Below are 55797 nucleotides of genomic sequence, written 5' to 3' on the forward strand. Positions count from 1 at the left end.
TCTCTAAACACAAAGTCATAGTATGTAAACTCAGTTTGATCGTCTGCGCTACGCCATATTGTAGCTATATCGGGATAGTCATTAACTGAAAGCTGAAGACTTTCATCAATATATAAAAAATGCTCGTAAACGCTGATAGCCGTGCTTGTGTCCATATTTCACACCCCTACACCCTTAAATTAAAGTAGGTGCAAGGCAGTGACAGCATAAGGGTGTGTAAATAGCTGTCGTTCGGGTAATTAGTCCTAGCCTTGCATAGTCGTTATGCCATGCCTTCGGTTTTGATGGCATTGGCAAGTGTATTAGTGACCCATTGGTTAAGGCTCATACCGTGGCTGGTGGCAATAGTTGTTACTTGCTCGTGTAGCTCACTTGGCACACGGGTTACAAACTTACCTGAAAAGGATTTGTAAGGCTCAATGCCTTGTTCTTGGCAAACGTCCAAAAAGGTTTGCAATGACTGCTTACCCTCATTTTCTAAATCGGCAATGCTGTCACCATAAAAGTCTGCCCCACCATTTAGCCCTACAAATTCTCCACGGAATAACCCTAGTTCAGGGTCATATTGAATAAGTGCTTTATGGTCATTAATCATCATAATGTTTTGCATGATTATTCCTCATTATTAGTTACGGGGGCGGTGTCTTTGGCTTCATCAATAGGGCTATACCCTAAACTATCTAGCCATTTACGAACGCTAGCGACTGCGCCCTTATCTGTTGTCGGTTGGGGGTGTGGTCGGTGATAAACTTGTACCTCACCATCTAACACTACAGCTATTCTTGATCCTGCCCGTTCGTTGACCTCTGCACCTAATGCTATAAATAAGGCTTCAATGTCTGCCCACTTTATATTTGCTGATATAGGCTTAGTAAAGATGATATTAAGTGTTTTTAGGTGCTTGCGCTGCATGTTATGTCCTTAGCTCTACGGTCATTATAGTATCATATAGTGATACTAACAACGGTTATTTAGCCTAGCTTTTGTTTCTGTCCTTTAAAGTCTGCACGGATCACATTATCTAGTTTGCCAGCATAGGCATCATCAATGAAGTTTGCCCACTGGTTCATCATGTCTATTCTGTACGGTAGGTGCTGTGCTCCGTTGTATGCCTTGCTGATCTTGTTTTCTTTTTCATGTGCTAGCTGTAGCTCTATTGCTTCGTGCATGTATTCCTGTTCATGTAGGGTAGTGCTGGCAAGTCCACGGAAGCCGTGCCCAGTCATGCGCCCTTTATAACCCATACGCCATAGGGCAGTGATAAAAGCGTTTGTACTGTATGGCTTACGGGTTGATGGATTAAAGAAAACGTACTGATCCGAAAAACCTAGCGCCTTGATCTGCTCTAAGATAGCCATTGTTTGTGGTGCTAACGGTACTAGGTGCGGTCTGTCCATTTTCATTTTTTCGGCTGGTATGCGCCATACCTTAGCTTTATAGTCGATCTCGCTCCACTCCATAAAGCGCAATTCTTGCGTTCTTACAAACGTATAGCACATAAACCATAAACCTAGCTTCACCAGTAGATCACCCTCGTAGGCGTTAATATCTTGTAGTAGCTTTGGTAATTGCTGGCTGGTCACACGGCTATGGTGCTTCACCTTATGCGGTTTTAATGCTTCGGTTAGGTCGTTGGCTGGGTTATGGGTTACTAGCCCTTCACGTATTGCTTGCTTGAATATCTGCCCCGTTTGACGCATTGCACGCCTTGCCATATCACTAGCGCCCCGTGCTTCGATAGCTTTACCAATAGCCAAAATATCAGGCGCGGTTATGTCATCTATATTCATGTGACCAATGACGGGCTTAATATCGCGCTGGTACTGTGAGTAATCACGGCTGTAGGTAGTAGGGGCTATATGTGCCTTGCGGTCATCATGCCAACGCTGGGCTATGTTATCGAACGCCTTTGATCCGTCATTGTCTGCCTGTTGTCGCTTCTTATCATGCTTAGGATTGATGCCTTGCGCTATCAAGTCTTTTATCTGTTGGTTACGCTGGCGTGCATCGGCAAGGCTCATTGCTGGGTATTTGCCAATAGTCAGGCTTTGGCGCTTATCGGCATATTTATAGTCACATACCCATACCTTACTGCCTGTACTACGCACCCATAAGCGTAGGTTATTACCATCACTATATTTGTCAGGTCGGCTAGGGGTGCAAGTGTCGCTAGGCTTTAAGCGTTTGATTTGGCTATCAGTTAAAGGCATGACGGTATATTTCCATGACGGTATAAAATATACCGTAAAATATACCGCATTATTACATGGATTACCATGTTTTATGATGGGCTATAGTGTAGGGCTTATAGCTTGAAACGCCCATAAAAAAAGGGCAGACGGTCAATGACGGTCTGCCCTAATATGTTGTTTGGTCGGAACGGCAGGATTTGAACCTGCGACCACTACACCCCCAGTGTAGTGCGCTACCAGACTGCGCTACGCCCCGAATGACTGACTATTTTACGCAAAATTATGTATATTGCAAGGGCTATTTATATTAGTCAAAATCTACAATACCATTCTGCCTAGCATAGTCAGTCTAATTGCTACGCTGCTCGTGTTAACCTAACAATTCTTTTAGAATTTGGTTCACTTGCTGCGGGTTCGCACTACCGCGACTGGCTTTCATGACTTGACCGACCAAACCGTTAAAGGCTTTTTCTTTACCGCCGCGATATTCTTCGACCATCGCTTCATTTTTTGCGATGACGTCTTCGACCATGGCTTTGATAGCGCCCGTATCAGTCTCTTGCTTGAGGCCTTTTTCTTTGATGATCTTATCTGCTGCGTCATCATCATTGCCACCTTCGCGCTCATATAGCGCACTAAAGACTTTTTTGGCCAATTTGCCAGATAGCGTGTCATCTTTGATACGTTTTAGCATACCAGCCAACTGCTTGGCGCTGATAGGAGAGTGGGTGATGTCTTTATCGTCTTTGTTGAGTGCGCCGAGTAAGTCGCCCATGACCCAGTTGCCAGCCATTTTGGCATCTGCTTGCCCAACTTCTGCGACCACATCTTCGAAGTAATCAGCAATCTGACGACTGGCCGTTAGGATGCGAGCGTCATATTCTGACAGACCCAGCGCTTCTTCAAAGCGTGCACGGCGAGCGACGGGCAGCTCTGGCATTGCTGCTTTGATCGCGTCAACGGTATGCTGCTCGATACGGACAGGTAGCAAGTCAGGATCAGGGAAGTAGCGATAGTCGTTGGCGTCTTCTTTGGTACGCATGGTGCGTGTTTCATCGCGCTCTGGATCATATAGCATGGTTGCTTGTACGACTTTGCCGCCATCTTCTAGGATGTCGATTTGACGCTCGATTTCACGATTGATAGCACGTTCGATAAAGCGGAAAGAGTTTAGGTTTTTTAGCTCAGTACGGGTACCAAGCTCAGCGCCTGGCTTGCGTACAGAGACGTTGCAGTCACAGCGGAATGAGCCTTCAGCCATCACAGCGTCTGAGATACCGAGCCACGTGACCAGCTGGTGAATGGCTTTGATATAAGCAAGCGCTTCATTGGCAGAGCGCATGTCTGGCTCAGAGACGATTTCGATCAGCGGCGTACCCGCACGGTTCAAATCCACACCTGTCATACCATCGACGGCGTCATGGACAGATTTACCCGCATCTTCTTCTAAATGTGCGCGGGTAATACCCATACGTTTAGGATATTCGTTTTTCTCGCCTTCGTTGACCACGACATCGATATAGCCTTCACCCACGATAGGATTGGCCATCTGAGTGATTTGATAGCCTTTAGGCAAGTCAGGGTAAAAGTAGTTCTTACGATCAAACGTATTAAACAGACCCAGCTCAGCATTGACACCGATACCGAATTTTAGCGCGCGATCGACCACGCCAGCATTTAATACTGGCAATACACCAGGTAAGCCTAAATCGACGATACTGGCTTGGCTGTTTGGCTCATGACCGAAGTCAGTTGGCGCACTTGAGAATATTTTGCTTTCTGTATTCAACTGGCAGTGAATCTCGATACCGATGACCACTTCATAGCCATCGACAAGTAGCTCTTTACGCACGGCGTGCTCGCGGACGGCACTGTTATCAGTAGTAGCTGTACTCATTATACCGTCTCCTTTGCGATGGTAGAGTGTTGTAGATGATGGTCGGTATGCTGCTGGAACAAATGCGCAGTCGTGAGCAATTGACTCTCTTGCCAGTGTTTACCGATTAATTGCAAGCCAATAGGTAGGCCTTCTGTCGTCAAACCTACTGGCTGACTGAGCGCAGGTAGACCCGCTAGGTTGACCGCGATGGTATAAACGTCGCCTAGGTACATGGTCGCAGGGTCGAGGTCTTCTGCCAGCTTATAAGCTGCGGTCGGCGCGGTGGGACTGGCGATGACGTCACAATTGGCAAAAGCATCATCAAAGTCTTTGACAATTAAGCGGCGGATTTTTTGTGCTTTAGTATAGTAAGCATCGAAGTAGCCAGCAGATAGCGCATAAGTCCCCGTCAAAATACGGCGCTGTACTTCAGGGCCAAAGCCTTCAGAACGTGAGCGCGTGTATAGATCGATCAGATCCGTTGGGTTTTCACAGCGATAGCCAAAACGTACGCCATCGAAGCGTGATAGGTTCGAAGACGCTTCGGCAGGTGCTAGCATATAATAGGTGGCGAGCGTGATCTCAGGGTCAGTGATGTTTACTTCTACAATCGTTGCGCCCAGCTCTTCGTATTTCTTTAAAGCGGCACGTGCTGCTTGTTCGACTTCGCTATTAAGCCCTGTACTGAAATATTCTTTAGCCACACCAATACGCAAACCGTCAAATGGCTTATCACCAGCCGCAGCCTCTGCATCATTGATGTCTTGTACGTAGTTAGGTATGTCGTATTTGATAGAAGTGGCATCGCGCGGATCGTGCCCAATCATTGGCTGTAGCAAATAAGCACAATCTTTAGCGCTGCGTCCCATGCTACCAGCTTGATCCAAGCTTGAGGCATAGGCAATCATACCAAAGCGTGACACACGGCCATAAGTCGGTTTGATACCGGTTAGGCCACAGAATGAAGCTGGCTGACGAATAGAGCCACCCGTGTCACTACCGGTAGCAACAGGGACAAAACCTGCGGCAACGGCAGCGGCACTACCACCTGATGAGCCACCAGGGACGCGCTCTAGGTTCCAAGGATTGTGTACGGTGCCGTAGTATGAGCTACTGTTGTCTGAGCCCATCGCAAACTCATCCATATTGAGCTTACCTAAGCTAATCATGCCAGCTTTGTCGATGTTAGAGACGATAGTCGCGTCATATGGTGAGACAAAGTTATGCAGCATCTTAGAGCCACAAGTCGTTAATACGCCTTGGGTACAAAAGATATCTTTGTGCGCCATCGGTACGCCAAGTAGTGGACGCTGATCGCCTTGTGCACGCATCTCGTCAGCGGCTTTTGCTTGTGCACGTGCTGTCTCAGAAGTATGCGTGATAAAACTATTGATTTTGCCATCTAGCGCATCGATACGCTTGATGTAATGCTCGGTTAATTCTGCGCTGCTAAATTGTTTGTCTTGCAAGCCAGTAATTAGCTGCTCGGTACTTAATAAATGAAGTTCAGACATAAGGTGTCTTCCGTCAAAATGTGAATAGCATAAAATAAAATAGGATAATGGCAAATGCGTGGTTGTATTATTCAGCCACTATTATTCAATCACCTGAGGTACAAGGTATAAGCCATCTTCAACGGCAGGCGCGACTGACTGATTGCGCTCGCGATTGATATCGTGTTTGGCTACGTCAGCACGTAACTCTTGGCAAGCCTCATGGATATTGGCTAGTGGTTTGATGTCTGTTGTATCAACGTTAGATAAGGTATGCATCAATTTTAATACTTTACTGATATCGGCGGCATAGCTATCGGCCGTGCTTTCATCGACACCCAAGCGTGCAAGGTTGGCAACTTCTAGGATTTCTTCACGGCTGACAGTGTTGTCAGACGTTGCTGATTGCTGAGACATAGTTTCTCCAGTTAAGGACAGTTTTTGTTAGAGTAGGGATAAGGCAAATATATAAGCGCTCAAATGTAATTGGCTATAAAGTTGGCTTATTATAAAGCATCTGACCCAAGTTTACAGAGTATGAGGCTTGATTGATGCACAATATCAATCAACATCCGTATCAATCAGGGCAGAGTGCCGGCATAGCAATACGCAAATACTTGCAAAACTGACCGCATAATTCATGATTGATTTTCAATTGCTTCCCAATTAGGTTCTAAAATACGTTACAGTATGCACCTACTACTAAGCAAAACAATTATGTGCCTGTAGAACCTTGTTAGTTATCACATTAAAAGCAGTTTCATTGAGTTGAATGATAGTCACTACTATTTCAAACTTTGTAACAACTTTTAGCGTCTCAGACAAAAATCCTTGCTTACTGATGCAAATACCTATGTTTTTTTTGAGCTAAATCGGTATAATTTAGCTCAGTTTTTCATTTCATCATTATTGCTTAGGTTTGACTGGTTGCGATGATTTACTTTCGCTCCCGTTAATGTCTAACGACGACCTGCTCAACACTGACGAGTAACACCTCAGTCAATCTCATTCGCCTCATTCGTAAGACGCTGGATATATTAGTCATGAACCTGTTTGGATTTTTATCAAATAATATCGCTATCGACCTCGGTACTGCGAACACCCTTATTTTTATTCCTAATAAAGGCGTCGTACTTGACGAGCCTACGGTGGTCGCATTACGAAGCAATCGTACTCAAAACCCGACCGTCGCTGCTGTGGGTATCGATGCCAAGCAAATGCTGGGTCGTACGCCTGCCAATATCACAGCGATTCGCCCGCTAAAAGACGGTGTGATTGCTGATTTTGAAGTGACGCAAAAAATGCTAAAACACTTCATCACTAAGGTAAAAGCCAAGCGTTTTATGGCACAGCCTAACGTGGTGGTTTGTGTACCATGTAAGTCCACCTTGGTTGAGCGTAAGGCGATTCGTGAGGCAGTATCATCAGCAGGCGCGAGCAAAGTATTATTGCTAGAGGAGCCAATGGCTGCGGCTATCGGTGCTGGCATGCCTGTTCATGAAGCCAGTGGTTCTATGGTCGTCGATATCGGTGGTGGCACCACTGAGATTGCTGTTATCGCGCTATCTGGCTGCGTCTATGCTGAGTCTATCCGTATCGGTGGCGATATGTTTGATGAGGCGATTATTACACATGTGCGCCGTACGCATGGTTGTGTGATCGGTGAGACGACCGCTGAGCGCATCAAAAAAGAAGTTGGCTCTGCATTGAATGAAAATAGCCAGCTAGAAGTAGAGGTTCGTGGTCGTAGTATGGCAGAAGGCGTACCAAAAACCTTTATCGTCAATTCAGAAGAAGTACAAAAAGCATTGACTGACCCACTAAGCGGTATTGTCAGTGCAGTCAAAGTCGCTCTTGAGCAGACACCGCCAGAGTTGTCATCAGACATCGCAGAGCGCGGTATCGTATTGACGGGTGGTGGCGCATTGCTACGCGATTTAGATAAGCTTATCTCACAAGAGACGGGCTTACCAGTGACGGTAGCAGAAGACCCATTAACCTGCGTTAGCCGTGGTGGTGGTATCGCCCTTGATTTCATCAATAACAAAAGCTTGAATATGATTTTTGTCTAAACAGCTTTTGCTCATGAGCATGATTTCCTTGTTAGGATACCTATAATGCCTCATGGTTTATGCATCAATCATTGATGTAGCCGATGCGATGATAAGTAAATAACATTAAAGGTAGCCGACTGCGCTGCCTTTAATTGCATTAATCCATGCTAGAACCCAATATCACCGATAAACATTTATGCTCTAAATAAGTGCTATTGCTCATTTTAGAATTCTTAAATCAGACGACTTATGACTACAAGTATCTTTGCGCGCCAAGCGTTATCACTTCGTAAGACTGCCATTGTATTGATAGCAGCCTTAATTCTGATGTGGTTTGATAGCAAAAATTCGGAATGGTTCAATCCAGTACGTAGTACCAGTCATGCTGCCATGCAGCCTATTTATGAGATGTCTTTATTACCGAGCTATGCCAAGCATTGGGCGAGTGGTAGTTTGCAGTCAAAAGAAGCGCTGCGCCGCGAAAACATGCAGCTAAAATCGCAACTCATTCATGCACATGCCAAACTGCAGCAACAAGATTATATCTTGGCGCAAAACGCACGCTTGCAGGGGATTTTATCCACCACGAAGCCTGAGCAGTTTGATCTCAACTTAGCTCAAGTCATTGGTACAGATACCAACTTACTCAGACAGATTGTTGTGCTCAATAAAGGCAAGCAAGATGGTGTACAAGTCGGACAAACGGTTATCGATGAAGATGGTATTTTAGGACAGATCATTAACGTCTATCCTAATACGAGCCGTTTGTTATTGATTACAGATGACCAGCAGTCAGTGGCTGTCACTGTCAAACGTACTGGTCAGCGGGCTATTGTGACAGGCCAAGGTATCCCATCTGCACTGAGCCTAAACTATGTTTTTAAGACTTCAGACGTGCGCGTGGGTGATGAGTTGGTATCATCTGGTTTGGGTGGGCGAATTCCAGCGGGCTATCGTGTTGGCCGTATTGCTCACATCAAAGATGGGCAAGCGGATAACTTTAGAATCATTGAGGTCACGCCTTCTGCAAACTTTATTGACAACGCTTATGTCTTGATATTACAAGACAAGATACTCACTAAGAGTAAGAGCAGTAGTCAATGAATTCTGATGTCATAACGTTTTAACCAATAATGCCAGCTGCCTTTTTTATCAAAATTTTGCCTATCGTACTATCTCATTATTACCCAATGCATCCTATAACAGCGGTCGCTACACAATCGAAGGTAAATACTCATGTCGTATCCTGATTCTGAGAATTCAACGGCACTGTTGATTGTGGTCATTGTTCTAAGCTTTATCATTGCTTCATCGCTCAATGTCTATCCGTTAAGCCCAAGTATGGCAACATTACGGCCCATGATTATGATTATGGTGCTGATATATTGGCTACTGTTCCAGCCGCGCTATGTGGGTATCTTTACCGCATTTACTATTGGGCTTATTACAGATTTGCTGATGGACACCCATCTAGGACAGCAAGCCTTTGCCGCTGTCGTGGTGGCACTAGTGATCAAAATTACTAGTATCTATGTTAGACAACTAAATACCATCAGCGCATGGTTGATAGCCAGTTTAGGATTAATTGTTTTTCAGCTAAATTTATGGATGCTGCAGATGTTTATCCAAAATACCTTTATCGCAAAATCTGCTTTGTCGCTTATGATGAGTATCATCAGCTGGCCACTTGTCTTACTGGCTCTACGCAAGTTTGCGCGTTAATGGTATTTATTAACTTATATGCAAAATATCTAAAAAATACATACCTCATAAATCTGTAAATAAAGAGAAGAGCGATGGATATCATTTTAGCGTCTGGTTCGCCGCGCCGTCGAGAGCTACTAGCAAGAGCACAGTTAGATTTTAGAGTATTGAGTGTAGATATTGACGAAACGCCGCAAGATGATGAATTACCCAAAGACTATATTGAGCGTATGGTCGCTACCAAAGCCATGGCTGCCATAGAGCAACTAAACGGCACATTAGAAATCGATGAGAACGGTACCAACGAATTAATTATCATTTTGACCTCTGATACCATCGGAGTGTTACCAGATGGCAAGACAGTACTGGTCAAACCGACCGATCGTGAGCATGCTTATAGCATGTGGCAGCAGATGTCAGATAATATCCATGAAGTATGGACTGCCGTACAAGCCACCAAAATACAGCGGCTACCTAAAGGAACAGAACACAATGCATCAAAGCGCACTCAGGCATTTCAAATTATCGACCAGCAGCAAATTACTGAGCGTACAGCAGTAACCTTTATACCATTGACTACAGAGATGATGAGCAATTATTGGGACAGTGGAGAGCCTGCTGATAAAGCGGGTGGCTATGGTATTCAAGGTTTAGGTGCTGCTTGGGTCAGCCGTATTAACGGCAGTTACACCAATGTCGTTGGATTGCCACTGGCGCAAACGCTGGCCTTAATCAAAGACATGACAGAAGGCAGTGAGGATATCGTTGACCCGTTATAATTATATATGCACATAATGACACGGTAGGGCAATGGGCAAGAGCAAGGCGCATTTGTTACACTGTCAATCTAATAGACGATGACCGTCTGATAAGAAAGCTGAGAGATAAGAGAAAAAACTATGTCCGAAGAGCTGCTGATTAATATTAGTCCAATGGAATCCCGTGTTGCGGTTTTAGATAATGGCATCTTGGGTGAGATTTATATTGAGCGACATCACAAACTGGGTTTGGTCGGCAATATTTATCTGGGCACAGTCGTACGTGTCCTTCCAGGCATGCAGGCAGCCTTCGTTGATATCGGTCAATCGCGGACAGCGTTTTTACATGTCAATGATATGCAGCGTGAGCCTCGCCCAGTTGCAGAAGACAAAAGCAAAGCCGCTACAAATGACAAAAAAGATAATAGTGACAATAGCGCCATCTTAGAAACATCCACGGATGGCTTAGCAGTCACGCCACCTGTTGTCAGTGCTCAAAGTACGGAGGTCGTGCCTGTTTCTAAGACCTTGATTCAGCATCGATTACACGAAAGCCAGCGTATCTTGGTACAAGTCACCAAAGACCAATTAGGCAGTAAGGGTGCTCGCTTAACGACCAATATATCGTTGCCATCTCGCTATCTGGTTTATCTACCATCAAGCGATCATATCGGTATATCACAGCGTATTGATGGTGAAGAAGAGCGCACGCGTCTGAAAACTGAGCTTAGTAGCTTAATGCAAACGGTCAATCTAAAAGGTGGACTCATCGCTCGTACTGCCGCCGAGCGTGTTCCTGTAAACAAGCTAGAAGAGGATATTTATTACCTGTTGCAGCTGTGGCGTACCATCTGTGCTCGTCGCCAAGAGATCAATCATCACCAAAGCTCAGAGCTGATTTATCAAGAACTATCGCTACCACTGCGCTCTATTCGTGACTTGGTACATGCTGATACCGAAAAAGTCATCATCGATAATACGCAAGTTTATGAACAAGTCAGATACTTTGCCAAAGAGTTTGTACCGTTCATTTACGATAAAATCGTGCATTATACGGCAGAGCAGTCACTGTTTGACGTGCATCGGGTTGAAGATGATTTACGTGACGCATTGAAACGTCGTGTTGACTTGAAGTCTGGTGGCTATCTGATTATTGACCAAACAGAAGCAATGACGACGATTGATGTTAATACAGGCTCTTTTGTAGGCGGTCGCTCATTAGAAGACACCGTTTATAAGACTAATCTAGAAGCCACACATGCCATCGCACGTCAGCTGCGCCTGCGTAATCTAGGCGGCATTATTATTCTAGATTTTATCGATATGCTAGAGCAGCAGCATAAGGATGATGTACTAGAGAGCTTACAGGCGCAGCTAACCCAAGACTATGCCAAAACCAAAATTACGCAGGTTAGTGAACTTGGCTTAGTGGAGATGACGCGCAAGCGCACGCGTGAATCCTTGGGTCAGCAGCTTTGTGAGCCGTGCTCAACTTGCCAAGGTCGTGGGTTCGTTAAAACCGCAGAGACCGTTTGCTTTGAGATTTTCCGTGAGATCATGCGCTGCGCCCGTACTTATAATTCTCCTAAGAAATTCACAGTAGTGGCTCATGCGGCAGTCATTGATTTATTGCTGACATCAGAGTCAGATACAGTAGCAGATTTAGAGTATCTACTGGGTCGAGTGATTACATTTGACGTAGAAAATCTATATACCCAAGAGCAGTATGATATTGTTTTGGACTGAGATTACTGAGCCTACTGCCAGAGACTTGTTACAAGTATCTTGACCAACAAAACAGTTTTCTGAAAATTGAGGTCTTTAATTACGTCAGATATTGCCCTTGCAATACCTAAAATACTCTGTATAATACACACCACTGAATTATATATGCGCAGCTGACTAAAAAAGCTGGCGCTATGACAGCTGGAGCATCGTTTCTGGCACTATTTCATTATGCCTTTGCTGACATCCATTATAGGAGAGTTGGCGGGGCTTTAAACTATTTTGCTTTTGGCACGCTATAAGTTCGGATAAAGAACTCATTCTGGTTAAGAACAGAAGGCCGCTTTAAGTGAATATTTAACCAAACTGCTTTTGATCATAGTCTTGCAAACCAAGAATGACGAAAGCACATATTAGGAGCTTGCTGGCATGGCTAACCAGAGAATCCGTATCCGTCTTAAGTCTTTTGATCATCGTCTGATTGATCAATCTGCACAAGAGATTGTTGATACTGCAAAGCGCACCGGTGCGCAAGTTTGTGGTCCTGTACCGTTGCCGACTCGCATTGAGCGCTTCAACGTTCTAACCTCACCACACGTTAACAAAGACGCGCGTGACCAGTACGAAATCCGTACTCACAAGCGTATGGTTGATATCGTTCAGCCTACTGACAAAACTGTGGATGCGCTAATGAAATTAGATTTAGCGGCGGGTGTTGACGTCCAAATTGCTTTGGGTTAATGCACATTACACACCCAACCCATTAATATAAGATATAAAGAGGTCTAAAATGGCGATCGGTTTAGTCGGTAAAAAATGCGGCATGACCCGTGTCTTCACTGAAACAGGCGCATCTATTCCTGTAACAGTGGTTGAGGTCGATGCAAACCGCATTACTCAAGTAAAAAATACTGATGTAGATGGTTACCAAGCCATCCAAGTCACCACAGGTACCCGTCGTGACAGCCGCGTAACTGCTGCACAAAAAGGTCACTTCGCGAAAGCTGGCGTTAAAGCTGGTCGTGGTGTTTGGGAATTTCGTGTCAACGATAGCGATCTTGAAGGTCGTGAGGTTGGCGGTGAGATTCTAGCTGACTTGTTTGAACAAGGTCAGATGGTTGATGTGACAGGACAAAGCAAAGGTAAAGGCTTCCAAGGTCCAATCAAACGTCACAACTTTAGTATGCAAGATGCTACTCATGGTAACTCAGTGTCTCATCGTGCACATGGTTCAACTGGTCAAAACCAGTCACCAGGTAGAGTATTCAAAGGCAAAAAGATGGCGGGTCAGATGGGTAACAAGCGTGTTACTGTTCAAGGCCTAGAAGTGATTTCGGTTGATGCCGAAAAAGGGTTACTTGTCATCAAGGGTGCTATCCCAGGTGCCACCGGTGGCGATGTTATCGTACGTCCGTCAGTCAAAGCCTAAGCAAGGGGATTAACGTGGATTTAAAAACAGTTACAGGTGCAGCGGTTGAGCTTTCTGATACGGCTTTTGGTCGTGAATTCAATGAAGCATTAGTGCACCAAGTCGTCACCGCTTATCTAGCTGGTGCTCGCCAAGGTACACGCGCTCAAAAAACCCGTGCCGAAGTTTCTGGCGGTGGTATCAAGCCATGGCGCCAAAAAGGTACTGGTCGCGCTCGTGCGGGCTCTATTCGTAGCCCAATCTGGCGTTCAGGTGGTCGTGCATTCGCTGCAAAACCACAAGATTGGTCACAGAAAGTAAACCGTAAAATGTATCGCGGTGCGATGCAGTGCATCCTAGCAGAATTGATTCGTCAAGAGCGTCTGATTTTGGTAGAAGAGTTGAGCGTTTCTGGGCCGAAAACTAAAGAACTGATTGCAAAGCTAAATGAGCTTGATGCACCACGTGCATTGATCGTCACCAAAGAAGTTGACGAAAACTTATACTTAGCTGCTCGCAACATTCCGCACGTCAATGTACTTGGTACAAACGAAGTGGATCCAGTGAGCTTGATCGCATTTGATAAAGTGATCATGTCAGTTGAAGCTGCGAAACAATTTGAGGAAGCACTAGCATGAACAACGCAAGACTTTATCAGGTCTTAAGAGGGCCTGTATTCTCAGAAAAATCTCAAATGCTTGGCGACTCACTTGGTGTGCAGGTATTTAAAGTTGACTCTAACGCTACTAAGCTTGAAGTCAAAAAAGCAGTTGAGTTGATGTTTGAAGGTGTTGAAGTTACTAAAGTAAACACTTTGAATGTTAAAGGTAAGACAAAGCGTTTTGGTAAAAGCATCGGCCGTCGTAACGACTATAAAAAAGCCTATGTTACCTTAAAAGCTGGTCAAGATGTACAAATGGCTGATGCTGGTGAAGAAGTCGCAAACACGACTGCCTCTACTAGTGAAACAGCGAATAACGAATAAGGATTACACTCATGCCTATCGTAAGAGCAAAGCCAACATCACCAGGCCGTCGTTTTGTTGAAAAAGTGGTGCATCCACACCTTTATAAAGGTCGTCCTTATGCAGCGCTTCTAGAATCAAAAAGTAAGTCAGGTGGTCGTAACAATAATGGTCGTATTACTACTCGCCACATTGGCGGTGGTCATAAGCAACATTATCGCATTATCGACTTCAAACGTACTAAAGACAATATCCCTGCTGTGGTAGAGCGTATTGAATACGATCCTAACCGTACTGCACATATTGCATTACTTAAGTATGCTGATGGCGAACGTCGTTACATCATCGCTGCTAAAAAACAAGCAGTTGGCGATACAGTAATGTCAGGCGAAACATCTCCAATACGTCCAGGTAACTGCCTACCGCTAAAAAACATCCCATTGGGTACTGTGATTCATAATATCGAACTTAAAATCGGTAAAGGTGCACAGATGGCTCGTTCTGCGGGTGCTAGCGTTCAGTTATTAGGCCGTGACGGTATCTACGCTATTTTACGTCTACGTTCAGGCGAAACTCGCCGTGTACACGTAAACTGCCGTGCTGTTATTGGCGAAGTTTCTAACACTGAAAACAACTTGAAATCACTTGGTAAAGCTGGTGCTTCACGTTGGCGTGGTGTTCGTCCTTCAGTTCGTGGTGTCGCGATGAACCCGGTTGATCACCCACATGGTGGTGGTGAAGGTCGTAACAAAGGTCGCCATCCAACTAGCCCTTGGGGTCAGAAGTCTAAAGGACTTAAAACGCGTCATAATAAGCGTACTGACAACATGATCATCCGCCGCCGCGCCAAGAAGAAATAAAGGAAGAATTTCATGCCTCGTTCATTGAAAAAAGGTCCATTCATAGACGCGCACTTATTTGCTAAAGTTGAGAATGCATTAGACACCAACTCACGCAAGCCAATTAAAACTTGGTCGCGCCGCTCGATGATCCTACCACAAATGGTTGGCCTAACTTTATCTGTCCACAACGGCCGTACTCACGTACCGGTTATCGTCAGTGAGCAGATGGTTGGTCATAAACTAGGTGAATTTGCCCCGACTCGTACGTATCGTGGTCATGGCATTGACAAAAAAGCTAAGAGATAAGGTGCTTACCATGGAAGTAACTGCAAAATTACGCGGTGCCGCCATATCGGCACAAAAAGTTAGACTCGTTGCTGATGAAGTTCGTGGCAAATCTATTGAGCGTGCTTTGGATATCCTAACGTATAGCAATAAAAAAGGCGCTATCTTTGTTAAGAAATGTCTTAACTCAGCCATCGCCAATGCCGAACATAATCACGGCCTAGATATTGACGACCTAAAAGTCGCTACTATCTATGTTGATGAAGGCATTACGCTAAAACGTATCCTACCACGTGCCAAAGGTCGCGCTGATCGTATCAGCAAGCGTACTTGTCACATCACTATAAAGGTAGGAGAATAAGTTATGGGTCAAAAAGTACATCCAATCGGAATTCGTCTTGGTGTTGTAAAAAAGCATAACGCAAACTGGTATGCTGATCCTAAACAATACTCAGAATACCTAATCAACGATATCCAAGTCCGTGAATATCTACGCAAAAAGCTAGATAACGCAATGATCAGCAACATCATGATCGAGCGTCCTACTGGCGCTGCTAAGATTACTATCGCCACTGCGCGCCCTGGTATCGTTATCGGTAAGAAAGGCGAAGATATCGAAAGACTTCAAAAAGAATTGACCAAAATTATGGGCGTACCTGCTCAGGTCAACATTGAAGAAATCACGTCACCTGATCTTGATGCACGTTTGGTAGCAGACGGTATCGCAAGCCAGCTTGAGCGCCGTGTCATGTTCCGCCGTGCGATGAAACGCGCTGTACAGAACAGCATGCGTTCTGGTGCTAAAGGTATTAAAGTTGAGCTGTCTGGTCGTCTTGGCGGTGCTGAGATTGCTCGTAGCGAATGGTATCGTGAAGGCCGTGTGCCCTTGCATACACTTCGTGCTGATATTGACTATGCGTCAATTCGTGCAGAGACAACTTACGGCACCATCGGTGTTAAAGTTTGGATTTTCCGCGGAGAGATCCTTGACGGTATGAACAGTGTTTATAATCCCGTCAAAGAAGAGCAGACTCGTGCGCCAAAACGCCGTGGTCGCGGAAACGGAAACCGTCGAAACTCAGACAGAGGTTAAACTATGTTACAGCCAAAACGTACCAAGTTTCGTAAAATGCATAAAGGTCGTAACACTGGGCTAGCTCATCGTGGAAGCACCGTTGCATTCGGACAAATTGGTCTAAAATCATTGACGCGTGGTCGTATGACAGCCCGTCAAATCGAAGCAGCACGTCGTACCATCACTCGTAAAATCAAGCGTGGCGGTAAGATTTGGATTCGTGTATTCCCAGACAAGCCTATTACCAACAAACCATTAGAAGTACGTATGGGTAAAGGTAAAGGTCCAGTTGAGTACTGGGTATGCGAAATCAAGCCTGGTAAAGTGCTATATGAAATTGAAGGGGTATCTGAAGAGCTTGCTCGCGATGCATTAACGCTTGCTGCAGCAAAACTGCCCTTTAAAACTACCATTGTTAAGCGGACGATAATGTAATGAAGATCAGTGAATTACGTGATAAATCATTAGAAGAACTGACCCAGTTACTTGATGAAAAGCAGCTTGATGCTTTCCGTATTCGTATGGCTAAAGCAACTGGTCAGTTGGGTAATACCCATGAAGTACGTGCCAATCGTCGTACGATTGCTCAGCTTCAGACTTTGATTAACGAGAAACAACGAGGCGACTCATGAGCGATAACAATCAAACAGCTACCAATGCTAGCGTATTGACAGGACGAGTTGTCAGCGACAAGATGGACAAGTCCATCACAGTTTTGATTGAGCGTCTGGTTCGTCATCCTTTGTATGGCAAGCAGCTTCGTCGTTCTACTAAAATCAAAGCACATGATGAGAACAATGTTTGTCAACAAGGCGACCTTGTCCGCATCAAAGAAACGCGTCCAATCTCAAAAACTAAGTCTTGGACTTTAGTTGATGTGGTTGAAAAAGTAGAAAAAATCTAAGTAAATTGCATTAAAAGCCAGAAGCTGTTAAAATAGCCGCCTTTTTAAGGATGCTGATTGCGCCCGTCGCATATCACTCACATTAAGAGTAAGCTGCGGTTATTTATATTAAAATGCCGCCTTGCTCATTCTGTGCTAGCGGCAGCAACTGGTTTTTATTGCTCATACGTGTGGAGTAACGCTATGATTCAGGTTGAGTCAATGCTGGAAGTTGCAGACAATAGCGGTGCAAGGCGAGTTCAGTGCATTAAAGTACTGGGTGGTTCTCATCGTCGTTATGCATCAGTTGGCGACATTATTAAAGTAACGGTTAAAGAAGCCATTCCTCGTGGTCGTGTCAAAAAAGGCGACGTGATGAATGCAGTAGTTGTACGCACCAAAAAAGGCGTTCGTCGTCCAGATGGTTCTGTGTTACGTTTTGATGACAATGCTGCGGTATTGTTGAACCAAAACAAAGCGCCGATTGCAACTCGTATTTTTGGACCGGTAACTCGTGAACTACGTGGTGATCAGTTTATGAAAATTGTATCACTAGCACCAGAAGTATTGTGAGGTAATCCATGTCAAAATTACGTAAAGGCGATACAGTTATTGTGATTGCTGGGAAAGACAAAGGCAAGCAAGGTACTGTACAAGCTGTAAAAAACGATCGTATTAAAGTTGAAGGCGTTAATATTGTTACTAAACATCAGAAGCCAAATCAGGCGACTGGCGTTGAAGGTGGCATTCTTAAGCAAGAAGCTTTTATGCATATCTCAAATGTCGCAATCTTAAATGCGCAAACCCAAAAAGCAGACCGTATTACTTATCAGTTTGGCGAAGATGGCAAGAAACAACGCGTCTATCGTTCAAACGGTGAAGTAGTGGCGACTGCGTAAGACACTAAGGGTGTAATGGTAATGGCAAGATTAAAATCTTTATATAACGATAAATTAAAGCAGCAAATCAAAGAAGATCTTGGTTTGGACAATGTGATGCAAGTGCCTAAAATCACTAAAATCACACTTAACATGGGTGTAGGCGGCGCGTCTCAAGACAAGAAATTGCTTGAAGGTGCTGTAGCTGACATGACCGCGATTGCTGGTCAAAAACCTGTTGTCACCAAAGCGCGTAAATCAGTTGCTGGCTTTAAGATTCGTGAAGAATGGCCAATTGGCTGTAAAGTAACGCTACGCGGTGAGCAAATGTACGAATTTTTAGATCGTCTCGTTGCCATTGCAATTCCTCGTATTCGTGATTTCCGCGGTTTTTCACCTAAAGCCTTTGACGGACGTGGTAACTACTCATTGGGTATCAAAGAACAGATCGTATTCCCAGAAGTAGATTTTGACAAGATTGACCGTATCCGTGGTATGGATGTGACAATCACCACGTCAGCTCAATCTGATGAAGAAGGTCGTGCGTTGCTTAAAGCATTCGGCTTCCCATTTAAATAAGGTAAAGACGTTATGGCAAAGAAGAGCATGATTAACCGCGAATTAAAGCGCGAAAAAATGGTTGCTAAATATGCTGAAAAGCGTATCAAGCTAAAAGAAACTATCAGTGATATCAACGCATCAGACGAAGAGCGTATGGACGCGATGTTAGAGCTACAAGCTCTTCCACGCAACTCATCACCAGTACGTCTGCGTAATCGTTGTGCTATCACCGGTCGTCCTCACGGTTACTTCCGCAAGTTTGGCTTATCACGCAATATGCTGCGTGAGCGTGTCATGCAAGGCGATGTGCCTGGTGTTCGTAAAGCAAGCTGGTAAGGAGTAACTATATGAGTATGCAAGATACCGTTGGGGATATGCTAACCCGTATCCGTAACGCACAAATGGCTAACAAAGTATCGGTAGCAATGCCGAGCTCTAAATTACGTAAATCAATTGCTGATTTGCTAGTTAGCGAAGGTTATGTGGCGAGCGCTGTTGTTACTGAAGAAGAAAACAACAAAGCAACCCTTACTATTGAATTAAAATATTTCGAAGGCCGTGCGGTTATCGAAACTATTCAACGTTATAGCCGCCCTGGTCTACGCCAGTTCCGCGGTAAAGACGAAATCCCTACTGTTAAGCAAGGTATGGGTGTTGCTATCGTATCTACAAGCCAAGGTATCATGAGCGATCGTGCTGCACGCGCTGCTGGTATCGGTGGTGAAATCGTTGCATTTGTAGCGTAAGCTATACGACGATGAAGTCTATTTGATGGTTGTTAGGCTTCTATCGATTGAGGAGTGTTTAATTATTTCAAATTGATAGGTGTCTAACACAATCAACTATGCTAAACTAACACGCTTTTTAGCCTGTTAGTTTTTTCGCTAATAAAAGCAAGTTAAATTTTTTAAGGAATATTCCTATGTCTCGTGTGGCTAAAGCCCCAGTAACGCTGCCAAATGGCGTAAGCGTTACTTTGAACGATCGGCAGGTCGAAGTTAAAGGCAAGAACGGTACTATGTCTTTACACCTGCATGAATTGGTCGAGCTGAAACAGGAAGATGATGCTATCATTTTCTCACCTGCAGTCGATTCACAAGAAGCTATGATGCACACTGGCACCATGCGCGCTCTTGTTAACAACTATGTTACTGGCGTAAATGAAGGGTTTGAAAAGCGTCTTCAATTGATTGGTGTTGGTTATCGCGCACAAGTTGCTGGTAACAAAGTAACCTTGAACGTTGGCTACTCTCATCCAGTAGAATACACGCTACCTGAAGGTGTATCGGCTGAAACCCCAACGCAAACTGAAATTGTTTTGAAATCAAACAATAAACAGCAGCTTGGTCAAGCAGCGGCTGATATCCGTGGTTTCCGTCCACCTGAGCCTTATAAAGGTAAAGGTATTCGTTATAGTGACGAGCATGTGATTCGCAAAGAAGCTAAGAAAAAATAAGGTGAGTTGAAATGTTTGATAAAAAAGCAGCTCGTCTGCGTCGAGCTAAGAAAACACGTGCACATATCCGTCATCTAGGCGTTCATCGCTTAACGGTTAACCGCACGTCAAAACATATTTATGCCCAGATTATCTCTCCAAATGGTGGTGAAGTGATTGCTCAGGCATCTACCTTAGACAGCAGCTTGCGTTCAGGCGCGACTGGTAACGCTGATTCAGCAACGTCTGTAGGCCAAATGATCGCAGAACGTGCAAAAGCAGCTGGCATTACTAAAGTTGCCTTTGACCGTAGTGGTTTCAAATATCATGGTCGAGTTAAAGCTTTAGCAGAAGCTGCTCGCGAAAACGGATTGGAGTTTTAATCATGGCTAGAAATGATAAAAATGATAAAAATGAACAGACTGACGGTCTAGTAGAACGCTTAGTTACCGTTGATCGCGTTGCAAAAGTTGTTAAAGGTGGTCGTATTTTCTCTTTCACTGCGTTGACTGTAGTGGGTGACGGTAATGGTCGTGTTGGTTTTGGTCGTGGTAAAGCGCGTGAAGTGCCTGCTGCTATCCAAAAAGCACTAGAAGCTGCCAAACGTAATATGATTACTGTTGAGCTAAATGATGCAACTTTGTATCATCCGATCAAAGCAAGTCATGGTGCTAGTAAAGTCTACATGCAACCTGCATCTGAAGGTACTGGCGTAATCGCTGGTGGTGCAATGCGTGCTGTATTAGAAGTTGCTGGTGTCAAAGATGTTTTGACTAAATGTTATGGTTCTACCAATACTGCTAACGTTGTTCGTGCAACGTTTAACGGTTTACGTGATATGTCAACTCCAGAGAGGATGGCAGCTAAACGTGGTAAATCTGTAGACGAAATTTTGGGTTAACTTAGACTAGGTGAGTTACGATGAAAAAAATGAAAGTCACTCAATTTAAATCAGGTGCCCACCGCCTCAAGAGCCACAAAGCTAGCTTGAAAGGATTGGGTTTACGCCGTATTGGTCATAGTGTGGTCGTTGAAGATACTCCTTCAACTCGTGGTATGGTCAATCGCGTCAACTACATGGTAAAAGTGGAGGAAGCGTAATGGGACTTAGATTAAACGAATTATCACCAGGTGTTGGCGCGAAGAAAACTGCCCAACGTCGTGGTCGTGGTATCGGTTCAGGTCTTGGTAAGACAGGTGGCCGCGGTGTAAAAGGTCAAAAATCACGTTCAGGTTCTAGCGTTCGTTCAGGATTTGAAGGTGGTCAAATGCCTTTATATCGTCGTCTACCAAAATTTGGCTTTACCAGTAAAATGGCAATGACTACCGCTGAGGTACGTTTGTCTGAGCTGAATAAAGTTGAAGGCGATGTAATTAGCTTAGAGACTCTAAAAGCAGCTAACCTTATCCGTCACGACATGAAACGTGCCCGTGTTATGCTATCAGGCGAAGTTACTAAAGCTTATACCTTTAAAGGTATCAAAGTAACTAAAGGCGCCAAACAAGCAATCGAAGCTGCTGGTGGTAGCATCGAGGAGTAGTAACGTGTCAAAACAATCAATGACCTCAAGTGGTATTCCGCTCAATCCTTTCGCTTTTATACGTAAGTATGATGAGCTATGGTCGCGTTTATTATTCTTAATCGGCGCATTGATTGTTTATCGTTTAGGGTCGCACATTCCAGTCCCGGGTATTAATCCGGTTAATCTGGCTGATCTGTTCTCGCGCAACGAAAACACTATTTTGAGCATGTTTAATATGTTCTCAGGTGGTGCGCTTGAGCGTATGTCAATTATGGCACTAGGTATCATGCCGTACATCTCAGCGTCAATTATTGTACAGATGATGTCGGCAGTCGTACCTTCGCTTGAAGCTCTCAAAAAAGAGGGTGAAGCAGGTCGACGTACGCTGAACAAGTATACCCGTCAAGGGACGCTTGCTTTGGCTTTGGTGCAGTCATTAGGGATGTGTGCCGGTTTGATCAGTCAGAATCTGACTTTATCTTCCGGTCTGACCTTTTATATTCCTGCTGTAACCTCGTTGGTTGCAGGCGCTATGTTCTTGATGTGGCTTGGTGAGCAGATTACAGAGCGCGGCGTAGGTAACGGTATCTCAATGCTTATTTTTGCAAGCATTGTCGCCGGTACGCCAGGTATGATTTCGCAATCGATCGAACAGGTCAATCAAGGTCAGATGAACTTGATTGTACTCTTTATCTTTGTAATATTAGGCATTGCGGTAACCGCCGGTATCGTTTATATCGAACGTGCGCAGCGCCGTGTCCCAGTAAACTATGCGCAAAAGCAGCAACAAGGTCGCAAAATTTATGCTCAGCAGCAGTCACATTTGCCGCTGAAATTAAATATGGCAGGGGTTATTCCCGCTATTTTTGCTAGCTCCTTATTACTGTTTCCAGCGAGTTTAGGACAGTGGGTTGGTCAATCAACAGATCCTACCTTCGTACAAAAAATACTACAAAATATGGCATTGGTATTGTCTCCAGGGCAACCGCTGTATTTAGTACTGTTTGGCGCAATGATTATTTTCTTCTGTTATTTTTATACGGCACTAGTATTTAGTCCACGTGAAGTAGCAGAGAACCTTAAACGTAGTGGAGCGTATATTCCAGGTATTCGCCCCGGACAACAAACTCAGCGTTATCTTGACCATGTGTTAAATCGACTAACCTTTATTGGCGCGATGTACATAACGGTTATTTGTTTGATGCCGATGGTCGTTCAATCCTCATTTGGTGTGCCGTTCCAACTTGGTGGTACGTCGCTACTGATTATGGTGGTTGTGGTAATGGACTTCATCTCGCAAATTCAAGCGCATTTGATGACCCATCAATACCATGATCAGACGTTAATTCAATCACCCACTCAGCCATAAGCGAGTGTGGTGGTTATTCAAGGAGCATTCCATGAAAGTTCAAGCCTCAGTAAAAAAGATTTGTGGTAGCTGCAAGATTGTACGCCGTAAAGGTCGTGTACATGTTATCTGCACAGCTGAACCGCGCCACAAGCAACGCCAAGGTTAATTAAAAACTGATCATGGCGTTAAGCCTAAACAGTTTATTAAATTAATACTTGAAAAAAAGTGGCGGATGCGATATCATCCGCCACTTGCCGTAGTTCATACCAAAAAATTGTATACTTCTGCTTTAGTAGCACTCTTATTATCTGCTAATGATAATAAAAGCTTCAAAGTAGAGAGATAGAAGTGAGGTATTAACAGCAACAAATCTGAAAAATGCGCTATTTATAATAAATAATGCATATTTTTCTTTAATGGAGAGAAATCAATGGCTCGTATTGCCGGCGTAAACATTCCGGATAATAAGCATGCTGTGATTTCACTAACTTACATCTTTGGTATAGGTCGTACCACTGCTCAGAAAATTCTAGAAGCAGTTGGCATTGCCCCTACAACTAAAGTTAGTCAGTTAGATGATACACAGTTAGATGCTATCCGTGCACAAGTTGCAGAATACATGACTGAAGGTGATCTTCGTCGTGAAGTGTCAATGAATATCAAGCGTTTGGTTGACTTAGGTTGTTACCGTGGCATTCGCCATCGCCGTAACCTACCTGTTCGTGGTCAAAATACCAAAAACAACGCTCGTACTCGTAAGGGTCCGACACGCCCTCTCAAAAGATAATTAACTTAGGAAGCTAAAAGATGGCTAAAGACACTCGTAGTCGCAAAAAGGTGACTCGTCGTTCAGTATCGGAGGGCGTTGCCCATATCCATGCGTCTTTTAATAACACCATTGTAACGATTACCGATCGTCAAGGTAATGCATTGGCTTGGGCCACTTCAGGTGGACAAGGCTTCCGTGGTTCACGTAAATCTACACCATTTGCCGCTCAGGTTGCAGCTGAAGTCGCTGGTAAAGCGGCTCAAGAATATGGTGTTAAGAATGTCGACGTTTTGGTCAAAGGACCAGGACCGGGTCGTGAGTCTGCGGTAAGAGCACTAGGTGCATTGGGTTATAAAATTAACAGCATCTCTGATGTAACCCCAATCCCACACAATGGTTGCCGTGCGCCGAAAAAGCGCCGCGTCTAATATTAGAGACGAAGCTTTTAATAATAAGAGCTTAAAGGAGACAGAACAATGGCCCGTTATATTGGACCAAAACTCAAATTATCACGTCGCGAAGGCACTGACTTAGGCCTTAAGTCTGGTGTTAAGCCGTATGATGTTAAAACAAAGAAAGCTGGTCGTCCACCCGGTCAGCACGGTGTAAGCCGTAACAAGAGCTCAGAGTATTCTCTACAGCTACGCGAAAAACAAAAAGTTAAGCGTATCTATGGCGTACTTGAGCGTCAATTTGCAAACTACTACAAAGAAGCGGCGCGTAAGCGCGGTGCTACGGGTGAGAACCTACTAGCTATGCTTGAGAGTCGTTTGGACAACGTGGTATACCGCATGGGCTTTGGCTCAACTCGCGCTGAAGCACGTCAGCTAGTCAGCCATCGCACTGTTATGGTAAAAAAAGCTGGCCGTGATGAGTTTGTTCGTGTGAACATTCCATCAATCCAGTTGCAAGATGGTGATGTCATTGCTATTCAAGAGAAGTCTCGCGAACAGCTACGTATTAAAAACGCTATGGAACTAGCATCACAACGTGGTATTCCAGAATGGCTTGATGTTGACAACAGCAAACTACAGGGCACGTTTAAACATGCTCCAGATCGTATTGATCTACCTGCTGAAATCAACGAAAGCTTGATCGTTGAGCTATACTCTAAGTAAGTAACGTACTGCTCAATGTTATGCTTATAGCATTGAGCCATTAACGTTAATTAATCCAGATAAACAAATCGAGGTGACATCATGATGCTAAATGCAACTGAGTTTCTAACGCCGAATGCCATTAACGTGGATACGGTTAACGAGACGATTGCGAAAGTCACGCTCGAACCGTTAGAACGCGGCTTTGGTCATACCTTAGGGAATGCCCTGCGTCGCATCTTGTTATCTTCATTACCTGGTGCTGCAGTCATCGAAGCTGAGATTGATGGTGTTGACCATGAATACTCAACTTTAGAGGGTCTGCAAGAAGATGTCCTTGACCTGCTTTTGAATCTAAAAGGCTTGGCAATTACACTTCATGACCAAAATGAAGTATTCTTGACCTTGGATAAACAAGGTCCAGGCACCATTACTGCTGCAGATATTGAATTGCCGCACAACGTAGACATTATTAACCCAGAGTTAGTATTGGGTACGTTGAGTGAGCGCGGTCATCTTAAGATGCGTCTGCGCGTAGTGATGGGTCGTGGATATGAGCCAGCAAATCAGCGCCGTGAAGATGGTGATACCAAAGCGATTGGCCGCTTAAAGCTTGATGCAAGCTTTAGCCCAGTACTGCGGGTTGCTTATCAAGTAGAGAACGCTCGTGTTGAACAGCGTACTGACCTTGATCGTCTTATCATTGAGCTTGAAACTAATGGCACTATAGATCCAGAAGAAGCAATTCGTAAAGCGGCCACTATTTTACAACAACAGATTTCAATCTTTGTTGATTTAGAAGCTGAAGAAGCGCCTGAGCCTGTGAAAGAGAAAGAAGAGGTCGATCCTGTGCTATTACGCCCTGTGGACGATCTTGAACTAACGGTTCGCTCAGCCAACTGCTTAAAAGCTGAAAACATTTACTATATCGGTGATTTGGTACAGCGTTCAGAGACTGAACTTCTAAAAACCCCAAATCTTGGTAAGAAGTCATTAACCGAAATCAAAGACGTTTTGGCGTCTAAAGATTTAGAGCTTGGTATGCGCCTAGATAACTGGCCACCAGCTGACCTGCGGGTTGATGATCGCTTCTCTTATCGCAGCCGTTAAACATTAAGGATATTTGACTATGCGCCATCGTAAGAGTGGAGTCAAGCTGGGTCGTACCGGCAGTCATCGTAAAGCAATGTTCCAGAACATGACCAACTCATTGTTTGAGCATGAACTGATTAAAACAACTTTACCAAAAGCTAAAGAATTACGCCGCGTTGCCGAGCCATTAATTACTCTAGCAAAAGAAGATAGCGTTGCTAACCGTCGCTTGGCATTTAGCCGTATGCGCAGCAAAGCTATGGTAGGTAAACTATTTAGCACGTTAGGTCCTCGTTACCAAACGCGTCCAGGTGGTTATCTGCGTATCGTTAAGTGTGGTCACCGTGATGGTGATAACGCACCTATGGCTTATGTAGAATTAGTTGACCGCGACTAGTCTATAAGCCGTTTAGGTTTTATACAAAAAAGCGCCAATTTATTGGCGCTTTTTTTATGTCTGAAATTTAGATCTAAAACTATTACATTGTTTGTAAGTTGCATTTTATGCTTTAATATTTAAGTGGTTCTTAAAGGCAATCGGCATATGGAACGCACCCTACGTTTAGTGAGCAGTTGAAAATACAAATAACGTAAAGCCTTTATAGTAACAAGTCGCTGACATCCGCCGCGCCCTGCCGGATAACCTCAGGTTGACTACTGGTCATATCGACGATAGTAGTCAGCTTAGTAGTCTTAATACCAGCATTTATCAGACCATCAACTTGATTATCTAATAGCTCTTCGATATCGAAAGGATCATCTAAAATATCGTCACGATCAGGTAAAATAAGTGAGCTGGTCAAGATAGGCTCGTCCATCGCTTCTAATAGTGCTTGTGCGATAGGATTGCTCGGTACGCGAATACCGATGGTCTTTTTCTTAGCATGAGCGAGCTTTTTTGGGACATCTTTGGTGGCATTCAAAATAAAAGTAATCGGCGCAGGAGTATGCGCTTTTAGTTGTTTGAATTGGACATTATCGACCGTAGCATAAGTGGCAATCTCACTTAGATCGCGGCACAACAGTGTAAATTGATGCTTATCGTCAAGCTCACGAATTTGCTTGAGCTTAGTCAAAGCGTCTTTTGCACCTAGTCGACAACCAAAAGCATAACTGGTATCGGTTGGGTAAATGATTAACTGGTCTTTGCGCAGTAAGTCAGCGGCTTGTTCAATGAGACGTGGCTGAGGGTTATCGGGATGAATATAGAAAACTTCCATAATGGTTCCTTATTTTATAATTATTGGTTTTTAATTGAGACAATTTTTTCATTAATTAGATGTAGTTCAATCATTAGACATATTAAAAAAGTTATTTTAAAAATTAAGCAAATCTGTATTTTTAATATACTACTTTAGTTATCAGTATAGCTTAAAGCAAATATAAGTTTAGTGGCAAGGCGTTACCAACCGTAGAAAATCGTTAATAAGTAGGAACACTTAGTAATTTGAATTAAGCGTTGATTTCAGATGAAGGAGTACAAACGCTAATTAAAGCAGTCAGTAAAGTCTTAGCGTCACGCGGCAGAGTATAAGGTTTGGTTATATAGCTTTCTACTTGCTGGTAGACATCACTAGCAAAGGTGCTACTGCTAGTGTCGAAGTCGGCAAACAAGTTATCTTGTGAGACTTGGAAGTTTCGACCACACGCTAAGGTGAATAAACATTCTAATGCCTGTGGTTTGATCTCTACGCGCTCAAATGCTTGCTGCTGAGCTTCTGTCCGACCGTCTGGAGCATACCAGTAGCCAAAGTCAGGTAATTGTCTACGAGCGTCACCAGCCAGGCACCAATGACTGATCTCGTGCAGGGCACTGGCAAAAAATCCATGAGCGAATTCAATTCTGGCAGGCTCATTGTCTTGAGCAGGGAAATACTCTGGCTCACCCTCACTACGAACCAATATCACTTGCTGGTTAGTAAATAAAGTATTAAATAGCTGTATGAGCCAATCAGTGGCTAATCGTTCGCTATCAATTATCAATCCTGCTGAGTAAGTATTGTCAGGCTGAGTAGTAGATAACTTTTGCCACTGACTTCTCCATTCTCTTAAATACTCATCTTCATCGAGGCACAGTCTATTGCTAAGAGCATTTTCAGTATGACGATCTAGTTGAGTAAGATATTGCAGCAACGAACTTGCTGTAGCAGGAGAAAGTAAATCAGAAAAATTAATTTTATTATCAGGTAGATTCATAGAGAAGACATTGACTTAATAAATATTAAAGGCAAAAAATTTTAGGTAAAAAAGTAAGTAGTAAAAAAGCTTGAACATATTTGCTATCAAAAAATCTTAACATACTAGCGCTAGCAGAATATGGCACTTTCCGTTAGTATGGCAGGCAATATTATACACCGTTTTTATGAATGAGGCCGCGCATGTCAAGCACTCCAGAAACTAAACCGTCAGCACCTTACGCTGACAATAAAAAAGCGCCTGTATCTACTAGCATGCCTGAGCACATTTCTTTGGACAAATGGGCAGACACGGGTTTTGAGTGGTCAGGAGAAGTTGATCCAAACTCTTTTGAACGTCTTGCCGCGACGTTGAGCGCCGAGCATGATCAGTCAAACACTCAACTAAATGCTGAACTCTATCGCCGTAATAATGTTTTGCATTTGGCATTTACGTTGACAGGTGATGTTTGGCTAACGTGTCAACGCTGTTTACAACCAATTGCGATAGACTTATCTGATGATTATAATATTGCATTACTAGAGAATGATAGCCAAGTACGCTTGATTGATGAAGAGCAAGATTATTTATTACTTGATGAAATCGTCACTGAGCAGTCTCCGGAGCGTCTATTACCATTTAAAAAACTGGTAGAAGATGAGATATTGCTCAAAATACCAATGGCGCCGAAGCATGATGATTGTGAAATGTCAGTTGAGCAGTTTGGCGAGATACCAGAAGAAGAAGAGAATGAAAATCCATTCGCTGCTTTAGCCTCCTTAAAAGGTAAGCTATAAGAGCCAAATTTATTTATTCAAGTATTTGAGAAGCCTTCTATCTGCTTTGTACAGAAGAGTGCAAGGCAGGGCTTTATTAATCTAATAAACATGCGTATAATGTCCGGTTTATTGCATTCGAGCAACCTGTTGCGTGCTGATAGAAGCTGACTAGGTAAATTTTTCATAAATTTCAGACATAGTTAGCGCTTTATGTAAGTAACAATCTATTTAACTAATGATGCTTCAGACTTAGGTTGTTGTGATTATATAGCCTCTGTCAGTATCGACTAAGCTGAATTTCAAGCTTATCCCTTTTAAGTATAGGAGCTATATCATGGCTGTTCAAAAAAGTCGTAAAAGCCGTTCTCGTCGTGACATGCGCCGTTCACATCACCGTATGGAAATTGCTGAACTAAGCGTAGATGCTACTACTGGTGAAAAACATCGTCGTCATCACATGACTAAAGATGGTTTCTACCGTGGTCGTCAGCTATTCAAAGTTAGTCAAGATGCCTAAGACATTGGCCGTATGATAGCTAGGTAAAATAGTGACAGTACTGGTGACTGTTGTTGTATTTACCTGGCTATCATTAGTCAATAAGCTTTGAGCTAAAAAAAGCCAAGTTATTTCGCTATCATATATTATGTGGCTGGATAACTTGGCTTTTTGTTATTTATCACTAAACTCATTGCTTAGATGACTTTTTGTTTTTAGCAGATAGAAACGCGTACTCAATCGTTAGTGCTTTTGATTGGTACTGTGTTTTCCTATCGTTGTTTGGTCTGCATCCGCTATAATAATAGTGTGTGTCAGTGTATAGTTTACTGGCAATCCGTTTTCTTAGATAAATAATTGAACTAGCGGCTTTGTATCACATCTAATAATATAATACACCCCATTATTTTAGGGATATTTCTAATCAGATAAGGGATATTGGTTATGGCTTCTGTACCCGATATGGTAAAAAAGCAACCCGCTCGTATCGCGGTCATTTTTCCTGGACAAGGATCTCAAGCAGTCGCGATGACGAGTGAGCTTGCTGAAATCTACCCAGAGATACGCGATACATTTACCGAAGCGAGTGAGGCGCTTGGTGAGGATTTGTGGGCAATCTGTCAGGATGAAGAAAAACTCAATCAAACCGAGTATACTCAGCCAGCGCTACTGACAGCTAGCATTGCCATTTGGCGTGTCTTACAACAAAAAATAGAAGAGACGCCTTGCTATTTAGCTGGTCACTCTCTGGGCGAGTACAGCGCCCTGTGTGCTGCCAATGTGATATCGCTTGGTGATGCCGTCACCCTAGTGCATAAGCGTGGTCAGTTGATGCAAGAGGCCGTTGTAGGTGTCGATACTGCTATGGCTGCCGTGTTAGGACTAGAAGACAACCGAGTCGAAAATCTGTGTGAGCAAGCAACAGAGCATGTCGAGGGTGCCATTGTTGGCGCTGCTAACTTCAACAGCCCAGGACAGGTAGTGATCTCGGGTAACGCAGCTGGCGTTAACGCTGTCATCGACAAAGTCAAAAATACGGGCAAAAAATCTGTGCCCTTAAAAGTGAGTGTGCCATCTCATTGTGCATTAATGGAGCCTGCAAGTAATGCCTTAGCTGAGATATTAGCAGGTATTCAATTTGATCAAGCGACCATTCCTGTGATTCAAAATCGCTATGCGCGTGTTGAAACCAGTGCAGTAGGTATCAAACAAGCATTGACTGAACAGCTGAGTGAGCCAGTACTGTGGTCAAAAACCATGCAGGAACTGGCCGATAAGCAAATTAATCTATTAATCGAATGTGGCAGTGGCAACGTATTAAGCAATTTGGCTAAGCGTCAAGCGCAGCCAATCGCAAGCTATCCTACAGACAAGCCTGCCCGTCTAGAGAAATTATTAGAGGTGTTATCATGAGCCGTACGATTACATTAGTAACTGGCGCGAGTCGCGGTATCGGAAAGGCAGTTGCCAAACGCTTTGCTAAAGAAGGACATTTTGTCATTGGAACAGCAACCACTGAAAAAGGTGCTGAACTTATTGATGACTATCTTCATGATAGTGGTGGTATCGGTCGCGTCTTAGACGTACGTGATACTACTCAAATTGATAAATTGTTTGAAGAGATCGAAAGCGTCTATGGAGCGGTACAAGTATTGGTTAACAATGCAGGTATCACGCAAGACGGTCTGCTAATGCGTATGAAAGACGATGACTGGTCAAATGTCATCGATACGAATTTGACCTCAGTTTACCGCATGAGCAAACGCGCAGTACGCGGTATGATGAAAGCGCGCCGTGGTCGTATTATTAATATCACCTCTGTTGTTGCTCAAATGGGTAATGCAGGTCAATCTAACTATGCCGCGACTAAAGCTGGTGTAGAAGGTTTCAGTCGTACGCTTGCACGTGAAATCGGTTCACGCCAAGTGACTATCAATTGCGTGGCACCAGGTTTAATCGAGACTGATATGACAGATGAGCTCGACGAGCGCCTATTGAATTCTATGCTAGATGCCGTTCCTATCAGCCGTCTTGGTCAACCAGAAGACATCGCAGCAGCAGTACATTTCTTAGCCAGTGATGAAGCCAGCTATATCACCGGCGCGGTCATTCCGGTCAATGGTGGCATGTATATGTAGTCAATACACGAACGTTACATAGTTATAATAAAAAACTGTGTGAACGAGTGTAAACTATAATAAAGGGTGCTATAATTACGAATACTTTTGAGTCAAAGCCCTGTATGATAACAGGGCTTTATTAGACAGACTGTGTAACAAGTCATAGAGTACTCAGACAGCAATGCTGATCTGGCAAATACATTTTATATATCATGCTATAGAGCTTAAATAAGGCACAATAGCAGTTTATTAAAAATAATAGATGATAATGGAGTAATCTATATGAGTAATGATATCGAGCTAAGAGTAAAATCAGCAGTTGCTGAGCAACTAGGTATGAACGTTGAAGACATCAATAACGATGCTTCATTCATGGAAGACCTAGGTGCGGACTCGTTGGACCTAGTTGAATTGGTGATGTCTTTTGAAAGTGATTTTGGTATCACTATTCCTGACGAAGACTCTGCAGAATTGACTACTGTTCAAAAAGCAATTGATTACGTACAAGCCCAGCTATAATTTGCCATTTGTTTAGCAAATTTTATAATACCGCTTATCTTAATAGATAGGCGGTTTTTTTATGAGGGTGATTTAATTGATCGGTTGCATTAACATAAGCTACGTCAATTAACATTACTCAACATACTATTACTATTCACGTTTGGTTCGTTTGTCTATACTCATCATGGTAGACAGTACAAAGCACGGTGATGTTCAATAACACACCACCGAAAATAAATATGAATAATAAATAACAATATTCCAAGGAGCAATTATATGGGTATGTTCAGTTTTGCAAAAGATATCGGCGATAAAATTTTTAATCGTGATGACGAGAAACATGATGCCAAATCAGAGACCAAGGCAGATGCCAATACACCAGTACAAAGTAGCGAACCTTCAGCACAATCCGTTGCTAATATTTTGTTGCGTCGTATACAACAACAGAATCTAAACATCAGTAATTTAAAAATCAAATATAACGGCTCTACAGATACAGCAGAAATCAGCGGTAACGCGAAAACTCAAGCTGATCGTGAAAAAGCAATTATTGCTATTGGTAACGTACAAAATGTTGCAAAGGTTATTGATAATATCGATATCGAAGAAGATGCACCTGAGTCAACGATGTATACGGTAAAATCTGGCGATAGCTTATCTAAGATTGCTAAAGATGTTTACGGTGAGTCTGGCGATTATATGAAGATATTTGAAGCCAATAAGCCAATGCTATCTGATCCAGATAAGATTTATCCAGGTCAAGTGTTACGCATTCCTAAGCCATAACAAATTGATGGTATAAGCAATAAATAATTTGTACAAAAAATCGATGATAAAAAAGCCTCTTTTATAAGAGGCTTTTTTATTATTTAAAATGATATAGCAATGGATATGAAGTTCTAATAGTGGCGAATACTTGAAGTATTTAGACTTGGGTGCTGTCTTTCAGCTTTTTTTGCTGCTCATCCAAGGCCCACTCGATATGCTCGTCGAGCATAGCATTGTGTATAGTGAGCTTGGATTTTAACTGTTCAACCACGTCCAAACTGGCATTGGCATTGCCAAGACCAATAGCAATATTACGTAAGAAATTGATATAGCCTGTGCGTCTGAGCGGGCTTCCTTGTGTGTTGTTCAAAAAATCTGCTTCTTGCCATTGCCATAATTCAAGCAAACTGCTGTTATCGAGACCATGCCTTGGTGCGAAGTCCTCAACGGTAGTCAGATTGGCATAACGATTCCATGGACAGATCAGCTGACAGTCATCGCAGCCAAACACCCGATTACCAATCGCGCGTCGATACTTGGTATCAATAATACCATCGTGTTCAATCGTCAAATAAGAGATACAGGCAGAGGCATTGAGCTCATAAGGCGCTACAATCGCTTGGGTAGGGCATACATTAATGCAAGCGCTACAACTGCCACAATGCTCTTTAACAGGCTGGTCATCGGGCAGCTCTAAGCTTAAAAACAGCTCACCTAGCACAAAAAATGAGCCAGCTTGTTTGTTGATTAATAACGTATGCTTACCTGTCCAGCCCAGACCAACAGCATCGGCAATAGGCCGCTCAAAGATAGGCGCAGAATCACTAAAGGGTCTAAAAACAAACTCTTTATCTGAACCAATATCGAGATGTTGCCATTCAGGAAGCATGGCCTCGATATTCAGAGCCAATTGCTTTAAACGGCTACGCATTGTCTTATGATAATCACGACCTCTTGCATAACGCGCAATGATGCCTTGGTTGGGATGGTCGTTGTCTGTGACAGCACGCGGTGTTGGGGCTTTGGTTAGGTAGTCCATCCTTACACTAATAATGGTCTTTGCGCCATCCACTAACTGCTCGGGATGAGCGCGCAGATGATGGTTGTTGTGCATGAACTGCAATTGACCCTCATAGCCTTTATCCAGCCACTTCTGTAGCTGTTCGATTTGCTTAGTAAACAGTGGATGATGGACAGATAAAAACCCACAGTCAGCAAATCCTAATGTTTGCGCTTGCGTTTTGATCCATTGTTTAACATCTGCTGTTGTCGCAAATATAGGTGAGTTACTAACGGCAATACTATTGTTATCGGTAGGCATAGAGATAGGTGCTTATTGGCGGTCTATTTTTAAAACGGTATTTTCTCACAATCAGTGGCAGTGTGAGCACCATTATGATAAGACAGTGAGCATAGAGCGCAAGTAGAAAAGAAAATAAACTCACATTCATATTGATACATAAGTAGACATGAGCTTTTGCTAAGCTGATACCAAAGTTTAGAAACTAGACTTTCAACCCTATAAAAATATCAGAAAAACATGGCCGAGGATAATAAATGAAGAATTTTACCAATTTATCACCTATAAAAAATACAAAACCTATTGCGCTTTATAGTAGTGAGCAAATTTATGCCATGGAGCAAGCGTGGTTTGCTCAAGGATATGATAGTTTTGGCTTAATGCAGCAAGCAGCTTGGCAAATGGCACAGCAGATAGAATTGCTTTATGAACAAAAATGTCTCAATGCTAATCATTCTGCTAATACCAACGTTTATCATCGTACGGAGCGTTTGCGCCGAGTAAGTGTCTGGGTAGGTAAGGGTAATAATGGCGGGGACGGTTGGCTCATTGCTTATTACTTGCAGCAAGCAGGCTGGCAAGTAGAAGTGGTCACTGTCGGTTTTGATGTCAATGATTTTGATACTCGTACTCAGTCGGCCATTTCTAATAAGAAAGACCACAATAATGACCATATAACTGATGCTGACAAAGCGCGACAGATAGCAATATCTGCCAACTGTCATTATCAACGCTTCGAAGAGATTCATAGCAGTCACAATGAGTCAGAGAAAATGGCTTTATTAGCTGACATTTATATTGACGCACTGTTTGGAATTGGGCTAGATCGTGCGCCAGAAGGTGTCTATAAAGAGGCTATTAGCGCTTTTAATCGTACTACTCAGCAACAAAACGCACTAGCAGTCGCCGTCGATATTCCAAGTGGATTGGTGGCTTCTACTGGTGCGGTATTTGATCGTATAGCAGTACAAGCTGATGTCACCTTATGTCTGATTGCGCGCAAATTTGGTTTGCACACCAAAGACGGTACGGATTATAGCGGAGACATAATCGATATACCGTTAATACCTTATCAAACAGCTAGACCTCACAAAATATCTGATAAAAATACCAAGCAAAATACTATTGAAGCATTTGAACCTGTTGCCATACTGCTGACGGCTGCACATAGTATGAAGCCGCGCCGCCAAAACAGTTACAAAGGTAGCTACGGTCATGCGCTAATCATTGGTGGAAATCGCGTTGATGGCTCTCAAGGGATGGGCGGTGCTGCGATACTGTCTGCCTCAAGCACCATGGCAACTGGCACTGGTAAAATAACTGTTGCCTGTCATGAGGCTTTTCATGGTGCATTATTAACTTCATTGCCTGATGCGATGACTATCAATCTGCACGATACAGATGGCGTAAAGGCACTTATCAAACAAGCCAGTGTTATCGCGATTGGTATGGGATTGGGCCGTGACGAAAAAGCAAAAATGTTATTTATCGACTATATACAGGCTGCCATAGCTCATGAAAAATCAATAGTGATCGATGCAGATGGACTTTACCATTTGGCATCGTTACAAGCGGACAATCACCAATTGGTGACAGCGCTGCGTGAATATAGCATGAGCCATCAGGTTTGCTTAACACCGCATAGCGGCGAAGCGGCTAGATTGCTCGATCAAAAAATAAGCGAGGTAGAAAGTGATAGATTGCGATCCATAAAACAATGCGCTGCAGTTTATGGTGGTGACTGGGTATTAAAGGGAGCAGGGTCGCTAGTTTTGGAGCAAAAATCAGGACCAGCGCGAGTATATGTCTGTGATGCGGGCAATGCTGGTATGGCAACTGCTGGCATGGGCGATATTCTATCTGGAGTGATTGCTGGATTATTAGCACAACAAGACTTAGCAGCAGAGTCGTACAGTTTATCTCAGGCAGCGCTTATTCATGGATTTTCAGGGGACACACTGGTTAATCAAGGTAATGAATATCATCGTGACAATAAGCTATTGATTGGACAACGAGGGCTACAAGCGCAAGATATGCCAGCAGCCATTCGCCATGTTATGCAGCTAGTGATGGTCGACTAACCCTCACTATTGGGTCGACTAGGTTGTAGAGCCGCTACAATACTGGTCGATCGCCTGTTGTACGCGTTCACGCTTTAGCTCAATCTCACGGCCATCTAAGTACTGACGCTTGCCATTTGCATCCATCTCATAGATACGTCCGCCAACGTTTAGATTCGTTAAATTGTTACGTAGCGATTGGCAGCGCTGGGCATTGGCTTGCGCTTCTTGCTCTTTGATACGTGCTTCAAGTGCGGCTACGCGCTGTTCTTCTGCCGTTTGAGTATTATTGCTTTGTCTGGGGTCTGTTTTGCCAGCCATTTGTCCGGCGTTGTTTTGTCTACCGTCGCTACGAAATTCAATCAACTCAACGTTTTTACCATTTTGCGGTGCGTGCTGGCTATATTTAACTTCGCCATATGCGCCAATGGATTTGTAAACTTGAATAGCCTGACTGGCATTCATGGATAGCATTAGCATACAGGTGGTACTCGTTAGCCATTTAGCAGCAGTCGCTATTTTAGACGCATATGCCATAGCAGCAATCCTTTTGTTTGATAAAAGCAAATTTGTATAAGGGTAAATATAACATTTGAGCACTTTATTGGCAGCACTAATGTATCGACTTCCAATTTTAGCAAATAATACTTATCAATGTGTATTATTTAATAACTAATAGTTTGGGATAGGCTTTAGAAGTTTTTCTTGACAATAGCGGGCAAACCATCGAATATAATAGAAGTTGATTGGTCAGTGAACGGCTTTTATGATATTGCCGTGGCACTTGAAAATGATCACTACGAGCTACTTATCGGTAGTTTATGCAGTGTTATTTTCTTTGTGATGATGATATAGCACACGTAGCATTGGCTACTCATAACTATACATTGTCTCCGGACTTATCTGTCTACAATGACTAAGATAAACTTATTATTTGAACTGTGCTAAATGTAATTCTGGCAATTGTGCAAAATACGATACAGTACTGGTTATAAAAAAGTACGCCAAAGCCTCTGTTATAAGTTTTAGTAACTTATGCATAGTATTTGGGTATAAATATCCTGTTATCTCTACGTCTTTGCACCCATGAATTTATTATCAGTACTTATTTATAGAAAGACTCAATAATAAGCTTCTTTCATAGGTGCGTCCGCATCTTGTCACTGTATATCGATAAACATCCATCACAAAACTGACCTTACATACATTGCTATGTTTGAGTAATTTGCTGTCTTAAAAAAACAACGTTACTTAAATATGATAAGCAAATATTCTTGATATGGACAAGGATTAGCGATCATTTTATGAGTTTTGAAGTAATACCTATATGGGGTTATCTCTTATCATAGAATACCGCAAATCCTCGCCGCAAAAAAAGGTGATGACAGTGACGCAAACCACGCAAAGTCCGAATATGACGGGACATACCCAAACGGGTAATGCCGCCAAAAATTTTGAAGAAAAACAACAACGTCTTGCAGAAGGCAGCGTTCAGCCTGTGATGCTATCGGGCGCTGAAATGCTGGTACAAGCGCTGACAGACGAAGGTGTCAAATATATCTTTGGTTATCCAGGCGGTGCCGTTCTACACATCTATGATGCGCTGTTTCAGCAAGAAGCCATTGAGCATATCTTGGTGCGTCATGAGCAGGCGGCAGGACACATGGCAGATGCTTATTCACGAGTTACTGGTGAGACGGGGGTTGTACTGGCAACCTCAGGACCTGGTGCAACCAATACGGTTACCGCTATTGCGACAGCTTTTATGGATTCAGTACCGATGGTCGTGATTTCAGGTCAGGTGCCAAGTAGCCTAATCGGTGAAGACGCTTTCCAAGAAACGGATATGGTGGGGGTATCACGTCCGATCGTTAAGCATAGCTTCCAAGTGCGCCATGCTAGCGAAATTCCGATGATTGTCAAAAAGGCATTTCACATTGCACAGTCTGGCCGACCAGGTCCTGTCGTTATTGATGTGCCAAAAGACATGACTGCGCCTAGTGAAAAGTTTGCCTATAAATATCCAGAAGAGGTATTTATACGCTCTTACCAGCCTTCGCTCAAAGGCCATAGTGGTCAGATCAAAAAAGCGGTCGAGACATTATTATCTGCCCAGCGTCCTGTCGTATATGCAGGTGGCGGCGTTATTTGGAGCAATGCTCACGAAGAGTTGACTGATCTGGCTCACCGTCTTAATTTACCAGTGACCAATACATTGATGGGTCTTGGTGCATTTCCTGGCTCTGATCGTCAGTTCCTAGGTATGCTTGGTATGCATGGTACTTATGAAGCCAACATGACTATGCATCATGCCGATGTTATTTTGGCAGTGGGTGCGCGTTTCGATGATCGCGTCACCAATAATGTCAAAAAATTCTGTCCGAACGCGACGATTATCCATATCGATATCGATCCTGCGTCGATTTCAAAGACCATCCTTGCGCATATTCCTATCGTTGGCGATGTAAAATCTGTCTTAACCGATATGCTAGAGATCGTTGGAGAAGATAAGCAATTAGAGCAACACGCATTGCTCGATTGGTGGTCACAAATTAATGAGTGGCGTAAGCGCCATGGTTTGCGTTATGACACCAGCACAGATAATGGCATTAAGCCACAAAGTGTCGTACAAGCTCTAGATAAAGTGACTAACAGTAACGCTATTATCACAAGTGACGTCGGTCAGCATCAGATGTTTGCAGCCCTTTACTATACTTATAATGAGCCTCGCCAATGGCTGAACTCAGGCGGCCTAGGTACGATGGGCGTTGGCTTGCCGTATGCCATGGCAGCCAAGCTTGCTAATCCAGAGCGTGATGTGGTGTGTATCACAGGCGAAGGCTCTATTCAGATGAATATCCAAGAGCTGTCAACTTGCTTGCAGTATGACTTGCCAGTTAAAATTCTAAATTTAAATAACGCACAGCTAGGTATGGTGAAGCAGTGGCAGGACATGCTATATGAAGGACGCCATGCACAGTCTTATATGAACTCCTTGCCAGATTTTGTCAAATTGGCTGAAAGCTATGGTCATGTTGGTATCAAGATTACTGACCCTGATACGATGGAAGAGCAGTTGGCTGAAGCGATGGCCATGAAGGACAAGTTGGTATTTATCGATGTTTATGTCGATCGTAATGAGCATGTATATCCGATGCAAATCGCTGGACAAGCCATGCGTGATATGTGGTTAACAAAAGGGGAGCGTACCTAATGCAACAACAACATCTGATTTCGGTATTGATGGAAAACGAAGCGGGTTCGTTGTCGCGTCTAGTCGGTTTGTTCTCACAACGTGGCTACAATATCGAAACGCTCAACGTCGCGCCTACTGATGACCCAAGCATTTCACGCTTGACCTTAACGACCATTACCTCACCAGAAAGAATTGAACAAATCACCAAACAATTGCATAAATTGATTGAAGTAGTTAAAGTGCATAATCTGACAGAGAATGTACACGTTGAGCGTGAATTGATGCTCATCAAAGTACGAGCAACTGGCAGCGTACGTGAAGAGGTGAAACGCAGCGCAGATATCTTCCGTGCGCAGATTGTCGATGTGAATGCCAACTTATATACGATTCAAATCGTTGGTGACAAAGCCAAGCTTGACGGTTTTATCGATGTGCTTGGACGTGACCGTATTATGGAAGTGGTTCGCTCGGGTGTGATTGGTATTGCCCGCGGTGAGAAAACCCTTAGCACCTAGAATTAATGCCCAAATATCCTATTTTATTGAAGAACTATTTATCTAAATCAACAAAGCGCTTATCTTAATCACTATCTTGATTACAGTATAAGCGTCTACTATCCATGGTAAGCCATGATTGAGGACAAGGACTCTATTTATGAACGTTTTTTATGACAAAGATTGTGATCTATCCATTATCCAAGGTAAAAAAGTGGCCATTATCGGTTATGGTTCACAAGGCCATGCGCACGCGCTTAACTTACAAGACTCAGACGTTGATGTAACGGTTGGTCTACGTGCCAACTCAGGCTCATGGAAAAAAGCTGAAAATGCAGGCCTAAAAGTTGCTGAAGTCGAAGAAGCGGTAAAAGCTGCTGACGTTATCATGATTTTGACACCTGATGAGTTCCAAAAAGAGCTTTACAACGATGTCATTGAGCCAAACATCAAAGAAGGCGCGACCCTTGCATTTGCCCACGGTTTTGCTATCCATTATAACCAAGTAGTGCCACGTAGCGACCTTGACGTTATCATGGTAGCACCAAAAGCACCAGGTCACACCGTACGTTCAGAGTTCACCAAAGGTGGCGGTATTCCTGACTTAATCGCCATCTACCAAGATGCTTCAGGTCAAGCTAAGCAATTAGCATTATCCTACGCTGCTGGCGTTGGTGGTGGTCGTTCAGGTATCATCGAAACCACATTTAAAGATGAGACTGAAACCGATCTATTCGGTGAGCAAGCGGTTCTTTGTGGCGGCGCGGTTGAATTGGTAAAAATGGGCTTTGAAACCCTTACTGAAGCAGGCTACGCGCCAGAAATGGCTTACTTTGAGTGTTTACATGAGCTAAAGCTTATCGTTGACTTAATGTATGAAGGCGGTATCGCTGACATGAACTATTCAATCAGTAACAACGCTGAATACGGCGAATATGTCACTGGTCCTGAAGTCATCAATGAGCAGTCACGTGAAGCCATGCGTAACGCGCTAAAACGCATCCAGTCTGGTGAGTACGCAAAAATGTTCATCTCTGAAGGTGCAACCAACTATCCATCAATGACAGCTCGTCGTCGTAACAATGCAGCGCATGAGATCGAAACCACAGGTGCCAAATTGCGCGCTATGATGCCTTGGATCGGTGGTAACAAAATCATCGATAAAGACAAAAACTAATTCGATACTACTTAAATAGAGTATTTGGTAGTTTATTAAGTAACCCGTGTTATCACCTGATAGCACGGGGTTTTTTATATCCTACTTTTGACATAGGGTTACACCGCTATATGTGTTGGTTGAAAACCAGTAAAAACTGCCCAATATAGGCAGGCATCTTCACATTAGCCAGTGGGCTTTTACTGTGCTTATTTATCTTTGATTGATCAAAGTAGATGAGTCCTCATTCATATTTTCTATAGATTACAGGTTGTATGTTGTGCAAATATCTTATCCAGACTGGCTAACGCCGCAATTCGTGTATATTACTCTTAGCGCTGTCGTAGCAGTTTTAATTTGGATAGAAGGAGAAATGCTTAAGAAAACCGATGGTAAACTGCCTAAATCTAAGTTTTTCCAAATCAGCTCAATCTTAGATACCATCTGGTTCTTTATCTCTGTTGTTGTCCTATACGTGATTGATTTGGCACCGCTCGCGATTGCTGTACCTGCCGCTTATGGCATTTACACGACCTTTGGTTGGGTCTACGGTACGCGACTACTAAAGCGCAAAGGTATCCCTGACTCTCCTAAAGACTTGGTCATACCGGCCAAATATATTGCTTATAGTCAGTCGTTTTCGTTGATATTTTTTGGGCTATGTTTGCTTGTATTAAGTTCACCATGGTTACCGATATTGCAATAGGTAATGAATGAGTTTTTGGCCTATAAGGGTCTGTCTTGTCGTATTTAACGATGGCTTCGTAATTGTAGCCTAATATTCATATGTTGGAAATTTATTCAATATCAATATGATAACGGCAAAAATGCTAGCTATTTTGATGGGTTTTAATAGCTGGAATTTATTTACAAAAAACATCAATTTAGACTGTTACCTGTATAGAAAACTGTTATAATCAGATTGTACTCAAAGTATTTGAGGTAAAAAATTCAGGTTTTCTCTTAGATTATTTGCAATTTTGAACCGTAGCGTTCAGCAAAAGATGCATGGGTATATATCAATTAATCGGTGATGACACAAGTCTCGCCAACAGTTAAAGAGTCAGGAAAATTTATGTCAGATAAAGTTGAAGGCACTGTAAAGTGGTTTAATGAAGCTAAAGGTTTTGGTTTTATCGCTCAAGACAACGGCGGACAAGACGTATTCGCTCACTACAGCGCTATCCAAGGTAGCGGTTTCAAAACGCTAGCCGAAGGCCAAAAAGTGTCGTTCATCTTAGGTGAGGGCAAAAAAGGTCCACAAGCTGAGCAAATCGAAGCACTATAATCTCTTTGCTGTTTGGGCACACTGATGTTTAGTAGGCTTGATGACAGTGAGAGTGACGATTATGCATAAAATTTTTGTTTATAAAAACAATAAAAATACTGTTTAGACTTTAAAAAAAAGCAACCTCTTATCAGGTTGCTTTTTTTATATCATTTTATCTGAAGTAGCGTTTGATTGATTTTCTTAATAATTATCAGTTCATAATAGGTACTGACTCAATAATAAATAAGGCTCTATTATGAAATGGGAAACTTGGTTTTCAATTGACTGGCAACAGCTGTTAGGCATTTCATTGTCTGCGGTGGGTTTCTATATAGGTTTGATGCTTTTTACCCGACTGATGGGTCTGCGCAGCTTTTCCAAACTATCAAGTCATGATTTTGCTATGACAGTTGGTATTGGTAGTATATTAGCGTCGACGGTATTGGCTGACAAGCCGTCTCTGTTGCAAGGACTGTTTGCAGTTGCCATGTTGTTTTTGATTCAAGGTGCTATCTCAATAGTGAGGCGCAAGATTAAACCTCTAAAAGCGCTGATAGACAATCGTGCCATCATACTCATGGCACATGGCGAATACTTCTCAGATAACTTAAAAGAAGCGAATCTTACGACCAGCGATGTTCAGGAAGTGCTGCGCAAAAATGGCATCAAAGCCAAAACTGAAATATTTGCGGTCATTATGGAGACGACAGGAGACATGAGCGTCATCAAAAACAATGATGTAACTCCTGACTGGGCGTTGTTTGATGACATACGTGATAGTGAGTTGTTAATGAGCTCTAACAAAGACAGCGACATATAGCTGTTGGGTTCTTCGCGACTACTATTAGTTAAACCCTAGGAAATAAATAATAACAAAATATTAAATAAACATACCATTGAGAGTGCTATAAAGAGGAGGACTCTTAAGGCTATTGTCAAAGAAAAATCACTAGATTACGTGCTTATAAACTATTTATTATAGAATAGTGACAAATTTATGACGCATTATTCACGGCGTTGTCTTGACCTTATCTGCAGGCTGACGCAAGATACATAGGTCTGATAAGAACGGTTGGCTTAGCTTTAGCAGATTTTATCCGTAAGAAGTGCAATGCTAATATAATTTCGAATATTGGCGTATTTTTCTTAATTAGTTATACATCTGTTGATATAGTAATAACCTTGAGTAGTATTTTGAACGACGATTTGAACCACAACGAAAATTTGGTTCTTAACTGATATTTTTTAATTCATAACATTAATAAACGAGGAACGTATGAAAGCATTAGTAGCGGTCAAGCGTGTCATTGATTATAACGTAAAAGTACGTGTAAAAGCCGATAACTCTGGCGTTGATCTATCAAACACCAAAATGTCGATTAACCCTTTTGACGAAATCGCAGTAGAAGAAGCCGTTCGTCTAAAAGAAGCTGGCGTCATTGATGAAATCATCGTCGCGTCTATCGGTCCAAAAGAGTCACAAGAGCAAATTCGTGCAGCTCTAGCATTGGGTGCTGATCGTGGTATTTTAGTCGTGAGTGACGAAAAACCATATCCATTGCAAGTTGCCAAAATTCTAAAAAATATCGCTGAAACAGAAAGCACTGATATTATCTTGCTGGGTAAACAGGCGATTGATGATGACAATAACCAAACGGGTCAGATGTTAGCGGCATTGATGGGTATCGGTCAGGGTACGTTTGCATCAGAAGTGAAGGTTGAAGGTGACAAAGTCAACGTCACGCGTGAAATCGATGGCGGTCTGCAAACCGTTGCGCTTGATTTGCCAGCAGTCATCACAACTGATCTACGTTTGAATGAGCCACGTTATGCGAAACTGCCTAACATTATGAAAGCGAAGAAAAAGCCGCTTGATGAGAAAACGCCAGCAGATTTCGGTGTCGATATGGCGTCTAAGCAAGAGATTATTAAGGTCGTGCCACCTGCTGAACGTAAAGCTGGTATTACAGTAGGGTCAGTTGATGAGTTGGTTGATAAGCTAAGAAACGAAGCAAAAGTCATTTAATTTTTCAATGATTAGATACTTCGCTACGGCATATCCTGTACAAAGCTAAGAATTTGACTGCTTTATTTATATTAAACGATAGTTGCTCAAAGGGCTTTGTACACAAACAACCGCATGAATAGATAATACGAATAAATAAAGGATTAAAACCATGGCAATTTTGGTATATGCAGAACATGACAATGCCAGTCTAAAAAAGGCAACTTTGAACACCATCGCTGCTGCTAAGCAAATCGGTGATGACATCCATGTATTAGTGGCAGGTAGTGGCGCGCAGGCCGTTGCTGATGAAGCAGCAAAAGCAGAAGGCGTGACAAAAGTACTCTTAGCTGATAACGCGGTCTATGAGCATCAATTGGCGGGCAATGTGGCACTATTGGTTGCTGATGTGGCTGGTGATTATAGCCATATCCTAGCAGCTGCGACTACGACTGGTAAAAACTTTATGCCACGCGTTGCCGCGTTACTTGACGTCAGCATGTTGTCAGAGATCTCAGGCGTAGTAGATGCGCAAACGTTTGAGCGTCCAATTTATGCAGGCAATGCAACGGCAACCGTCAAAACCTCTGAAGATAAAGTTGTGCTAACCGTACGTACGACCGCGTTTGATCCAGTAGCAAGCGAAGGTGGTTCAGCGACTGTTGAAACGATCGATAATGTACAAGAAACTGGCAAAGCTAGCTTCGTGAACGAAGAAATGGCTAAGTCTGATCGTCCAGAATTGACCTCAGCTGGTATCGTGGTTTCTGGTGGTCGTGCCTTGGCAAATGGTGAAAACTTCACCAAATATATTGAGCCATTGGCTGACAAACTAGGCGCTGCTGTTGGCGCATCACGTGCCGCTGTCGACGCAGGTTATGTACCAAACGATATGCAGGTTGGTCAAACCGGTAAAATCGTTGCACCGCAGCTATATATCGCCGCTGGTATCTCAGGTGCGATTCAGCATTTGGCTGGTATGAAAGATTCTAAAGTCATCGTTGCGATCAACAATGACCCAGAAGCGCCTATCGCTAGCGTTGCTGATTATTTCTTAGAAGCTGATCTATTTGAAGCACTGCCTGAGCTAACTAGCAAGGTTTAATGTTAATGTATAGTCACAGAACTACTAAACGGCTACGGCGTTACCCTCCTTAGAGGTGCTACTTGTACAATCTGCAGTCGGCTGCCTTGTATCCGTTTTAGATTTCTTTGACTATATTAGTAGTAGACAGATAACAAAAACCCACTATCAATCGGTAGTGGGTTTTTTTATTGCTTGATAGAGAAGATTTTAATTGTAGTTATAAATGGACGCTAAGAGTACTGTCTTTGGCGCAAGGTTTCGTACAGACATAAAGATCCTGCAATCGCAACATTTAAGCTCTCTTGACCATTTGGCTGCGGTAAAGCGATAGGGGTGGCACATTGCATCAAATCATCGCTGACGCCTTGACCTTCATGACCCATAATCCACGCCACAGGCGCAGATAAATCGTGATCGTAAATGATAGTATCGGTATGTGAGCTGGTCGCCAACAGTGGAACTTTTACGTGATCTAAAATATCTTGCGTACTCAAGCCTTCATAAATAGTCAGTGCAAACTGTGCACCCATACCTGCTCGTAGCGTCTTGGGAGACCAAGCTTGCGCGGTAGCACTGGTACATAAGATGTTGCGAATACCAACGGCTGCTGCTGTACGCAGGAGTGTGCCGACATTTCCGCTGTCCTGTACATCATTTAAGATCAAGCAATCTTCATCAATCATTGATAAGTTAGGCGTTGGTACGTTGATAATCGCCATGATATCGATACCAGTACCTAAGCTACGAATACTCTCGTACAGTGAATTGGATAAAATAAGAATAGGCGTATAAGTCGGCAGGCGAGTTAATACCTGCTGAACTTCAGGATGACTACGCGCTGACTCAGACAGTAGTATCTGGGCAAAAGGATAGTCGCTACGCAGCGCAGCATCTATCAGATGAACACCTTCTATGACGGTCTGACCATGCTTTTTGCGTTGACGTGCTTGTGCCAATAGGGCTTTTACAAGCTTGACGGTGGTGTTCTTATCTGAGGTAATCAGCTCGGTGGGATTTAGTACCATAGTGGGTCGCTTAGAGAAGAGTAGGAGGGATAACCAGCATCGAGCTTATAATCTCGCTGTAAGCTGGTTATTTTTAGAAAGTACTTATATCAATTACTGCTCAGAATAATTGACGTGTAAGTCTCTAACATAATTGACTTCGTTTTTGCTACCGAGCACCACAGGAACACGCTGATGAATGTCAGTGGGCTCGATATCTAAGATGCGATTGACAGCGTCTGTCGCACCGCCACCCGCGCGTTCAATCAATAAGCTCATTGGATTGGCTTCATACATCAAGCGTAGTTTACCTGCTTTATGCGCGTATTTGGTATCAAACGGATAAGTGAAGAGACCACCGCGGCATAAGATACGATGGACGTCACCAACCATAGCGGCGACCCAACGCGTATTGAAATCGCGTTCACGTACGCCTGTCTCGCCAGCGATTAACTCATCGATGTACTGTTGCATCGGTGCGCGCCAGTAGCGATAATTTGAGCTATTGATCGCATATTCACTCGTATCGGCATCGATTTGCACGTTGTCTTCTATTAGCACATAGTCTTCAGTTTCTGGATCTAGGCTAAACATCACGACCTTATCTGCGATGGTCAACGCCAGTACCGTAGAGGTGCCATATAACAAGTACCCTGCTGCTAGCTGTTTGTTACCTGCCTGTAGATAGTCGCTGTTTTCACTGGTTTGACCTTGACGCTCGTACGGCAGAACAGAAAAAATCGTACCTACTGCCATATTGATATCAATATTTGATGAGCCATCTAGTGGGTCAAACAAAACCAATAGACTGCCATCGTCATTAGCAGGGGTGGCATCATCAAGCTCTTCTGATGCAACGCCGGCACAATGGGTATTCTTTGCCAATGCATCTAGCAGTAAGTCATTGGCCAGTACATCTAGTTTTTTCTGATCTTCGCCTTGGACGTTTTGATTGCCAGCCTCGCCTAAAATATCTGCCAGAGCACCTTTTCTAAGTAGTTGTGAGATGGTTTTACCAACATTAGTGACCGTGGTAATTACGTCGTTGAGTGCAGGACTAGAGGCATGTTGGTTTAGATAATCTGCTAAGGTCGTCATAACGCTTCCTAATAGAGGGTATGGAAAGTAAAAAATGGATGGTCTTAGAGTCAGGTCATAGACGGCATTTGGCACACCTTAAAGGGGTGAATTTTTAAATAGCTTATACGGTATCTTTGTCCTGACCACAAAATCGGCTACACTATATCTATTGTTATTCATTTATAGATTTGTCAGAATTATTCTCTATGAGAATATAGCATGTCTATTTACGCTTTCTGATTGTCTGCTGAGGCGGTTTTTGGTCGAGTTTGACTACGGTAAATTGTAGCAAATAAGCGTCAAAATGTCCTCGTCTCTGTGCCTATCGGTGCTAAATGATTGAACAAAGATGAATAAGCGATTACGACAGACTCATATAAACCCACAATAAAGACTCGCCATTATGTCAAATTCTCTCGATAGTAGCGCTACCCAACCAGTCTCACCGACTGATTATGCAAAATTTGATCCCAATACAATTCATCAAAGACTCAATACCTCATTGAGTCGTCCGCAGCTCAACACCGATGGCAGTATCAGGCATTTCTTGGGTGTTGAAGGTCTTAATAAAGCACAGCTCAAAGCTATTATCGCAAAAGCAGAGACTTTCTTTGATGAAAACGGGCAGCTCATCAATCGTCCTGAGTTAGATGGCTATACGGTCATGAATTTGTTCTTTGAACCATCGACTCGTACCCGGACGACTTTTGAAGTAGCAGAAAAACGCTTGGGTGCTAATGTACTCAATATCGATATCGAACGCTCTAGTACCAAAAAAGGCGAGAGTCTACGCGATACCTTGTGGAATCTACAGGCGATGACCGCAGATATTTTTGTAGTTCGACATTCAGCATCAGGTGCCGCGCATTTTATGGCGACAGAAGTGACCCCTGATATTGCTATCATCAATGGTGGTGATGGCTGGCATGCGCATCCTACTCAGGGAATGCTCGACATGTTGACCATTCACCGTGAGGCACCGCGCCCATTTGAAGAGCTTTCTATCGCAATCGTTGGTGATATTAAGCACTCACGCGTCGCCCGTTCTGATATTAGCGCCTTGCAAACCCTAGGTGTGACAGATATCCGTGTGTGTGCGCCGCGTACTTTATTGCCGAAAGGTATTGAGCGTTTTGGCGTAAAAGTATATGAAAATATGGATGAGTGTGTCACTGATTGTGATGTGATTATGGGATTAAGAATACAAAATGAGCGTATCGGTTCGCCGCTATTGGCATCGTCAAGTGAATACTATAAGCATTATGGGATCACGCCAGAGCGAGTGGCATTGGCCAAGCCTGATGCGCTAGTTATGCATCCAGGGCCAATGAACCGCGGTGTTGAGATTGCCTCTAGTGTGGCTGATGGCGCGCAATCGGTGATCTTAAAGCAGGTAAATAACGGTATTGCCATACGAATGGCGGTCTTGTCGCTTGCGATGGAAGGTCAACGTGCTCATCAAGCGGCTGGCAAGTAACAGCTTGCCGCGCGACTTATTCTCATTTATTTCATTTTATTGATACGGTAATAACGTTATGTCTACCATGCTTAATACGGATGCACCCATCTTTGACCATTTACCAAAAGCGTTCAAAGACACGCTGTCACAAACTGCCAAAGAAAAATTGTCTACGCTTGATGCTGAACATGAGATGTGGCTATTACCACCATTGGTCGATCTGTGCGCACGCCTACGTGAGCCGGGCCAACAGCAACACGGTACACTGGAATCAGAAGGTAGGGCAGCTCGTGGTAACGGGTTTTTGCATGTAGTCACGCCACCTGACACCAATCCTATTTTAGAAAATGGCTCCCTCTTAAAGGGCTTGCGTGAGCGCGCCTTGAATGATGGCGGTATTTACTTGCATATTTTGGGCGCATTGACCACAGGGTTAGAGGGCGAACGACCGTCTAATATTGCAGGGCTTAAAAAGGGCGGCTGTATCGCAGTATCCAATGCGCGTAGACCTTTTCGCAATGACTTAGTATTGCTAAGAACACTAGAGTACGCGGCGACTTTTGGTATGAAAGTATTCTTTTATCCTGATGAGCCAAGTCTGTCTGGAGATGGCGTGGCGCATGAGGGTTATATCGCCTCTTATCATGGTCTGCAGGGCATCCCTTGGATTGCGGAAACGGTTGCACTGTCTACGCAGCTGTTAATGGTTGAAGAGACGGGGACAGCCGCTCACTTTAGCCAGCTGTCTTGCAAGTCTTCGATTGAGCTCATGCGCTGGGCAAAAGATAAAGGCTTGCCTGTTACGTGTGATGTTGCGATGCATCAGCTGTATTTAACTGATGACAATCTTGAAGGCTTTAATGCTCAGGCATATGTCTTGCCACCGCTACGTAGTAATACCGACCAGCAGGCAATCCGCCGTGGCTTAAAAGATGGCACTATCGATGCCATCTGTAGTCATCACGAGCCACTGAACAGTACGGCGAAAAAAGCGCCATTTGCTGAGAGTACGCCAGGTATCTCGAATTTTGATACTTTTATGGCGCTGGCCTGTCAGCTGGTCAATGATGAGGTACTAACACTCTCAGAGCTGGTTGATAAAATCTGTCTTAATCCGGCAAAGATTGCGGGTATTCATGAGCAGTATGAAGCGATCGGCGGCGCGGTATTGGTTGACCCGAATCTTGAGTGGCAAGTGACTGCGCAATCTATGCTATCGAATGGTAAAAACACACCATTTTTTAATCAGCAGTTGCAAGGACGTGTTGTGGAGACGTTCTTTGGCTAATTTGCCCCGACAGGATGATAGTCTACCGCTATCCTCGAAGGATAAAGGGGGTGAAATGATTGACCCTCTAGAAAAAACGCACAGCACAGCCAGTGAGTCTATCAAAGCAGTGGCCATCTATGAAGTCGTCAAAGGTGTGGGGGCATTATTAGGTGCAGGTGCATTGTGGTCGTGGCATACCGATCTTGAGCATTGGCTGACGACCGCGACTGGCTCTTGGCGCCATACCTTTGGCCACCTACTTGCACCGCAAATCGACAGTGTAGTAAGTATTGCCCAACAGGCCAGCAAAAACTGGCCAGTGTTTTTATTGTTGATATTTGCTTATGCCAGTTTGCGCTTCCTAGAAGCCTATGGATTATGGCGCGATAAGACATGGGCGTATTGGTTTGGTGTGCTGGGCTATGGTGTCTTTATTCCTATAGAGGTTTATTATCTGATAACCAGTCCATTTGATTGGTTTAAACTGGGAATATTGGTTTCTAATCTGCTTATTATTATCGTGGTTTATCGTAATATGAAAAGAAAGGGTTTGATATAACCATTGAAACTGCTCAAAAAAGCCAGCCAAAGCCATCCTAAGACATCATGTCTCAGGCTGGCTTTTTTATACGTGCTGTATTTGTGGTTTATGCCTCTGTTATTTCTTTATCCTTACGAATGCTCTTGGCGACTCTGCCAACACTGAGGCCCTGTACCAAGATAGAAAATATCACTACCGCATAAGTGAGTGCCAATAAAATATCGCGCTCGGTACCGATGGGTAGCTGTAATACTAAAGCGACTGAGATACCGCCGCGCAATCCACCCCATGTTAGTACTTTCCATGCACCAGTGGGCAAATCAAGCTGGCGATGAAAGGTCTTGGTCGTCATCCCAACCACGATAAAACGAGCTACTAGAGCAATAACAATAGTTAGACCACCTGCAATAAATAAATTGCCCGAATAAGCAATCATCACTACTTCTAGACCGATAAGGACGAATAAAATAGCATTTAAGATTTCATCAACCAGCTCCCAAAACAGATCAATGTAATGACGCGTCTGATCACTCATCGCAAGCGCCCGCCCGCGGTTACCCACCATCAGTCCCATCATGACCATAGCGAGCGGCCCTGACAAATGCCAATGACTAGCAAGCGCATAGCCGCCGATGACGCCTGCTAATGTCAAAAGTACTTCTTCTTGATAACTATCGATGCTCTTTAGCAAATAGTACAAAATCGCACCCAATACCAAACCAAACATCACACCGCCACCCGCCTCGACAGCCAAGGTATGCGCCACATAGTTAATGGTTGGAATATCGCCACTAGATAAAATCCCCAGTAATAGAACAAAAATCACAACGCCGATACCGTCGTTAAACAATGACTCACCAGCGATGACAGTCTCAATGCTTTTTGGCGCGCCTGCTGATGCAAGAATCCCCATGACGGCAATGGGATCAGTAGGGGAGATGAGTGCTCCAAAAAGTAGGCACCAAAGAAACGGTAGTCCAAAACCGAATATAGGCAGCATAAAATAAACAGCGGTGGCAATGAGCATGGCTGATACGATAGTACCGAGTCCAGCTAGGATACCGATAGGCAGTTTATAGCGCCTCAAATCACCAATATTGACATGCAAGGCACCTGCAAATAGCAACATCGAGAGCATACCGTCCAATAGCACCTCGGTAAAATCAAGCTGCTCTAATAGACTGACTTCATAATCAATGAGCTGATCAAACCCCAAAAATCCCAAAAAAATCGCACCGATAGATAGGACAATCGAGATGACCATGACGCCAATGGTCGTGGGCAGACCGATAAAGCGATGATTGACATAGGTCAGTGAGGCCGTAATCGATAAAAATATGGCGCTGATTTCAAGTATGGTTAGGCTGGTTGCAGATGCCATAAAGCAGATCTCGTATGAATATAAAATTAACCCTAAGCCTATGACTTATGAGAGTTACGTAAAGATTTTGAGCTATAAATATTGAAATGATAGGGACTGTGTATTACCAATATGCTATGCGATCCAATTGTCATATTACTAACTCGACTGTGACTGTAGTGCTTCACGGATATTGGCAGCAAATTCGCTGACATAATTAAAATGTTGATGCTGTGCGTCTTCATCAAGAATAAACTGCTTGGCTTGCTCACACATAGCGACAAGGTCATCTATCAGTTCTTGGTAGCTTAGGTTTTCTTCTCCTGCGCGCTCAATTAGCTGTAGCTCATGCAGCAAGGTCTGCTGCTGTGCTTGATTGATACATGCATAGTTGAGATTGACCATCGCTTGACACAGCGCCTTTAGGACCATGGCATCAGCTGCGGCATAGCGCCGAATCTCTCCAAGTGAGGTATTGATGAATTCTGATATTTTGGGCGTATAAGTCACCACGGCCAAGATAGCCACGCGCTGCTGCGCCACCACTTGTTTTGGTGTGGCAGTATACGGCGGTTTGTCACGGTGCTCGGCAGGTATATAAAAATGATAGGGGCTAGGCGGCTGACGACGCATCATAATGCTCAGGCAACTGGTGAGCGATTGTACGCAGTTGACGGCTGTTTTTGGGTCATTGATACCAGGTGAGAGGGCGCGCACCGCAATCTCGGTCATCTGCCCCAGACTATAGGCGATATCATTGGAGTGTGCCAGTCGCTGCTCGATACGAATACAACCGGCAAAGCGCTGCCAAAACATACCATCAGGGGTACGTGGCAACACGGCCAGCTGCGGCGTTGCGGTTTTTTGCCGATTATTAGGATGGTCTGTCGGACGTTGATAAAAATGCCCAATGACGTTGTTGTCAGTGACATAATCACCGAGGTTACTCTGTAGATGCACCACGCCGCCATACTCTTGAGTCAGTGTGATTAATGACTCCAAATAAATGTGCTGCAGGTAGCCGGATTGCGGCGGATAAATCGGCGTTGCCTGCCACTGGCGAAACTGCTCGACATCGTGCTGCTCGACATCGCGCTGATGCTGAATATCACAATAATCCCCATACCAGTAGTGAATATTATTAATGGCATCGTTACTGGCGTTTTGAATGACGTGCGAGGCCTGAATAGCGTGGACCATATGCTGGACAAAATAGACCAATAACAGCGCACAGATGATCGCCATGATAATCCCAAAGGTCACCGCCAGTTGCGGTACGCCAAAGGCCACATCATACTTATGAATCGACTTGAGTACCAACAAGCTATAGCTAAAGGTACCAATAAACGCCCCTAAGACAAACTGGTTTGGTGTGTCTGTCAAAAAGTTGCGTAATAGCCGTGGGCCAAACTGGGAGGAGGCCATCGAAAGGACGGCGATGGTAATTGAGAACGTCGTACCAGCAACGCCCAATACAGCGCCAGCAATAGCGGTCATGATAGCGCGCGCCGCATCGTCATCACCCGTAAAAGCAAAGGTAATCTCTCGAACGGTCTCGCGGTCAAAGTGCTGATCTATCGTCACCAATACTGGCGCCAGTAAGATGCCGGCGATGACGCAAGCAGTCGGAATAAACCAGTAAGAGCCGATCAACTCCTGCCACAAGTTTCTTAAACGATCGGGCAGGTCAGCCAATGTCTGTAACGACCAAAGCTGCGAAAACGCCTTCATCCTCTGCCCTGAAAATAAGAGTAGTCGTTTAAAAAAGCCATTTTCAGGGTGTTTGTCCAATGTTCGCGCTCCAAAAATGACTGACGAGATCGTCTATAGTGAATCTATTTTAAAACAGGTACCGTCCTACAGGGATTCATTGTCCTTGCGTGCTGCGTCTACGCACTATAGCCGGTTCAAAATAAAATGGTGATAAATTTAAGCGTAACGCTGGAGTAATCTTTTGACTATTTATTACCTTATCATATAAATAATAACGATGAAAAATTTAGTAAAAATAAGCCCCTATCATAGGAGCTTATTTTTATCATTATTAGGTATTTTCAATTAGCTGATGAGACTATAAAACCAAGTGCTTATCGCGTTGCTTACTTTTGCTAGTGTAGAGGGTTGCTGATGATTACTATTGGTGCTTGCCAACTGCATTTGCATGATGTCTGTCGTCACTGCTTGTTTTTGCATACTCTCTATTATCAGCGGTAGATTTTTGCCAGCGCCAGATAATATCAAACTAGAGTTTTGCGTAAGCATCGTCCATCTTTGGTTGCCGCCACCTGTACAGCTATAGCGAATGAGTCGAGCGCGATTATTACTTATATAGCCACTTTCTAAGTCAAAGCATTGATTGCCTTGCTTGATGGCGTTGGCGGATACATCCATTTGCCAAACTTGCAAGCTTGCTTGATCATCACAAGGGGCTAGGTTAATGACATTGCCACCTTTCGGCATTAGGCACTGATCTAGTGACATTTTATTGTGGATACGACCTTTGCTGTCTTGAATCCATTGCTCAGAGTCATCTCCTGTGCAAGCACTTGGTCCGCTGATAAAAGTATTGAGCTTACCATCTTCTAATGTTTCAACCTTAAGACAGTTGTTACCATTCATGAGTGGGCTGACATTTGCTAGAGGCTGATCATCTTGCAGTTCTAATTCGTTGACAAACTTATGAAAGGCAGTGATGACCTCCGGCCCGCCCTCGATTAAATCATCACGATACACATTGACCCAACGATTTAGGCGATGCATGGTCTGTTGTTGCTGCTCATAACGCTCGAGTACCTGAAAGGCAAGCGGGCTGAATGCTTGACTGAGCGCATCACGATCATCTTTATAAGAGTGGTATATCAGCTCACCCTCGGCGTCCAAATTGATAGTCGGGTTGGCCGATTGATCGATAAGTTGCTGCGCTAATAGTGGTAATTCGATTTTTCTTAAGGCGCTAAAGCCATGCTCTTTACCAAAGGTAACGGCTGGCTTAATGATATCGCTATAGGGGCCAATAGCGGTTGATGATAATAATACCTGTGCTTCGTTGGCTTTTTTACAATACAAATCGACTTTGTTAGGGTTTTCAGAAATCGCTAAATTGACGTGAAATTTATTGGCATTGCTATTGCCATTCATGCGATGAGGGGCAAGGGCAATGTTATTGACCATGTTGTTACTGTAAGTAACGGTCAGCCAGCAGCTAGCGACGTCAGCTGAACTACTCGCCGCCGGTAAGTCAAAGACGTTACCCCAGTTACCACGAGCTGCTGGATAGATAATACCCTTTTGGGTGACAGGGTCATAACCGCTTAAAATAGTATAAACAGGCACGCCTTGCAAACGCGGTCTTAAATAGTTGCCATCGGCGCTGTTGTACCAAACATTATTAGATCGTGGTACTTTTGGTTGTGCGATCTGCATTCTTTGACGCTCAGCATCCCATTTTTTATAGCCAGTCGGTGAGTCACTGGCAAACATATAACGATCAAATGCTGGCTGGATTTTGGTTTTTGTACTATAGCCGGTGTAATGAGTATAGCGCGAGATGTCACTGTTATTAGAGCCACCAGACATAGCGTCACGACCATAGCCGTATTGACCTAAGAAAGTAGGTGAGTCTTCAGTGCCGGCACCGACATCTTTTCGCCACCATTCAAAGTTACCCCGCATTCTATGTCTAAGGGGCATGTAACCCCAACCACTATC

General features: G+C 43.6%; 67 protein-coding genes and 1 tRNA gene (2 of these 68 running past the window's edge). 51 read left to right on the forward strand and 17 right to left on the reverse strand.

Going from position 1 to position 55797, the window contains the following annotated elements; all coding sequences use genetic code 11:
- The 8 genes from HL061_RS11380 to gatC all read right to left on the reverse strand — a co-directional run.
- Positions 1-155 carry the 5' end (the start) of a hypothetical protein gene (locus tag HL061_RS11380; protein ID WP_071003128.1) on the reverse strand. The gene continues 466 nt to the left of window position 1, outside the view, so only the first 155 of its 621 coding nucleotides appear in the window; its start codon is at positions 153-155; the stop codon falls past the left edge of the window.
- 107 nt (positions 156-262) lie between these two features.
- Positions 263-610 (reverse strand): type II toxin-antitoxin system HicB family antitoxin, encoded by a 348-nt coding sequence (locus tag HL061_RS11385; RefSeq protein WP_071003129.1) that lies wholly within the window; start codon positions 608-610, stop codon positions 263-265.
- A 2-nt stretch (positions 611-612) separates the two neighbouring features.
- Positions 613-912, reverse strand: a complete 300-nt coding sequence (locus tag HL061_RS11390) for a type II toxin-antitoxin system HicA family toxin (RefSeq protein WP_071003130.1) — start codon at positions 910-912, stop codon at positions 613-615.
- 59 nt (positions 913-971) lie between these two features.
- On the reverse strand, positions 972-2210 hold the full coding sequence (locus HL061_RS11395; protein ID WP_252962844.1) for an integrase arm-type DNA-binding domain-containing protein: 1239 nt from the start codon (positions 2208-2210) through the stop codon (positions 972-974).
- Positions 2211-2371: 161 nt separating this feature from the next.
- Positions 2372-2448 (reverse strand) — tRNA-Pro (locus tag HL061_RS11400).
- Between the two features lie 114 nt (positions 2449-2562).
- Entirely contained in the window at positions 2563-4089 is a 1527-nt protein-coding gene (gene gatB / locus HL061_RS11405) for an Asp-tRNA(Asn)/Glu-tRNA(Gln) amidotransferase subunit GatB (protein ID WP_252962845.1), read from the reverse strand.
- Positions 4089-5585: an Asp-tRNA(Asn)/Glu-tRNA(Gln) amidotransferase subunit GatA gene (gene gatA / locus HL061_RS11410; RefSeq protein WP_071003134.1), complete on the reverse strand. Its 1497-nt coding sequence runs from the start codon at positions 5583-5585 to the stop codon at positions 4089-4091. The genes gatB and gatA overlap by 1 nt, the downstream gene beginning before the upstream one ends.
- An 81-nt stretch (positions 5586-5666) precedes the next feature.
- Entirely contained in the window at positions 5667-5981 is a 315-nt protein-coding gene (gene gatC / locus HL061_RS11415) for an Asp-tRNA(Asn)/Glu-tRNA(Gln) amidotransferase subunit GatC (RefSeq protein WP_071003135.1), read from the reverse strand.
- 626 nt (positions 5982-6607) lie between these two features.
- On the opposite strand from gatC, the gene HL061_RS11420 reads away from it, so the two are divergent.
- The 33 genes from HL061_RS11420 to rplQ all read left to right on the forward strand — a co-directional run bounded on the left by HL061_RS11420 (position 6608) and on the right by rplQ (position 26365).
- A complete protein-coding gene (locus HL061_RS11420) occupies positions 6608-7636 on the forward strand; it encodes a rod shape-determining protein (protein WP_083328938.1) in 1029 nt (342 codons plus the stop codon).
- Positions 7637-7867: 231 nt separating this feature from the next.
- Entirely contained in the window at positions 7868-8722 is an 855-nt protein-coding gene (gene mreC / locus HL061_RS11425) for a rod shape-determining protein MreC (RefSeq protein ID WP_071003139.1), read from the forward strand.
- 132 nt (positions 8723-8854) lie between these two features.
- Complete coding sequence (mreD, locus tag HL061_RS11430; RefSeq protein ID WP_071003141.1) at positions 8855-9340, forward strand: rod shape-determining protein MreD; 486 nt, start codon at positions 8855-8857, stop codon at positions 9338-9340.
- Positions 9341-9414: 74 nt separating this feature from the next.
- Positions 9415-10101, forward strand: coding sequence for a Maf family protein (locus HL061_RS11435; protein ID WP_071003143.1), 687 nt, complete (start codon positions 9415-9417; stop codon positions 10099-10101).
- Positions 10102-10221: 120 nt separating this feature from the next.
- Entirely contained in the window at positions 10222-11826 is a 1605-nt protein-coding gene (locus HL061_RS11440) for an Rne/Rng family ribonuclease (protein ID WP_071003145.1), read from the forward strand.
- 408 nt (positions 11827-12234) lie between these two features.
- The gene (gene rpsJ, locus HL061_RS11445; protein ID WP_010196670.1) at positions 12235-12546 is read left to right on the forward strand and encodes a 30S ribosomal protein S10; all 312 of its coding nucleotides are present in this window, start codon (positions 12235-12237) and stop codon (positions 12544-12546) included.
- Positions 12547-12595: 49 nt separating this feature from the next.
- Positions 12596-13234 (forward strand): 50S ribosomal protein L3, encoded by a 639-nt coding sequence (gene rplC / locus HL061_RS11450; protein ID WP_071003147.1) that lies wholly within the window; start codon positions 12596-12598, stop codon positions 13232-13234.
- A gap of 14 nt (positions 13235-13248) precedes the next feature.
- Positions 13249-13851 carry a 50S ribosomal protein L4 gene (gene rplD / locus HL061_RS11455; protein ID WP_058025577.1) on the forward strand — a complete coding sequence of 201 codons (603 nt, stop codon included), beginning with the start codon at positions 13249-13251 and terminating at the stop codon, positions 13849-13851.
- A complete protein-coding gene (rplW, locus tag HL061_RS11460; RefSeq protein ID WP_071003149.1) occupies positions 13848-14198 on the forward strand; it encodes a 50S ribosomal protein L23 in 351 nt (116 codons plus the stop codon). Before rplD ends, rplW begins: the two co-directional genes overlap by 4 nt.
- Before the next feature lie 11 nt (positions 14199-14209).
- A complete protein-coding gene (gene rplB, locus HL061_RS11465; protein ID WP_058025575.1) occupies positions 14210-15037 on the forward strand; it encodes a 50S ribosomal protein L2 in 828 nt (275 codons plus the stop codon).
- A gap of 12 nt (positions 15038-15049) precedes the next feature.
- Positions 15050-15325 carry a 30S ribosomal protein S19 gene (rpsS, locus tag HL061_RS11470; RefSeq protein ID WP_010196682.1) on the forward strand — a complete coding sequence of 92 codons (276 nt, stop codon included), beginning with the start codon at positions 15050-15052 and terminating at the stop codon, positions 15323-15325.
- A 10-nt stretch (positions 15326-15335) separates the two neighbouring features.
- Entirely contained in the window at positions 15336-15665 is a 330-nt protein-coding gene (rplV, locus tag HL061_RS11475; protein ID WP_058025574.1) for a 50S ribosomal protein L22, read from the forward strand.
- A gap of 3 nt (positions 15666-15668) precedes the next feature.
- Positions 15669-16397: a 30S ribosomal protein S3 gene (gene rpsC / locus HL061_RS11480; RefSeq protein ID WP_240365368.1), complete on the forward strand. Its 729-nt coding sequence runs from the start codon at positions 15669-15671 to the stop codon at positions 16395-16397.
- Positions 16398-16400: 3 nt separating this feature from the next.
- Positions 16401-16814: a 50S ribosomal protein L16 gene (gene rplP, locus HL061_RS11485; RefSeq protein ID WP_025644399.1), complete on the forward strand. Its 414-nt coding sequence runs from the start codon at positions 16401-16403 to the stop codon at positions 16812-16814.
- Positions 16814-17011 (forward strand): 50S ribosomal protein L29, encoded by a 198-nt coding sequence (gene rpmC / locus HL061_RS11490; protein ID WP_025644397.1) that lies wholly within the window; start codon positions 16814-16816, stop codon positions 17009-17011. The genes rplP and rpmC overlap by 1 nt, the downstream gene beginning before the upstream one ends.
- Positions 17008-17283 carry a 30S ribosomal protein S17 gene (gene rpsQ / locus HL061_RS11495; protein ID WP_021813375.1) on the forward strand — a complete coding sequence of 92 codons (276 nt, stop codon included), beginning with the start codon at positions 17008-17010 and terminating at the stop codon, positions 17281-17283. The genes rpmC and rpsQ overlap by 4 nt, the downstream gene beginning before the upstream one ends.
- 183 nt (positions 17284-17466) lie before the next feature.
- Entirely contained in the window at positions 17467-17835 is a 369-nt protein-coding gene (rplN, locus tag HL061_RS11500; RefSeq protein ID WP_010196702.1) for a 50S ribosomal protein L14, read from the forward strand.
- 8 nt (positions 17836-17843) lie between these two features.
- Complete coding sequence (rplX, locus tag HL061_RS11505; RefSeq protein WP_058025572.1) at positions 17844-18161, forward strand: 50S ribosomal protein L24; 318 nt, start codon at positions 17844-17846, stop codon at positions 18159-18161.
- Between the two features lie 21 nt (positions 18162-18182).
- Positions 18183-18719, forward strand: coding sequence for a 50S ribosomal protein L5 (gene rplE / locus HL061_RS11510; RefSeq protein ID WP_057758706.1), 537 nt, complete (start codon positions 18183-18185; stop codon positions 18717-18719).
- 12 nt (positions 18720-18731) lie between these two features.
- Positions 18732-19037 (forward strand): 30S ribosomal protein S14, encoded by a 306-nt coding sequence (gene rpsN / locus HL061_RS11515; protein ID WP_058025571.1) that lies wholly within the window; start codon positions 18732-18734, stop codon positions 19035-19037.
- An 11-nt stretch (positions 19038-19048) separates the two neighbouring features.
- Entirely contained in the window at positions 19049-19447 is a 399-nt protein-coding gene (rpsH, locus tag HL061_RS11520) for a 30S ribosomal protein S8 (protein WP_058025570.1), read from the forward strand.
- 176 nt (positions 19448-19623) lie between these two features.
- Positions 19624-20157: a 50S ribosomal protein L6 gene (rplF, locus tag HL061_RS11525; protein WP_071003151.1), complete on the forward strand. Its 534-nt coding sequence runs from the start codon at positions 19624-19626 to the stop codon at positions 20155-20157.
- Between the two features lie 11 nt (positions 20158-20168).
- Positions 20169-20519, forward strand: coding sequence for a 50S ribosomal protein L18 (rplR, locus tag HL061_RS11530; RefSeq protein WP_058025568.1), 351 nt, complete (start codon positions 20169-20171; stop codon positions 20517-20519).
- 2 nt (positions 20520-20521) lie between these two features.
- Positions 20522-21037 carry a 30S ribosomal protein S5 gene (rpsE, locus tag HL061_RS11535; RefSeq protein WP_071003153.1) on the forward strand — a complete coding sequence of 172 codons (516 nt, stop codon included), beginning with the start codon at positions 20522-20524 and terminating at the stop codon, positions 21035-21037.
- Positions 21038-21057: 20 nt separating this feature from the next.
- On the forward strand, positions 21058-21237 hold the full coding sequence (rpmD, locus tag HL061_RS11540; protein WP_071003155.1) for a 50S ribosomal protein L30: 180 nt from the start codon (positions 21058-21060) through the stop codon (positions 21235-21237).
- Positions 21237-21677, forward strand: coding sequence for a 50S ribosomal protein L15 (gene rplO, locus HL061_RS11545; protein ID WP_025644375.1), 441 nt, complete (start codon positions 21237-21239; stop codon positions 21675-21677). Before rpmD ends, rplO begins: the two co-directional genes overlap by 1 nt.
- 19 nt (positions 21678-21696) lie before the next feature.
- Positions 21697-23028, forward strand: a complete 1332-nt coding sequence (secY, locus tag HL061_RS11550) for a preprotein translocase subunit SecY (RefSeq protein WP_197496792.1) — start codon at positions 21697-21699, stop codon at positions 23026-23028.
- 31 nt (positions 23029-23059) lie between these two features.
- Complete coding sequence (gene rpmJ / locus HL061_RS11555) at positions 23060-23176, forward strand: 50S ribosomal protein L36 (protein ID WP_025644371.1); 117 nt, start codon at positions 23060-23062, stop codon at positions 23174-23176.
- A gap of 264 nt (positions 23177-23440) precedes the next feature.
- The gene (gene rpsM / locus HL061_RS11560; protein ID WP_025644369.1) at positions 23441-23797 is read left to right on the forward strand and encodes a 30S ribosomal protein S13; all 357 of its coding nucleotides are present in this window, start codon (positions 23441-23443) and stop codon (positions 23795-23797) included.
- A 20-nt stretch (positions 23798-23817) separates the two neighbouring features.
- Positions 23818-24207, forward strand: a complete 390-nt coding sequence (gene rpsK, locus HL061_RS11565; RefSeq protein ID WP_025644368.1) for a 30S ribosomal protein S11 — start codon at positions 23818-23820, stop codon at positions 24205-24207.
- Positions 24208-24255: 48 nt separating this feature from the next.
- Entirely contained in the window at positions 24256-24897 is a 642-nt protein-coding gene (rpsD, locus tag HL061_RS11570) for a 30S ribosomal protein S4 (RefSeq protein ID WP_025644367.1), read from the forward strand.
- An 81-nt stretch (positions 24898-24978) separates the two neighbouring features.
- Complete coding sequence (gene rpoA / locus HL061_RS11575) at positions 24979-25986, forward strand: DNA-directed RNA polymerase subunit alpha (protein ID WP_071003158.1); 1008 nt, start codon at positions 24979-24981, stop codon at positions 25984-25986.
- A gap of 19 nt (positions 25987-26005) precedes the next feature.
- A complete protein-coding gene (gene rplQ, locus HL061_RS11580) occupies positions 26006-26365 on the forward strand; it encodes a 50S ribosomal protein L17 (protein WP_025644362.1) in 360 nt (119 codons plus the stop codon).
- A 202-nt stretch (positions 26366-26567) separates the two neighbouring features.
- Here rplQ and HL061_RS11585 read toward each other — a convergent pair whose 3' ends face one another.
- Positions 26568-27188 carry an L-threonylcarbamoyladenylate synthase gene (locus HL061_RS11585; RefSeq protein ID WP_071003160.1) on the reverse strand — a complete coding sequence of 207 codons (621 nt, stop codon included), beginning with the start codon at positions 27186-27188 and terminating at the stop codon, positions 26568-26570.
- A gap of 232 nt (positions 27189-27420) precedes the next feature.
- Entirely contained in the window at positions 27421-28164 is a 744-nt protein-coding gene (locus tag HL061_RS11590; protein ID WP_071003162.1) for an elongation factor P hydroxylase, read from the reverse strand.
- Positions 28165-28346: 182 nt separating this feature from the next.
- On the opposite strand from HL061_RS11590, the gene HL061_RS11595 reads away from it, so the two are divergent.
- The 6 genes from HL061_RS11595 to lysM all read left to right on the forward strand — a co-directional run bounded on the left by HL061_RS11595 (position 28347) and on the right by lysM (position 32825).
- Positions 28347-28940 (forward strand): YceD family protein, encoded by a 594-nt coding sequence (locus HL061_RS11595; RefSeq protein WP_071003164.1) that lies wholly within the window; start codon positions 28347-28349, stop codon positions 28938-28940.
- Between the two features lie 316 nt (positions 28941-29256).
- The gene (gene rpmF / locus HL061_RS11600; protein ID WP_057758809.1) at positions 29257-29439 is read left to right on the forward strand and encodes a 50S ribosomal protein L32; all 183 of its coding nucleotides are present in this window, start codon (positions 29257-29259) and stop codon (positions 29437-29439) included.
- Positions 29440-29862: 423 nt separating this feature from the next.
- Positions 29863-30831 carry an ACP S-malonyltransferase gene (gene fabD, locus HL061_RS11605; RefSeq protein WP_071003166.1) on the forward strand — a complete coding sequence of 323 codons (969 nt, stop codon included), beginning with the start codon at positions 29863-29865 and terminating at the stop codon, positions 30829-30831.
- Entirely contained in the window at positions 30828-31556 is a 729-nt protein-coding gene (gene fabG, locus HL061_RS11610; protein ID WP_058025367.1) for a 3-oxoacyl-ACP reductase FabG, read from the forward strand. Before fabD ends, fabG begins: the two co-directional genes overlap by 4 nt.
- A 264-nt stretch (positions 31557-31820) precedes the next feature.
- Positions 31821-32057 carry an acyl carrier protein gene (gene acpP / locus HL061_RS11615; RefSeq protein WP_071003168.1) on the forward strand — a complete coding sequence of 79 codons (237 nt, stop codon included), beginning with the start codon at positions 31821-31823 and terminating at the stop codon, positions 32055-32057.
- A gap of 258 nt (positions 32058-32315) precedes the next feature.
- Positions 32316-32825, forward strand: coding sequence for a peptidoglycan-binding protein LysM (gene lysM / locus HL061_RS11620; protein WP_071003170.1), 510 nt, complete (start codon positions 32316-32318; stop codon positions 32823-32825).
- Positions 32826-32964: 139 nt separating this feature from the next.
- Here the strand turns inward: lysM and queG are convergent, their stop codons facing one another.
- Positions 32965-34128, reverse strand: coding sequence for a tRNA epoxyqueuosine(34) reductase QueG (gene queG, locus HL061_RS11625; RefSeq protein ID WP_252962846.1), 1164 nt, complete (start codon positions 34126-34128; stop codon positions 32965-32967).
- A 236-nt stretch (positions 34129-34364) separates the two neighbouring features.
- On the opposite strand from queG, the gene HL061_RS11630 reads away from it, so the two are divergent.
- A complete protein-coding gene (locus HL061_RS11630) occupies positions 34365-36188 on the forward strand; it encodes an NAD(P)H-hydrate dehydratase (RefSeq protein ID WP_240365364.1) in 1824 nt (607 codons plus the stop codon).
- A gap of 18 nt (positions 36189-36206) precedes the next feature.
- Here the strand turns inward: HL061_RS11630 and HL061_RS11635 are convergent, their stop codons facing one another.
- Entirely contained in the window at positions 36207-36704 is a 498-nt protein-coding gene (locus tag HL061_RS11635) for a DUF4124 domain-containing protein (protein ID WP_240365363.1), read from the reverse strand.
- Between the two features lie 844 nt (positions 36705-37548).
- Between HL061_RS11635 and HL061_RS11640 the strand changes: the two genes are divergently transcribed.
- From HL061_RS11640 to HL061_RS11675, 8 genes are all read left to right on the forward strand, one after another.
- The gene (locus tag HL061_RS11640) at positions 37549-39381 is read left to right on the forward strand and encodes an acetolactate synthase 3 large subunit (RefSeq protein WP_212564547.1); all 1833 of its coding nucleotides are present in this window, start codon (positions 37549-37551) and stop codon (positions 39379-39381) included.
- Entirely contained in the window at positions 39381-39878 is a 498-nt protein-coding gene (ilvN, locus tag HL061_RS11645) for an acetolactate synthase small subunit (protein ID WP_071003178.1), read from the forward strand. Before HL061_RS11640 ends, ilvN begins: the two co-directional genes overlap by 1 nt.
- A 139-nt stretch (positions 39879-40017) precedes the next feature.
- Positions 40018-41034: a ketol-acid reductoisomerase gene (gene ilvC, locus HL061_RS11650; protein ID WP_058025375.1), complete on the forward strand. Its 1017-nt coding sequence runs from the start codon at positions 40018-40020 to the stop codon at positions 41032-41034.
- A 352-nt stretch (positions 41035-41386) separates the two neighbouring features.
- Complete coding sequence (locus HL061_RS11655; RefSeq protein WP_227517147.1) at positions 41387-41719, forward strand: hypothetical protein; 333 nt, start codon at positions 41387-41389, stop codon at positions 41717-41719.
- A gap of 369 nt (positions 41720-42088) precedes the next feature.
- A complete protein-coding gene (locus tag HL061_RS11660; RefSeq protein ID WP_071003179.1) occupies positions 42089-42301 on the forward strand; it encodes a cold-shock protein in 213 nt (70 codons plus the stop codon).
- 238 nt (positions 42302-42539) lie between these two features.
- Complete coding sequence (locus HL061_RS11665; protein WP_240365360.1) at positions 42540-43103, forward strand: YetF domain-containing protein; 564 nt, start codon at positions 42540-42542, stop codon at positions 43101-43103.
- Between the two features lie 456 nt (positions 43104-43559).
- Positions 43560-44309 (forward strand): electron transfer flavoprotein subunit beta/FixA family protein, encoded by a 750-nt coding sequence (locus HL061_RS11670; RefSeq protein WP_212563821.1) that lies wholly within the window; start codon positions 43560-43562, stop codon positions 44307-44309.
- A 151-nt stretch (positions 44310-44460) separates the two neighbouring features.
- The gene (locus HL061_RS11675; RefSeq protein ID WP_252962847.1) at positions 44461-45393 is read left to right on the forward strand and encodes an FAD-binding protein; all 933 of its coding nucleotides are present in this window, start codon (positions 44461-44463) and stop codon (positions 45391-45393) included.
- Positions 45394-45605: 212 nt separating this feature from the next.
- Here the strand turns inward: HL061_RS11675 and HL061_RS11680 are convergent, their stop codons facing one another.
- Together HL061_RS11680 and HL061_RS11685 are read right to left on the reverse strand one after the other, a co-directional pair.
- The gene (locus HL061_RS11680) at positions 45606-46400 is read right to left on the reverse strand and encodes an RNA methyltransferase (RefSeq protein ID WP_252962848.1); all 795 of its coding nucleotides are present in this window, start codon (positions 46398-46400) and stop codon (positions 45606-45608) included.
- Between the two features lie 93 nt (positions 46401-46493).
- Complete coding sequence (locus tag HL061_RS11685) at positions 46494-47477, reverse strand: class 1 fructose-bisphosphatase (RefSeq protein ID WP_240365359.1); 984 nt, start codon at positions 47475-47477, stop codon at positions 46494-46496.
- A gap of 385 nt (positions 47478-47862) precedes the next feature.
- Here HL061_RS11685 and HL061_RS11690 point away from each other — a divergent pair, with 385 nt between their 5' ends.
- From HL061_RS11690 to HL061_RS11700, 3 genes are all read left to right on the forward strand, one after another.
- Positions 47863-48936: an aspartate carbamoyltransferase catalytic subunit gene (locus HL061_RS11690; protein ID WP_071003207.1), complete on the forward strand. Its 1074-nt coding sequence runs from the start codon at positions 47863-47865 to the stop codon at positions 48934-48936.
- A 175-nt stretch (positions 48937-49111) separates the two neighbouring features.
- Entirely contained in the window at positions 49112-50206 is a 1095-nt protein-coding gene (locus HL061_RS11695; protein WP_240366537.1) for a dihydroorotase, read from the forward strand.
- Between the two features lie 55 nt (positions 50207-50261).
- Positions 50262-50747 carry a DUF2127 domain-containing protein gene (locus HL061_RS11700; RefSeq protein WP_227517148.1) on the forward strand — a complete coding sequence of 162 codons (486 nt, stop codon included), beginning with the start codon at positions 50262-50264 and terminating at the stop codon, positions 50745-50747.
- An 88-nt stretch (positions 50748-50835) separates the two neighbouring features.
- Here HL061_RS11700 and HL061_RS11705 read toward each other — a convergent pair whose 3' ends face one another.
- The 3 genes from HL061_RS11705 to HL061_RS11715 all read right to left on the reverse strand — a co-directional run.
- On the reverse strand, positions 50836-52110 hold the full coding sequence (locus HL061_RS11705; RefSeq protein WP_071003211.1) for a sodium:proton antiporter: 1275 nt from the start codon (positions 52108-52110) through the stop codon (positions 50836-50838).
- A gap of 138 nt (positions 52111-52248) precedes the next feature.
- Entirely contained in the window at positions 52249-53820 is a 1572-nt protein-coding gene (locus tag HL061_RS11710; RefSeq protein WP_227517149.1) for a DUF2254 domain-containing protein, read from the reverse strand.
- A 327-nt stretch (positions 53821-54147) separates the two neighbouring features.
- Positions 54148-55797, reverse strand: the 3' portion of a protein-coding gene (locus HL061_RS11715; RefSeq protein WP_252962852.1) for a M66 family metalloprotease. The gene runs 1167 nt beyond the window's last position; the window shows 1650 of its 2817 coding nt (coding positions 1168-2817); its start codon lies off the right edge, out of view; the stop codon is at positions 54148-54150.

Origin of the sequence: Psychrobacter sp. PSP (assembly GCF_024085615.1) — a bacterium.
In the GTDB taxonomy this organism is placed as follows: Bacteria; Pseudomonadota; Gammaproteobacteria; order Pseudomonadales; family Moraxellaceae; genus Psychrobacter; species Psychrobacter pacificensis.

What these genes read in the sequence shown, in the direction of transcription:
- HL061_RS11385 (WP_071003129.1), bottom strand. Translation starts at nt 610, where the DNA reads ATGCAAAACATTATGATGATTAATGACCATAAAGCACTTATTCAATAT.
- HL061_RS11390 (WP_071003130.1), bottom strand. Translation starts at nt 912, where the DNA reads ATGCAGCGCAAGCACCTAAAAACACTTAATATCATCTTTACTAAGCCT.
- HL061_RS11395 (WP_252962844.1), bottom strand. Translation starts at nt 2,210, where the DNA reads ATGCCTTTAACTGATAGCCAAATCAAACGCTTAAAGCCTAGCGACACT.
- gatB (WP_252962845.1), bottom strand. Translation starts at nt 4,089, where the DNA reads ATGAGTACAGCTACTACTGATAACAGTGCCGTCCGCGAGCACGCCGTG.
- gatA (WP_071003134.1), bottom strand. Translation starts at nt 5,585, where the DNA reads ATGTCTGAACTTCATTTATTAAGTACCGAGCAGCTAATTACTGGCTTG.
- gatC (WP_071003135.1), bottom strand. Translation starts at nt 5,981, where the DNA reads ATGTCTCAGCAATCAGCAACGTCTGACAACACTGTCAGCCGTGAAGAA.
- HL061_RS11420 (WP_083328938.1), top strand. Translation starts at nt 6,608, where the DNA reads ATGAACCTGTTTGGATTTTTATCAAATAATATCGCTATCGACCTCGGT.
- mreC (WP_071003139.1), top strand. Translation starts at nt 7,868, where the DNA reads ATGACTACAAGTATCTTTGCGCGCCAAGCGTTATCACTTCGTAAGACT.
- mreD (WP_071003141.1), top strand. Translation starts at nt 8,855, where the DNA reads ATGTCGTATCCTGATTCTGAGAATTCAACGGCACTGTTGATTGTGGTC.
- HL061_RS11435 (WP_071003143.1), top strand. Translation starts at nt 9,415, where the DNA reads ATGGATATCATTTTAGCGTCTGGTTCGCCGCGCCGTCGAGAGCTACTA.
- HL061_RS11440 (WP_071003145.1), top strand. Translation starts at nt 10,222, where the DNA reads ATGTCCGAAGAGCTGCTGATTAATATTAGTCCAATGGAATCCCGTGTT.
- rpsJ (WP_010196670.1), top strand. Translation starts at nt 12,235, where the DNA reads ATGGCTAACCAGAGAATCCGTATCCGTCTTAAGTCTTTTGATCATCGT.
- rplC (WP_071003147.1), top strand. Translation starts at nt 12,596, where the DNA reads ATGGCGATCGGTTTAGTCGGTAAAAAATGCGGCATGACCCGTGTCTTC.
- rplW (WP_071003149.1), top strand. Translation starts at nt 13,848, where the DNA reads ATGAACAACGCAAGACTTTATCAGGTCTTAAGAGGGCCTGTATTCTCA.
- rplB (WP_058025575.1), top strand. Translation starts at nt 14,210, where the DNA reads ATGCCTATCGTAAGAGCAAAGCCAACATCACCAGGCCGTCGTTTTGTT.
- rpsS (WP_010196682.1), top strand. Translation starts at nt 15,050, where the DNA reads ATGCCTCGTTCATTGAAAAAAGGTCCATTCATAGACGCGCACTTATTT.
- rplV (WP_058025574.1), top strand. Translation starts at nt 15,336, where the DNA reads ATGGAAGTAACTGCAAAATTACGCGGTGCCGCCATATCGGCACAAAAA.
- rpsC (WP_240365368.1), top strand. Translation starts at nt 15,669, where the DNA reads ATGGGTCAAAAAGTACATCCAATCGGAATTCGTCTTGGTGTTGTAAAA.
- rplP (WP_025644399.1), top strand. Translation starts at nt 16,401, where the DNA reads ATGTTACAGCCAAAACGTACCAAGTTTCGTAAAATGCATAAAGGTCGT.
- rpmC (WP_025644397.1), top strand. Translation starts at nt 16,814, where the DNA reads ATGAAGATCAGTGAATTACGTGATAAATCATTAGAAGAACTGACCCAG.
- rpsQ (WP_021813375.1), top strand. Translation starts at nt 17,008, where the DNA reads ATGAGCGATAACAATCAAACAGCTACCAATGCTAGCGTATTGACAGGA.
- rplN (WP_010196702.1), top strand. Translation starts at nt 17,467, where the DNA reads ATGATTCAGGTTGAGTCAATGCTGGAAGTTGCAGACAATAGCGGTGCA.
- rplX (WP_058025572.1), top strand. Translation starts at nt 17,844, where the DNA reads ATGTCAAAATTACGTAAAGGCGATACAGTTATTGTGATTGCTGGGAAA.
- rplE (WP_057758706.1), top strand. Translation starts at nt 18,183, where the DNA reads ATGGCAAGATTAAAATCTTTATATAACGATAAATTAAAGCAGCAAATC.
- rpsN (WP_058025571.1), top strand. Translation starts at nt 18,732, where the DNA reads ATGGCAAAGAAGAGCATGATTAACCGCGAATTAAAGCGCGAAAAAATG.
- rpsH (WP_058025570.1), top strand. Translation starts at nt 19,049, where the DNA reads ATGAGTATGCAAGATACCGTTGGGGATATGCTAACCCGTATCCGTAAC.
- rplF (WP_071003151.1), top strand. Translation starts at nt 19,624, where the DNA reads ATGTCTCGTGTGGCTAAAGCCCCAGTAACGCTGCCAAATGGCGTAAGC.
- rplR (WP_058025568.1), top strand. Translation starts at nt 20,169, where the DNA reads ATGTTTGATAAAAAAGCAGCTCGTCTGCGTCGAGCTAAGAAAACACGT.
- rpsE (WP_071003153.1), top strand. Translation starts at nt 20,522, where the DNA reads ATGGCTAGAAATGATAAAAATGATAAAAATGAACAGACTGACGGTCTA.
- rpmD (WP_071003155.1), top strand. Translation starts at nt 21,058, where the DNA reads ATGAAAAAAATGAAAGTCACTCAATTTAAATCAGGTGCCCACCGCCTC.
- rplO (WP_025644375.1), top strand. Translation starts at nt 21,237, where the DNA reads ATGGGACTTAGATTAAACGAATTATCACCAGGTGTTGGCGCGAAGAAA.
- secY (WP_197496792.1), top strand. Translation starts at nt 21,697, where the DNA reads ATGACCTCAAGTGGTATTCCGCTCAATCCTTTCGCTTTTATACGTAAG.
- rpmJ (WP_025644371.1), top strand. Translation starts at nt 23,060, where the DNA reads ATGAAAGTTCAAGCCTCAGTAAAAAAGATTTGTGGTAGCTGCAAGATT.
- rpsM (WP_025644369.1), top strand. Translation starts at nt 23,441, where the DNA reads ATGGCTCGTATTGCCGGCGTAAACATTCCGGATAATAAGCATGCTGTG.
- rpsK (WP_025644368.1), top strand. Translation starts at nt 23,818, where the DNA reads ATGGCTAAAGACACTCGTAGTCGCAAAAAGGTGACTCGTCGTTCAGTA.
- rpsD (WP_025644367.1), top strand. Translation starts at nt 24,256, where the DNA reads ATGGCCCGTTATATTGGACCAAAACTCAAATTATCACGTCGCGAAGGC.
- rpoA (WP_071003158.1), top strand. Translation starts at nt 24,979, where the DNA reads ATGATGCTAAATGCAACTGAGTTTCTAACGCCGAATGCCATTAACGTG.
- rplQ (WP_025644362.1), top strand. Translation starts at nt 26,006, where the DNA reads ATGCGCCATCGTAAGAGTGGAGTCAAGCTGGGTCGTACCGGCAGTCAT.
- HL061_RS11585 (WP_071003160.1), bottom strand. Translation starts at nt 27,188, where the DNA reads ATGGAAGTTTTCTATATTCATCCCGATAACCCTCAGCCACGTCTCATT.
- HL061_RS11590 (WP_071003162.1), bottom strand. Translation starts at nt 28,164, where the DNA reads ATGAATCTACCTGATAATAAAATTAATTTTTCTGATTTACTTTCTCCT.
- HL061_RS11595 (WP_071003164.1), top strand. Translation starts at nt 28,347, where the DNA reads ATGTCAAGCACTCCAGAAACTAAACCGTCAGCACCTTACGCTGACAAT.
- rpmF (WP_057758809.1), top strand. Translation starts at nt 29,257, where the DNA reads ATGGCTGTTCAAAAAAGTCGTAAAAGCCGTTCTCGTCGTGACATGCGC.
- fabD (WP_071003166.1), top strand. Translation starts at nt 29,863, where the DNA reads ATGGCTTCTGTACCCGATATGGTAAAAAAGCAACCCGCTCGTATCGCG.
- fabG (WP_058025367.1), top strand. Translation starts at nt 30,828, where the DNA reads ATGAGCCGTACGATTACATTAGTAACTGGCGCGAGTCGCGGTATCGGA.
- acpP (WP_071003168.1), top strand. Translation starts at nt 31,821, where the DNA reads ATGAGTAATGATATCGAGCTAAGAGTAAAATCAGCAGTTGCTGAGCAA.
- lysM (WP_071003170.1), top strand. Translation starts at nt 32,316, where the DNA reads ATGGGTATGTTCAGTTTTGCAAAAGATATCGGCGATAAAATTTTTAAT.
- queG (WP_252962846.1), bottom strand. Translation starts at nt 34,128, where the DNA reads ATGCCTACCGATAACAATAGTATTGCCGTTAGTAACTCACCTATATTT.
- HL061_RS11630 (WP_240365364.1), top strand. Translation starts at nt 34,365, where the DNA reads ATGAAGAATTTTACCAATTTATCACCTATAAAAAATACAAAACCTATT.
- HL061_RS11635 (WP_240365363.1), bottom strand. Translation starts at nt 36,704, where the DNA reads ATGGCATATGCGTCTAAAATAGCGACTGCTGCTAAATGGCTAACGAGT.
- HL061_RS11640 (WP_212564547.1), top strand. Translation starts at nt 37,549, where the DNA reads ATGACAGTGACGCAAACCACGCAAAGTCCGAATATGACGGGACATACC.
- ilvN (WP_071003178.1), top strand. Translation starts at nt 39,381, where the DNA reads ATGCAACAACAACATCTGATTTCGGTATTGATGGAAAACGAAGCGGGT.
- ilvC (WP_058025375.1), top strand. Translation starts at nt 40,018, where the DNA reads ATGAACGTTTTTTATGACAAAGATTGTGATCTATCCATTATCCAAGGT.
- HL061_RS11655 (WP_227517147.1), top strand. Translation starts at nt 41,387, where the DNA reads ATGCTTAAGAAAACCGATGGTAAACTGCCTAAATCTAAGTTTTTCCAA.
- HL061_RS11660 (WP_071003179.1), top strand. Translation starts at nt 42,089, where the DNA reads ATGTCAGATAAAGTTGAAGGCACTGTAAAGTGGTTTAATGAAGCTAAA.
- HL061_RS11665 (WP_240365360.1), top strand. Translation starts at nt 42,540, where the DNA reads ATGAAATGGGAAACTTGGTTTTCAATTGACTGGCAACAGCTGTTAGGC.
- HL061_RS11670 (WP_212563821.1), top strand. Translation starts at nt 43,560, where the DNA reads ATGAAAGCATTAGTAGCGGTCAAGCGTGTCATTGATTATAACGTAAAA.
- HL061_RS11675 (WP_252962847.1), top strand. Translation starts at nt 44,461, where the DNA reads ATGGCAATTTTGGTATATGCAGAACATGACAATGCCAGTCTAAAAAAG.
- HL061_RS11680 (WP_252962848.1), bottom strand. Translation starts at nt 46,400, where the DNA reads ATGGTACTAAATCCCACCGAGCTGATTACCTCAGATAAGAACACCACC.
- HL061_RS11685 (WP_240365359.1), bottom strand. Translation starts at nt 47,477, where the DNA reads ATGACGACCTTAGCAGATTATCTAAACCAACATGCCTCTAGTCCTGCA.
- HL061_RS11690 (WP_071003207.1), top strand. Translation starts at nt 47,863, where the DNA reads ATGTCAAATTCTCTCGATAGTAGCGCTACCCAACCAGTCTCACCGACT.
- HL061_RS11695 (WP_240366537.1), top strand. Translation starts at nt 49,112, where the DNA reads ATGTGGCTATTACCACCATTGGTCGATCTGTGCGCACGCCTACGTGAG.
- HL061_RS11700 (WP_227517148.1), top strand. Translation starts at nt 50,262, where the DNA reads ATGATTGACCCTCTAGAAAAAACGCACAGCACAGCCAGTGAGTCTATC.
- HL061_RS11705 (WP_071003211.1), bottom strand. Translation starts at nt 52,110, where the DNA reads ATGGCATCTGCAACCAGCCTAACCATACTTGAAATCAGCGCCATATTT.
- HL061_RS11710 (WP_227517149.1), bottom strand. Translation starts at nt 53,820, where the DNA reads ATGAAGGCGTTTTCGCAGCTTTGGTCGTTACAGACATTGGCTGACCTG.